This window comes from Propionicimonas sp. (assembly GCF_034927565.1).
Lineage (GTDB): Bacteria > Actinomycetota > Actinomycetes > Propionibacteriales > Propionibacteriaceae > Propionicimonas.
In genome coordinates this window covers 1-57,671 of record NZ_JAYFPT010000002.1, presented here as the reverse complement: position 1 = coordinate 57,671, position 57,671 = coordinate 1, and the positions used below count along the sequence as shown (strand labels likewise).

Annotated in this window: 48 protein-coding genes (1 of these 48 running past the window's edge); 28 read left to right on the top strand and 20 right to left on the bottom strand. The window is 70.1% G+C overall.

Annotated features, from left to right (window positions below):
- The 3 genes in view from VB080_RS00610 to VB080_RS00600 are tightly spaced (each overlapping or abutting the next) and all read right to left on the bottom strand, a layout consistent with a single transcriptional unit that may run on beyond the window.
- Positions 1–114: the beginning of an NUDIX hydrolase gene (locus VB080_RS00610; RefSeq protein ID WP_323416473.1), read on the bottom strand. It extends 450 nt beyond the left edge of the window; 114 of the gene's 564 nt are visible here — the first part of the coding sequence; its start codon is at positions 112–114; its stop codon lies beyond the left edge, outside the window.
- Entirely contained in the window at positions 111–875 is a 765-nt protein-coding gene (locus VB080_RS00605) for a hypothetical protein (RefSeq protein ID WP_323416472.1), read from the bottom strand. The genes VB080_RS00610 and VB080_RS00605 overlap by 4 nt, the downstream gene beginning before the upstream one ends.
- Positions 872–1,702 carry a hypothetical protein gene (locus tag VB080_RS00600; protein WP_323416471.1) on the bottom strand — a complete coding sequence of 277 codons (831 nt, stop codon included), beginning with the start codon at positions 1,700–1,702 and terminating at the stop codon, positions 872–874. Before VB080_RS00600 ends, VB080_RS00605 begins: the two co-directional genes overlap by 4 nt.
- 159 nt (positions 1,703–1,861) lie before the next feature.
- Between VB080_RS00600 and VB080_RS00595 the strand changes: the two genes are divergently transcribed.
- Together VB080_RS00595 and VB080_RS00590 are read left to right on the top strand one after the other, a co-directional pair.
- Positions 1,862–2,248, top strand: a complete 387-nt coding sequence (locus VB080_RS00595; protein WP_323416470.1) for a cold-shock protein — start codon at positions 1,862–1,864, stop codon at positions 2,246–2,248.
- Positions 2,205–3,020, top strand: a complete 816-nt coding sequence (locus tag VB080_RS00590; protein WP_416339569.1) for a DUF3027 domain-containing protein — start codon at positions 2,205–2,207, stop codon at positions 3,018–3,020. Before VB080_RS00595 ends, VB080_RS00590 begins: the two co-directional genes overlap by 44 nt.
- A 115-nt stretch (positions 3,021–3,135) precedes the next feature.
- Here the strand turns inward: VB080_RS00590 and VB080_RS00585 are convergent, their stop codons facing one another.
- Positions 3,136–3,390, bottom strand: a complete 255-nt coding sequence (locus tag VB080_RS00585) for a DUF2530 domain-containing protein (protein ID WP_323416468.1) — start codon at positions 3,388–3,390, stop codon at positions 3,136–3,138.
- A 98-nt stretch (positions 3,391–3,488) separates the two neighbouring features.
- Here VB080_RS00585 and VB080_RS00580 point away from each other — a divergent pair, with 98 nt between their 5' ends.
- Complete coding sequence (locus VB080_RS00580; RefSeq protein WP_416339570.1) at positions 3,489–4,988, top strand: NCS2 family permease; 1,500 nt, start codon at positions 3,489–3,491, stop codon at positions 4,986–4,988.
- A 201-nt stretch (positions 4,989–5,189) separates the two neighbouring features.
- On the opposite strand, the gene VB080_RS00575 is transcribed toward VB080_RS00580, so the two are convergent.
- Positions 5,190–5,837, bottom strand: coding sequence for a hypothetical protein (locus VB080_RS00575; protein ID WP_323416466.1), 648 nt, complete (start codon positions 5,835–5,837; stop codon positions 5,190–5,192).
- 145 nt (positions 5,838–5,982) lie between these two features.
- Here VB080_RS00575 and VB080_RS00570 point away from each other — a divergent pair, with 145 nt between their 5' ends.
- Positions 5,983–6,273: a hypothetical protein gene (locus VB080_RS00570; protein ID WP_323416465.1), complete on the top strand. Its 291-nt coding sequence runs from the start codon at positions 5,983–5,985 to the stop codon at positions 6,271–6,273.
- Positions 6,274–6,509: 236 nt separating this feature from the next.
- Here VB080_RS00570 and VB080_RS00565 read toward each other — a convergent pair whose 3' ends face one another.
- Positions 6,510–7,154 carry an acVLRF1 family peptidyl-tRNA hydrolase gene (locus tag VB080_RS00565; RefSeq protein WP_323416464.1) on the bottom strand — a complete coding sequence of 215 codons (645 nt, stop codon included), beginning with the start codon at positions 7,152–7,154 and terminating at the stop codon, positions 6,510–6,512.
- 34 nt (positions 7,155–7,188) lie between these two features.
- On the opposite strand from VB080_RS00565, the gene VB080_RS00560 reads away from it, so the two are divergent.
- Both VB080_RS00560 and trxA read left to right on the top strand, forming a co-directional pair.
- The gene (locus tag VB080_RS00560) at positions 7,189–7,878 is read left to right on the top strand and encodes a metal-dependent transcriptional regulator (RefSeq protein ID WP_323416463.1); all 690 of its coding nucleotides are present in this window, start codon (positions 7,189–7,191) and stop codon (positions 7,876–7,878) included.
- A 179-nt stretch (positions 7,879–8,057) separates the two neighbouring features.
- Positions 8,058–8,420, top strand: coding sequence for a thioredoxin (gene trxA, locus VB080_RS00555; RefSeq protein WP_323416462.1), 363 nt, complete (start codon positions 8,058–8,060; stop codon positions 8,418–8,420).
- Positions 8,421–8,775: 355 nt separating this feature from the next.
- Here trxA and VB080_RS00550 read toward each other — a convergent pair whose 3' ends face one another.
- Positions 8,776–11,130: an excinuclease ABC subunit UvrA gene (locus VB080_RS00550; protein ID WP_323416461.1), complete on the bottom strand. Its 2,355-nt coding sequence runs from the start codon at positions 11,128–11,130 to the stop codon at positions 8,776–8,778.
- Between the two features lie 319 nt (positions 11,131–11,449).
- Here VB080_RS00550 and VB080_RS00545 point away from each other — a divergent pair, with 319 nt between their 5' ends.
- From VB080_RS00545 to VB080_RS00525, 5 genes are all read left to right on the top strand, one after another.
- Complete coding sequence (locus VB080_RS00545) at positions 11,450–13,567, top strand: glucose PTS transporter subunit IIA (protein ID WP_323416460.1); 2,118 nt, start codon at positions 11,450–11,452, stop codon at positions 13,565–13,567.
- A gap of 48 nt (positions 13,568–13,615) precedes the next feature.
- Complete coding sequence (locus VB080_RS00540) at positions 13,616–14,452, top strand: PRD domain-containing protein (protein ID WP_323416459.1); 837 nt, start codon at positions 13,616–13,618, stop codon at positions 14,450–14,452.
- 356 nt (positions 14,453–14,808) lie between these two features.
- Positions 14,809–15,417: a hypothetical protein gene (locus tag VB080_RS00535; protein WP_323416458.1), complete on the top strand. Its 609-nt coding sequence runs from the start codon at positions 14,809–14,811 to the stop codon at positions 15,415–15,417.
- 118 nt (positions 15,418–15,535) lie between these two features.
- Complete coding sequence (locus VB080_RS00530; RefSeq protein ID WP_323416457.1) at positions 15,536–16,981, top strand: PLP-dependent aminotransferase family protein; 1,446 nt, start codon at positions 15,536–15,538, stop codon at positions 16,979–16,981.
- A 260-nt stretch (positions 16,982–17,241) separates the two neighbouring features.
- Positions 17,242–18,441, top strand: a complete 1,200-nt coding sequence (locus VB080_RS00525; RefSeq protein ID WP_323416456.1) for a sugar-binding protein — start codon at positions 17,242–17,244, stop codon at positions 18,439–18,441.
- Positions 18,442–18,629: 188 nt separating this feature from the next.
- On the opposite strand, the gene VB080_RS00520 is transcribed toward VB080_RS00525, so the two are convergent.
- The gene (locus VB080_RS00520) at positions 18,630–19,541 is read right to left on the bottom strand and encodes an ROK family protein (RefSeq protein ID WP_323416455.1); all 912 of its coding nucleotides are present in this window, start codon (positions 19,539–19,541) and stop codon (positions 18,630–18,632) included.
- A gap of 73 nt (positions 19,542–19,614) precedes the next feature.
- Here VB080_RS00520 and VB080_RS00515 point away from each other — a divergent pair, with 73 nt between their 5' ends.
- The 10 genes from VB080_RS00515 to VB080_RS00470 all read left to right on the top strand — a co-directional run bounded on the left by VB080_RS00515 (position 19,615) and on the right by VB080_RS00470 (position 30,890).
- Positions 19,615–20,601, top strand: a complete 987-nt coding sequence (locus VB080_RS00515) for an NADP-dependent phosphogluconate dehydrogenase (protein WP_323416454.1) — start codon at positions 19,615–19,617, stop codon at positions 20,599–20,601.
- The gene (gene hxlB, locus VB080_RS00510) at positions 20,598–21,140 is read left to right on the top strand and encodes a 6-phospho-3-hexuloisomerase (protein WP_323416453.1); all 543 of its coding nucleotides are present in this window, start codon (positions 20,598–20,600) and stop codon (positions 21,138–21,140) included. Before VB080_RS00515 ends, hxlB begins: the two co-directional genes overlap by 4 nt.
- Before the next feature lie 10 nt (positions 21,141–21,150).
- Positions 21,151–21,924 (top strand): phosphoenolpyruvate hydrolase family protein, encoded by a 774-nt coding sequence (locus tag VB080_RS00505; RefSeq protein WP_323416452.1) that lies wholly within the window; start codon positions 21,151–21,153, stop codon positions 21,922–21,924.
- A complete protein-coding gene (locus tag VB080_RS00500) occupies positions 21,911–22,909 on the top strand; it encodes a hypothetical protein (protein WP_323416451.1) in 999 nt (332 codons plus the stop codon). Before VB080_RS00505 ends, VB080_RS00500 begins: the two co-directional genes overlap by 14 nt.
- A 321-nt stretch (positions 22,910–23,230) precedes the next feature.
- Positions 23,231–24,442 (top strand): ROK family transcriptional regulator, encoded by a 1,212-nt coding sequence (locus VB080_RS00495; RefSeq protein ID WP_323416450.1) that lies wholly within the window; start codon positions 23,231–23,233, stop codon positions 24,440–24,442.
- A complete protein-coding gene (locus VB080_RS00490) occupies positions 24,439–25,359 on the top strand; it encodes a sugar ABC transporter permease (protein ID WP_323416449.1) in 921 nt (306 codons plus the stop codon). The genes VB080_RS00495 and VB080_RS00490 overlap by 4 nt, the downstream gene beginning before the upstream one ends.
- Positions 25,352–26,164, top strand: coding sequence for a carbohydrate ABC transporter permease (locus VB080_RS00485; RefSeq protein ID WP_323416448.1), 813 nt, complete (start codon positions 25,352–25,354; stop codon positions 26,162–26,164). The genes VB080_RS00490 and VB080_RS00485 overlap by 8 nt, the downstream gene beginning before the upstream one ends.
- Positions 26,165–26,188: 24 nt before the next feature.
- Positions 26,189–27,481, top strand: a complete 1,293-nt coding sequence (locus VB080_RS00480; protein WP_323416447.1) for a sugar ABC transporter substrate-binding protein — start codon at positions 26,189–26,191, stop codon at positions 27,479–27,481.
- A gap of 62 nt (positions 27,482–27,543) precedes the next feature.
- Positions 27,544–28,659 carry a glycoside hydrolase family 15 protein gene (locus VB080_RS00475; RefSeq protein ID WP_323416446.1) on the top strand — a complete coding sequence of 372 codons (1,116 nt, stop codon included), beginning with the start codon at positions 27,544–27,546 and terminating at the stop codon, positions 28,657–28,659.
- On the top strand, positions 28,656–30,890 hold the full coding sequence (locus VB080_RS00470) for a TIM-barrel domain-containing protein (RefSeq protein WP_323416445.1): 2,235 nt from the start codon (positions 28,656–28,658) through the stop codon (positions 30,888–30,890). The genes VB080_RS00475 and VB080_RS00470 overlap by 4 nt, the downstream gene beginning before the upstream one ends.
- Here VB080_RS00470 and VB080_RS00465 read toward each other — a convergent pair.
- The 3 genes from VB080_RS00465 to VB080_RS00455 all read right to left on the bottom strand — a co-directional run bounded on the left by VB080_RS00465 (position 30,844) and on the right by VB080_RS00455 (position 33,493).
- Entirely contained in the window at positions 30,844–31,554 is a 711-nt protein-coding gene (locus VB080_RS00465) for a nucleotidyltransferase domain-containing protein (protein WP_323416444.1), read from the bottom strand. The two genes, VB080_RS00470 and VB080_RS00465, sit on opposite strands and share 47 nt — an antisense overlap.
- Before the next feature lie 237 nt (positions 31,555–31,791).
- Complete coding sequence (locus tag VB080_RS00460; RefSeq protein ID WP_323416443.1) at positions 31,792–32,409, bottom strand: hypothetical protein; 618 nt, start codon at positions 32,407–32,409, stop codon at positions 31,792–31,794.
- Positions 32,410–32,491: 82 nt separating this feature from the next.
- Positions 32,492–33,493 (bottom strand): hypothetical protein, encoded by a 1,002-nt coding sequence (locus tag VB080_RS00455; RefSeq protein WP_323416442.1) that lies wholly within the window; start codon positions 33,491–33,493, stop codon positions 32,492–32,494.
- 470 nt (positions 33,494–33,963) lie between these two features.
- On the opposite strand from VB080_RS00455, the gene VB080_RS00450 reads away from it, so the two are divergent.
- From VB080_RS00450 to VB080_RS00420, 7 genes are all read left to right on the top strand, one after another.
- Positions 33,964–34,161: a hypothetical protein gene (locus tag VB080_RS00450; RefSeq protein WP_323416441.1), complete on the top strand. Its 198-nt coding sequence runs from the start codon at positions 33,964–33,966 to the stop codon at positions 34,159–34,161.
- Entirely contained in the window at positions 34,158–34,652 is a 495-nt protein-coding gene (locus VB080_RS00445; protein WP_323416440.1) for a hypothetical protein, read from the top strand. Before VB080_RS00450 ends, VB080_RS00445 begins: the two co-directional genes overlap by 4 nt.
- A gap of 38 nt (positions 34,653–34,690) precedes the next feature.
- On the top strand, positions 34,691–35,785 hold the full coding sequence (locus tag VB080_RS00440) for a peptidoglycan-binding domain-containing protein (RefSeq protein ID WP_323416439.1): 1,095 nt from the start codon (positions 34,691–34,693) through the stop codon (positions 35,783–35,785).
- Positions 35,782–36,432, top strand: coding sequence for an ABC transporter ATP-binding protein (locus tag VB080_RS00435; RefSeq protein ID WP_323416438.1), 651 nt, complete (start codon positions 35,782–35,784; stop codon positions 36,430–36,432). The genes VB080_RS00440 and VB080_RS00435 overlap by 4 nt, the downstream gene beginning before the upstream one ends.
- Positions 36,429–37,523: an FtsX-like permease family protein gene (locus tag VB080_RS00430; protein WP_323416437.1), complete on the top strand. Its 1,095-nt coding sequence runs from the start codon at positions 36,429–36,431 to the stop codon at positions 37,521–37,523. Before VB080_RS00435 ends, VB080_RS00430 begins: the two co-directional genes overlap by 4 nt.
- A gap of 658 nt (positions 37,524–38,181) precedes the next feature.
- On the top strand, positions 38,182–38,700 hold the full coding sequence (locus tag VB080_RS00425) for a matrixin family metalloprotease (RefSeq protein WP_323416436.1): 519 nt from the start codon (positions 38,182–38,184) through the stop codon (positions 38,698–38,700).
- Positions 38,672–39,037 carry a hypothetical protein gene (locus tag VB080_RS00420; protein ID WP_323416435.1) on the top strand — a complete coding sequence of 122 codons (366 nt, stop codon included), beginning with the start codon at positions 38,672–38,674 and terminating at the stop codon, positions 39,035–39,037. The genes VB080_RS00425 and VB080_RS00420 overlap by 29 nt, the downstream gene beginning before the upstream one ends.
- A gap of 58 nt (positions 39,038–39,095) precedes the next feature.
- Here the strand turns inward: VB080_RS00420 and VB080_RS00415 are convergent, their stop codons facing one another.
- The 9 genes from VB080_RS00415 to VB080_RS00375 form a co-directional block, all read right to left on the bottom strand.
- Complete coding sequence (locus tag VB080_RS00415) at positions 39,096–39,680, bottom strand: hypothetical protein (RefSeq protein ID WP_323416434.1); 585 nt, start codon at positions 39,678–39,680, stop codon at positions 39,096–39,098.
- Positions 39,677–40,993 carry a DUF58 domain-containing protein gene (locus VB080_RS00410; RefSeq protein WP_323416433.1) on the bottom strand — a complete coding sequence of 439 codons (1,317 nt, stop codon included), beginning with the start codon at positions 40,991–40,993 and terminating at the stop codon, positions 39,677–39,679. The genes VB080_RS00415 and VB080_RS00410 overlap by 4 nt, the downstream gene beginning before the upstream one ends.
- Positions 40,993–41,967, bottom strand: coding sequence for a MoxR family ATPase (locus tag VB080_RS00405; RefSeq protein ID WP_323416432.1), 975 nt, complete (start codon positions 41,965–41,967; stop codon positions 40,993–40,995). The genes VB080_RS00410 and VB080_RS00405 overlap by 1 nt, the downstream gene beginning before the upstream one ends.
- On the bottom strand, positions 41,964–42,443 hold the full coding sequence (locus VB080_RS00400) for a hypothetical protein (RefSeq protein WP_323416431.1): 480 nt from the start codon (positions 42,441–42,443) through the stop codon (positions 41,964–41,966). Before VB080_RS00400 ends, VB080_RS00405 begins: the two co-directional genes overlap by 4 nt.
- Positions 42,440–43,162 (bottom strand): DUF4129 domain-containing protein, encoded by a 723-nt coding sequence (locus tag VB080_RS00395; protein WP_323416430.1) that lies wholly within the window; start codon positions 43,160–43,162, stop codon positions 42,440–42,442. The genes VB080_RS00400 and VB080_RS00395 overlap by 4 nt, the downstream gene beginning before the upstream one ends.
- 103 nt (positions 43,163–43,265) lie before the next feature.
- Positions 43,266–46,577, bottom strand: coding sequence for a hypothetical protein (locus VB080_RS00390; protein WP_323416429.1), 3,312 nt, complete (start codon positions 46,575–46,577; stop codon positions 43,266–43,268).
- A complete protein-coding gene (locus VB080_RS00385; protein ID WP_323416428.1) occupies positions 46,574–49,768 on the bottom strand; it encodes a hypothetical protein in 3,195 nt (1,064 codons plus the stop codon). Before VB080_RS00385 ends, VB080_RS00390 begins: the two co-directional genes overlap by 4 nt.
- 10 nt (positions 49,769–49,778) lie before the next feature.
- Positions 49,779–56,915: a hypothetical protein gene (locus tag VB080_RS00380; protein WP_323416427.1), complete on the bottom strand. Its 7,137-nt coding sequence runs from the start codon at positions 56,913–56,915 to the stop codon at positions 49,779–49,781.
- Positions 56,916–57,084: 169 nt separating this feature from the next.
- Positions 57,085–57,330 carry a hypothetical protein gene (locus tag VB080_RS00375; protein ID WP_323416426.1) on the bottom strand — a complete coding sequence of 82 codons (246 nt, stop codon included), beginning with the start codon at positions 57,328–57,330 and terminating at the stop codon, positions 57,085–57,087.
- Positions 57,331–57,671 lie beyond the last annotated feature (341 nt).

Genomic DNA, 57,671 nt, shown 5'->3' with positions numbered 1-57,671 from the left:
CAGCAGCACGGCCTCGCCGTCGGTGACCAGCACGCGAGCGGCACTGCGGTGCCGGCGGGGTCGCTGGTCGGGCGGCACCGGGGTGAAGCGGCGGTTGCGGAACGGCCCGGTCATGGTCCGGGCACCTCCACCGTGCCGAGGGTCTTGCCGTCGGTGCCGAGGAAGTGGACGCGGACCGGTCCGGGTGGAACCTGGTAGCCCAGCGAGCCGCTGAGCCTGTCACCGTCGTGCAGCAGCGCGCCCGGCAGCGGATCGGACACCACCGGCCCGAAAGCGAGCGGGTAGCGCGTCTGGTCGGCGGTCTCGGCGACTGTGGCCACCGCGCTCACCGGCACTTCGCCAGCCACTCCGACGAGGTCGACGTCGAGCACGAGGTAGGCCATGCCGGCCTCCGGCTTCAACTCGCCCGCACCGCTCCAGACCGCCCGGGTGGCGGTGACCCGGGCCGTCCCGGTGGCCGCCTTGAGCTCGACCTCCCGTCCGATATCGCCGCCGCTGGCCTCGACCGGTGCGGCCGGGACGGCACCGGCCGAGGGTGCGGCCGACGGCGGGGCGGCGGGGCTGAACACCCCGCGCGACCAGAGCAGGACGCTGACCGCGACCAGGCCGAGCACGGCAATACCGGCTACCAGCGGTACCCAGCGTCGCGACCGGCGCCCGGACGGGGACGCGGGGGCGCCGGGTGGCGGGGCTTCCCAGGGCTGGGGTGGCTGAACCGGAACCGCCAAGGTGACGCCGGACGGCAGGTCGAAGGAGGTCGGCAGTGGCGGAGGAGCCCAGCCGGGCGGAGGCGGCAGAACCGGCGTCCCGGTGACGACAGTTCCGGGCGCGGACGGGGACGGCGCCGGGGATGAGAGGCTCTCGCGCTGGCTCATGGCCGCGAATCGGGACGTTCGCCACGAGTGAGGGCGAGGGCCACCACCAGTCCGAGGGCGAAGATCAGGCCCAGGCAGCACAGTTGCGCGGTCGTCGAGGCTGCACCCCAGGCCCAGTCGAGGTAGAAGTCGTTGACCACGAAGGTCCACAGCCAGACTAGGCCGACCAGGCCGCCCGCCACGCCGAAGCAGATCCTGACCTGTTTACGGCGGTAGGCGATCCGGCTGGCCAGCCCGAAGGCGACGGCCAGCAGCACGATGGACAGGCTGTTCAGCACGGCACCCAGGCCCAGGGTGATCACCACGGCCGGCGTCACCGCGCGCCACACGGCGGGCAGGCTGACCTGAGCGGGAGCCTGGAAGCGCTGGTCGGGGTCGGGCGGGGCGAACCACTGCGGGGTGCCCGGAGCCGGGAACGGGGTGGGATTCACCTGGGCGCCCGGGGCCACTGCACGCTGCTGCGGCAGCGTGGCCACGATCGGCGTGGACGCCGAGGTCAGCGGCTGTTGCGGGTTCCACGCCGGTGCCGTCCCACCGGGTGAGGAGTGGGCTGACGCCCAGGCGGTCCCGGTGGAGGAGGTCATCGTGCTGGTGACCACCTCGAAGGCCTGCCGCGGATCCCGCCCCGGGCCCGCCGAGGCGGGGATCAGGGTGGTCAGGTCGGGTGCTGGTGCATCGGGCGCGGTGAAGGACGGCTGCTCGGCCGGCGCCCCCGCGCTCGGATCGGCAGGCGTGGCCGGGGTATCCAGCGGCCCGGCCGGTGGCTCGACGAACGCCTCCGGCCGCTGTTGCGGCGCGTACTCGGGTCCGTCCCGCCAGGTCGCCATGGGCCCATCGTAATTGCCTTGCTGGAACGACGGGCACCCGGCCGAGGGCTGTCGGGGGGAGCCGGCCGCGGGAATGCCCACGGTTGGGCGGTGTCCACTAGGCTTGATCGGAGCCGGCGGGAGCATCCCCGCCCGGAGACGATGCCAGGAGTGAGGATCATGCCGGTAGGCAAGGTGCGCTACTACGACGCCGAGAAGGGTTTCGGCTTCTTGTCCAAGGACGAGGGCGGCGAGGACGTGTACGTCCGTGCGTCCGCGCTGCCGGCTGGCGTCACCACCCTGAAGCGCGGTCAGAAGGTCGAGTTCGGCGTCATCGCGGGCAAGAAGGGTGAGCAGGCGCTCAGCGTCCGGCTGATGGAGGCCCCGGTGTCGCTGTCCAAGGCTCAGCGCAAGAGCCCCGAGCAGATGGCGATCATCGTCGAGGACCTGATCAAGATGCTGGACGGGATCGGCAACGGTTACCGCCGCGGACGCCACCCCGATTCCAAGATCTCCGGCAAGGTTGCGTCCGTGCTGCGCGGGGTCGCCGACGAGTTGGAGCTCTGAGGTGCCGGCGACCGTCGAGCTCGACACCGCCTGCGCGGAGGCTGTCGACCTGGCCAGGGCGGCGGCGGTCCGGCGTGCCGGCGTCTTCGGCGTGGGTGAGCACCGCGGTGTGACCGCTGACGGTGTTCGGGTGGCCACCCACTACTTCGCTGTGGACCATCCGGCCTACCCGGGCTGGAATTGGGCGGTCACCGTGGCGCGGGCCTCCCGCGGCCGGGTGGTCACGGTCAACGAGGTCACCATGGTGCCCTCCGACGGTGCGTTGCTGGCCGCGCCCTGGGTGCCCTGGGCCGACCGGATCTCCGGCGGCGACATCACTCCGGGTGCGCTGCTCCCGACCCCGGCCGACGACGTCCGCCTCGAACCGGGTTACACCGGCGGCGAGGACGCCTCCGACCCTGACCCTGCCGAGTCCTCGCAGATCCGTGCGGTGGTGGCTGAACTCGGACTGGGACGTGAGCGCGTGCTCTCCCCGGTGGGACGTGACCTGGCTGCCGAGCGCTGGATCGCCGGCGACGGCGGCCCGGACAACCCGATGACCCAGCAGGCCCCCGCGCTGTGTGAGACCTGCGGCTACTTCCTGCCGCTGCAGGGCAGGCTGGGCGAGGTGTTCGGGGTGTGCGCGAACGAGTTCTCGCCCAGCGACGGCCGGGTCATCAGCCGGGACCACGGCTGCGGCGGCCACTCCGACGTGGGCGAGCCTCGCCGCGGCGTCGACCTCGGCCAGCCGATGTGGGACACCATCACCACCGACGAGTTCCTCTTCGACTGAGTTCCAGCCGCGTCCCGTGCCGGGTCGGGCTGTGCCGTGCCAAATCCGGTTCGAGATCGAGGGTCGAGGGGGATATTCCCTCGGCTGGCGGCTTCGTACCGGATTTGGCGGGGGCTCAGTCGGTCGGAGCCGGGTCCGCCTCGGCCTCGGAGCGTTTGCGGCGGTGGGATCGCACCCAGACCACTGCCATCCCGACCAGGCCGATCCCGACCCCGGTGACACACACCCACAGCCACCAGCCCTGGCCGGCGGCGTTCAACGCGTCTCGCTGCAGCCAGAGCACAACCGTCGCGATCACGAAGGCAATCGTGCCGATGGTGACGATGCCCGTGCCGTCCGGATCGAGCGCACGGACGGGTGCTTGTACCATAAGCGGCGCGTGGTGCTGATTATCCACGGACTCAACCTTAGGGGAGTGGAGAAACCCCTACCATGTGCGCCATGTCGAATGCCTCGCCAACTACTGAAATTCCCCCGTCTCCTCCTGTGAGTTCCTTCGACGCCTGGTTCGAGTTGACCAAGCGTGGATCCACCCTCGGCCGCGAGGTACGCGGCGGCCTGGTGACCTTCTTCACCATGGCCTACATCATCGTCCTCAACCCGTTGATCATCGGGACCGCCGCGGACGCCAACGGCAACCTGATCAACGGCATGTCCGCCAGCGCGGAGGGGGCCGTGCCCGCGTCCATCGCCGCCGTGGCCGCCGCCACGGCGCTGGTTGCCGGCCTGCTCACCCTGTTCATGGGCGGGTATGCCCGGTTCCCGATCGCGATCGCCTCCGGTCTGGGCCTGAACGCCGTGGTGGCCTACGTGATCGCTCCGAAGATGACCTGGCCACAGGCGATGGGCCTGGTGTTCTGGGAGGGCCTGGTGATCACCATCCTGGTGCTCACCGGCTTCCGCAAGGCCGTGTTCAACGCCGTCCCGCGGTTGCTGCGGGCCGCCATCTCGGTGGGCATCGGCTTGTTCATCGCCTTCGTCGGCCTGGCCGACGCCGGCGTGGTCCGGGCGGGCAACCCGCTGGTGCAGCTCGGCGTCAACGGCAGCCTGGTGGGCTGGCCGATCGCCATCTTCGTGATCGGGCTGGTGCTGATCGTCACGCTCTACGTCCGCAAGGTGCGGGGGGCGATGCTGATCGGCATCCTGGCCGCCACCGTGCTCGGTGTGATCGTCGAGGCGGTCAGCCACGTCGGTGGGGTCAAGGACGCCACCGGGGCGGTCGTGAACCCGACCGGCTGGATGCTCAACGTGCCTGCCTTCGGTGGCTGGTCGCTGCCCGACCTCAGCCTGCTGACGGTGCCGTTCCGCAACCCCGGCGACTTCTTCTTCGGTGCCTTCGGGGCTGCCGGCGGGCTGGGCGGCGTGCTCGGCGTCCTGCTGCTGATCTTCGCGCTGCTGCTGGCCGACTTCTTCGACACCATGGGCACGATCGTCGCCGTGGGTGCCGAAGGCGACCTGCTGGGCGAGGACGGGAACCCGCCGCACACCCAGGAGATCCTGCTGGTCGACTCGATCGGTGCCATGGCCGGCGGCCTGGGATCGGTCTCGTCCACCACCTCCTACATCGAGTCGGCGGCTGGTGTCGGCGAGGGTGCCCGGACGGGCATCGCCTCGCTGGTGACCGGCGCAGCCTTCCTGCTCAGCCTCGTGCTGGCGCCGCTGGTGAACATGGTGCCCTCGGAGGCGGCCGCGCCGGCGTTGGTCTTCGTCGGCTTCCTGATGATGTCGCAGGTGGTGCACATCGACTGGTCGGAGCCGGAGGAGGGCATCCCCGCCTTCTTGACCCTGGCGTTGATGCCGTTCGCGTACTCGATCACCGTCGGGATTGGGGCGGGCTTCCTGTTCTACGCGCTGATCAAGCTGGTCAAGGGCAAGGGTCGCGAGGTGCATCCGCTGCTCTACGGGGTGGCTGTCGCCTTCCTGGTGTACTTCGTCCAGGGCGCGATCTTCGGCGCGTTGGGCGGCTGAGTCGGCTGATCCTGCAGCGGCGTCGTCCCTCCGGGCGGCGCCGCTGGTGTTTTCAGGAGGATCCGCGCGCGGCTGGCCGGTCAGGTCGGCGCCCTCGACAGCACAAGCGGGCCGGTGGGAGGATCCGCGTACGGCTGGCTGGTCAGGCCGGCACGAGAGTGCTCGGGAAGCGCCGATCAACGCTGGTGCTCAGCGTCCACCTCAGGCGACGGCGATGCCCACCAGGTCGGGACGGGGGCGCTGCTCGGCCTCGGCAGCCTGCGTCCAGTTCACGAAGCCGTCCAGCCAGCCCAGCAGCTCGCCGATCCACTCCCGGGTCTCCGGTTCCAGGCCGGGCAGGGCTGCTCGCCAGGCCTCGGCGAGCGGGGGGACATGGTGGCCTGGCGCGTATCCGGCCACCACCGACGGGCCGGTGCGCAGCGGAATGCCCAGTTCTCGTGCCACAAGCGAACGCACGCCGTACCGCACCGGGATCTCGGCCCGTCCGAGGTCGAACTCGATGGCGTTGAGGCTGTGCTCGTCGAGCGTGACGGCGTGCGAGGACCATGCCTTCGCCTCCAGCCACACCTCCAGCAGTCGCCAGCTGGCGGCCAGCCGGTCCGGCGGGACGTGCTGGCCGGCGAGCAGCCGGTCGCAGTCCTCGCGTCCGGGGGTGTCCGGCCCGATCACCGGAGCGTCAATCGGACGGGCGAACAGCGGTCCGAGCTTGCCCAGCAGGCCGTACTTCGGCGTCGGCCGGCCGAAACGCTCCGCGGCGACAGCGCGCAGCCGGGCGGCTTCGGACGCGTCCGTTCCGAAGATGTCGCGCACGTCATCGACAGCGATCGCGTGCAGCCACAGGGTGCCCACGAGAACAACGGTACTTCGCGGGCGCCTATCTTTGGCGGTATGAATCCCCGATCCAGGCGTCTGATCGTGAGCGGAGCGCTGATTGCCATGCTCGTCCTGGTGGTTCTGGGGTCGCTGCTGGGTTGGGGAAGATAAGGTCAACTCCATGCCGTCCTGGATCCGGAAGCTGCTCGCGGTTCTCGCGCTGAGCGCTGCGTTGCTGTTCTCCCCCCTGGCGGTCGCCCACGCGGACACCCCGAGCCCGTCCCCGACGTCGTCGGCCACGTCCTCGGCCACCTCCTCAGCAACCCCGTCGGCGAGCGAGGATTCCGGTGACGACGCCGACATGGTCGACGCCCCGGATGTGCAACTCGACCAGACCCGGACGGTGGTTCTGCTCGCCGGTGCTGGCGCGCTGGCCCTGGCCGCCGCGCTGGTGGTGCTGATCCGGCGCTGAGCTGCCACCGGCCGGTTCGGCCACGATCGAGGCGGCAAACCTGGCCGGCTGCTGATGAGCGGCCGGTGGCCTGAGGCGCCCGGAAATCGGTGGACAGCCCGGTGCCGCGCCATCTTTCGGGGGCTGATCGCTGCTGCCGAAGCCCAGGGCCGCAGAGCAGGCGGGTGCGGATGGGCACTCGGGTGGTGGGGACGCCCCGCAATCTGTCGGGCGTCGGCGCGTCTGCCAACCCCGGATCAGGCCAATTCGTTCAAGGTGATCGGGACGGCGCGGAACAGGTCGGGGAATCCGGCCAGCACGCTCCGATTGGGGTCGGCTACCGGATAGACCGGCTGAGCGGTGCGTTCAGCGAGTTCCTGCAGGGCGGGAAAGTCGGCGAGCACGGCCCGGACGCCCGTCCCGTCACCACCGAGGACGAGCGCCTCGAGCCGGTCCGCCGCCGGCACCAGCACGGCCTCCACGTCCGCGGCCGCCTCGGCGTAGGCCTTCGCGGTCTGGTTGCCCCGCCGGCGCGCGTAGCGCTGCTGTGACCAGCCGCCCGCCTTGGTGGTGCCTTGGACGTAGTGGTGGTCGTGTCTGCCGTCAAGCAGGGTCGACCCGGTGAAGACACCGACAGCATGGGCCTTGCGCCGCACCAGGAGCGCCCCGACCGTCCGCTGCCGGAGTACCGACTCGATCAACTCTGCCAGCGGATCCCCGGTGCCCGGCAGCGCCCCCCAACGCAGGGCGATCGCGGCCACGGCGCCGTCCGGACAGACGCAGGTCACCTGGTGCGGGGCAACCTCGACGGCCGGTGTCCCGTGGCGCGATCCGAATCGTGAGATCCACCCGCCCAGCCGCTCGGGGGCGATCCGGACGATTCGCGTGCTGACAGGCATCATGACGATAGTGTGGCCCCAGGGCACAGGAGGGTGAATGACCGACCTGATCGACACGACAGAGATGTACCTGCGCACGATCTACGAGCTGGGCGAGGAGGGCGTGCCACCGTTGCGTGCCCGGATCGCCGAGCGGCTCAAGCAGAGCGGCCCCACGGTGTCGCAGACAGTGGCCCGGATGGAGCGGGACGGTCTGGTCACCCTGCACGAGGATCGGCACCTGGTGCTGACCCCGCACGGCAGGGCGCTCGCCACCCGGGTGATGCGACGGCACCGGCTCGCCGAGCGGCTGCTGACCGACGTCATCGGGTTGGAGTGGGCCCTGGTCCACGACGAGGCCTGCCGCTGGGAGCATGTGATCTCCACCGACGTGGAGCGGCGCCTGGTCGACATTCTGCATCAGCCGACCCAGTCGCCCTACGGCAATCCGATCCCGGCACTGGAGGAGCTCGGTTCGACGCCGGCCGAGGAAGAGTTCCTGGACGGAGCCGAGCCGCTGGGTGAACTGCTCGCCGACGGTGAACGTCACGAGGTGGTGATCCGCCGGATGAGCGAGGCGGTACAAGCCGATCTGGACGCGCTGCGAGTGATCGCCGAGGCGGGCGTCCGTCCCGGCCGGCCGATTCGGGCAGTGGTCGAGCGCGGTGACCTGATCTTGGACGGCCCGGACGGGGAATGCGTCCTGCCAGCCGTGATGGCCGATCACATTTTCATCGCCTCCCGCTGAGTCGGCGAACGAGCGCAGGTTCGTCGAACCGCCGTCGCCCCGGTGGCCGAGCAGGCGGCAGGCTGGGTGGGAAAGCAGGCTGGCACCGGGCGCGTCTCGTGTTTCCGCGGCGGCGCGCGACGGAATACCGCGGCAGTCGTCGGCGTTGTCCCACCAGACAGCCCGACGAGAGGAACCCCATGGCAACCGTTGCCCTGAACCACGAGAGCTTCGGCAGCACGATCGACGACAATGACATTGTCTTCGTGGACTTCTGGGCTGCCTGGTGCGGACCGTGCCGGATGTTCGGACCGATCTTCGAGGAGGCCTCCACGGCCCACCCCGACATCGTCTTCGGCAAGGTCGACACCGACGACCAGCGAGAGATCGCCAGCGCACTCGAGATCGCCTCGATCCCCACGATCATGGCCTTCCGGGGCGGCTACCTGGTGTTCCGTGAGTCGGGGGTGCTGAACAAGCGCCAGCTTGAAAGCGTGATCGAACAGGTCCGCGCGCTGGACCTCGACCAGCTCAAGGCTGAGGCCGCCGCAGCCGGCCAGTGAGCCCTCGGCTCCCTCGAGGCTGAACTTGGTCTTGAGACTTTTCAGGAATCCACCTCGAACTTCACAGGAATCTTCTCAACGATGTGACATCGCAGGTCAGCCATGTCATACTTCTTGCGGAGTTCCTGCCCCATCCCCCCGGGCAGGAACTCCGTTTTTTCTTCAGCTGTCCAATTAATCGGGGGCGCCTGTCACCCGTAGTGGGGATGCTTGTCACCCGCGGTAGGGACCCGAATCCGCAAGTTCGGGCCTGAAACTTTCGAAACCCGGGGAGCAGGCGTTGGCCTTTCTTCGGGAAAGTGTGATCGGTGCTGTGGATTTCTTGTGCTTTCCCACGCAAAGGCCGCCAGGAAGCTCAGCCGACGTATTGAGCCAGATGCTGCCCGGTCAGAGTGGAGGCGGACGCGACCAGGTCGGCGGGAGTCCCCTCGAAGACGATCCGGCCACCGTCGTGGCCGGCACCCGGCCCGAGGTCGATGATCCAGTCCGCGTGGGCCATCACCGCCTGGTGGTGCTCGATCACGATCACCGACGTGCCGGCGTCCACCAACCGGTCCAGCAGGCCGAGCAACTGTTCGACGTCAGCCAGGTGCAGTCCGGTGGTGGGCTCGTCCAGCACATAGACCCCACCGTTGGCGCCCATCCGGGTGGCCAGCTTGAGTCGCTGCCGCTCGCCGCCCGACAGCGTGGTCAGCGGCTGGCCCAGGCTGAGGTAGCCCAGGCCGACATCGAACATCCGCCGCAGGATGGTGTGGGCAGCGGGCGTCCGGGCCTCCCCGGCACCGAAGAACTCCACCGCCTCGCTGACCGGCATGGCCAGTACCTCGGCGATGTTGCGGCCACCCAGGGTGTACTCCAGTACCTGGGCCTGGAACCGCCTGCCGCCGCACTCCTCGCAGGTGGTGGCGACCCCGGCCAGCATGACCAGGTCGGTGTAGATCACGCCGTTGCCGTTGCAGCTGGGGCAGGCGCCCTCGGAGTTCGCGCTGAACAGCGCGGGCTTCACCCCGTTGGCCTTGGCGAAGGCCTTCCGAATCGGTTCCAGCAGACCGGTGTAGGTCGCTGGGTTGCTCCGCCGTGAGCCGCGGATCGCGCCCTGGTCGATCACCACCACACCGTCGCGGCCTTCCACCGAGCCGCTGACCAGCGAACTCTTGCCCGAACCGGCCACCCCGGTCAGCACCACCAGCACGCCCAGGGGAAGGTCGACATCCACGTCCTGCAGGTTGTGGCTGTTCGCGCCCCGCACCTCCAGCTTTCCCGACGGTTTGCGGACCGACGGCTTCAACCGCGCCCGATCGTCCAGGTGACGTCCGGTCAGGGTATCGGCGCGACGAAGGTCGTCAGCCGTCCCCTCAAAGATCACCTCGCCGCCGGCCGAACCCGCGCCCGGACCGAGATCGATCACGTGGTCGGCGATCATGATCACCTCGGGCTTGTGTTCGACCACCAGGACGGTGTTGCCCTTGTCGCGCAGTTGCTGCAGCAGATTGTTCATCCGTTGGATGTCGTGGGGGTGCAGGCCGATGCTGGGCTCGTCGAACACGTAGGTGACGTCGGTCAGCGAGGAGCCGAGGTGACTGACCAGCTTGGTGCGCTGCGCCTCACCGCCGGAGAGGGTGCCTGAGGGGCGGTCAAGTGAGAGGTAGCCCAACCCGACCTCCACGAAGGAGTCCATCAGTTGGCGCAGCTTGGCCAGCAGGGGAGCAACCGACGGTTCGTCCAGCGTGCGGATCCATTCGGCCAGATCGCTGATCTGCATCGCGCAGGCGTCGGCGATGCTGATGCCTGCGATCGTGGACGAGCGGGCGCCCTCGTTCAGCCGGGTGCCGCCGCAGTCCGGGCAGGTGGCGAAGGTGACCGCCCGCTCGACGAAGGCCCGGATGTGCGGCTGCATGGCGTCCACGTCCTTGGTGAGGAAGGACTTCTGGATCCGGGGGATCAGTCCCTCGTAGTTGACGTTCACTCCGTCCACCTTGATCCGGGTCGGCTCCTTGTAGAGCAGCGCGTCCAGTTCCTTCTTGGTGAACTGGGCGATCGGCTTGTCGGGGTCGAAGAAGCCGCAGCCGCGGAAGATCCGGCCGTACCAGCCTTCGGTGGAGTAGTTGGGGACGAGCAGGGCGCCCTGGTTGATCGACTTGGTCTGGTCGTACAGCGCGGTACGGTCGAAGTCGGTCACCGAGCCGGTGCCCTCGCAGCGGGGGCACATCCCGCCGGTGATACTGAAGCTGCGTACCTCGGCGACCTGGCCGTGAGCCTTCTGGGTCTTCAACGCACCCTGCCCGGTCGCCGAGGCGACATTGAACGAGAACGCCTGCGAGGTGCCGATATGCGGCTGTCCGAGCCGGCTGAACAGGATCCGCAGCAGCGCGTTGGCGTCGGTCGCCGTGCCCAGGGTGGAGCGGATGTTGGCCCCCATCCGCTCCTGGTCGACGATGATCGCGGTGGTGAGCCCGTCCAGCACGTCCACGTCGGGCCGGGCCAGGCTGGGCATGAACCCCTGCACGAAAGCCGAGTAGGTCTCGTTGATCAAGCGCTGCGACTCGGCTGCGATGGTGTCGAACACCAGCGAACTCTTCCCCGAGCCCGAGACGCCGGTGAAGACGGTCAGACGGCGCTTCGGGATCTCGACGCTGACATTCTTGAGGTTGTTCTCCCGGGCACCCCCGACCCGGATCAGGTCGTGGCTGTCGGCAGTGTGATCGGACACCTGTCGTCCCTTCTGGTCGGGAAAATGCGCAGGGTCCAGTGTGGCCCCGTCCGGCAAACATCGGGAACACCGCACAACCGCCACCCGGACACCGGGCGGGCCGCAGCGGCGCGCGGCCCCGGCGCACCCCGGCACGGAAAGCCCGGTGGAAGACGAGGCAAACGGGGGTGTCTCTGCGTCGGTGCCGGTGCTACGCTCATGCCGAGCAACCGCTCATGAGGGTTGTTACCCACCCCGGGGCAAGACCTGAGATACATCTTCGTGTCTCGGGTCTTTTTCGTATCCGGGCTGGGTGAACGCGAGGAAGCGAGGATGGACGATGGCAGCCACGAACACCAGTACCGCCGAACAGATCGTCGAACACGTCGGCGGTGCGGCGAACATCGCAAGTTTGACCCACTGCGCGACCCGGCTCCGCTTCGAGTTGGTGGACGCCGGCAAGGCCGACCAGAAGGCGCTCGACAAGACCCCCGGTGTGCTGGGCGTGGTGCCGCAGGGCGGCGACCGCCTGCAAGTGGTGATCGGTGGCGCCGTCCAGGGGGTGTTCACCGAGATCATGAACCTGCCAGCCATGGCCGGTGCCAAGCCTGCGGCCGCTGGCGGCGGGCAGAGCGACGCCGACGTCAAGGCGGCCGCCCGGGCCAAGGCCCGCGGCAAGAACGCCTGGCTTGACGCCTTCTTCGAGTACCTCTCCAACAGCTTCCGCCCGCTGCTGGGCGTGCTGCTGGGTGCCTCCCTGGTGATTGCCTTCGCGGCCATCCTGGACGCCTTCGGCGTGGTCGACTTCCGCGCCGCCGACAAGCCGGCCGGCTGGATCTTCGTCGACACCATCTGGCGGGCGGTGTTCTACTTCCTGCCGCTGGCGGTGGCCTACAACGCGTCCAAGGCACTCAACATCGACCCGTGGGTCGGATTCAGCGTGATGGCCGCGCTGATGACCCCGGACTTCGTGAAGCTGGCGAACCCGGAACTCGTCACCAGCACAGTCTGTACCCCGAACCCGATCCCGAGTGCCGCCGACATCTGTACCGCCGACGTCTTCGGTATCCCGATGACGATCAACGACTACAGCGGCGCGGTCTTCGTCCCGCTGATCATGGTCGCGGTGCTGGCCCTGGTCTACAAGACCGCGCAGCGCCTCATCCCGAGCAACCTGCACCTGGTCTTCGTGCCGTTCCTGTCGATGATCATCATGGTTCCGGTCTCCGCCTTCCTGATCGGCCCGCTCGGCCTGTGGATCGGCACCATCCTTGGTCAGGGCCTGTCGTGGCTGAACACGTTCGCGCCGTTCATCTTCGCGATCCTGATCCCGATGGTCTACCCGTTCCTGGTGCCGCTGGGCCTGCACTGGCCGCTGAACGCGTTGATGCTGGCCAATCTCGATTCGCTGGGCTACGACTTCATCCAGGGTCCGATGGGCGCCTGGAACTTCGCCTGCTTCGGTGCCACCGCCGCAGTGCTGGTGATCTCGGCGCGGGAACGCGATCTGGAGATGCGGCAGACTTCGACCGGCGCCCTGGTTGCTGGGTTGCTGGGCGGTATCTCGGAGCCGTCCCTGTACGGCATTCACCTGCGGTTCAAGCGGATCTACCCGCGGATGCTGGTGGGCTGTTTCACCGGCGGTGCGATCATCGCGGTCGGCTCGCTGCTGCTGCGGACCGACGGTGTGCGGGCGAACACCTTCGCCTTCACCTCGCTGCTGACCATTCCGATCTTCTCCCCGACCTTCCTGTACGTCATCGCCATCGCGGGCGCGTTCTTCGTGGCGTTTTTCCTCATCCTGTTCGGTGACTACCGGACCGCAGAGGAGCGCGACGCCTTCCACGCCGAGCGCGACCAGGCCGAGGCAGACCGGGCTCTTGAAGCCACCCGGGTGGCCGAGCCTGCGCTGGAGGGCGCCGGTGTGGGTGCTGGTGCGGCCGCCGCTCCAGCGGCCGCAGCAGTACCGTCCGCGGTTGCTGCGCCGGTGGCGTCGGCGTCGCCGACCACCGAGGTGGTGGCTCCGGTCGCCGGGCACGTGGTCGGGCTGGACGACGTCCCCGACAAGGTCTTCGCCTCGCGGGCGCTGGGCGAAGGCGTCGGCATCCAGCCGATCGACGGACGGGTGGTCGCGCCGGTGTCCGGCACCATGATGACGGTGGCCGAAACCGGGCATGCCTTCGGCCTGAAGACCGACGACGGTGTGGAGGTGCTGGTGCACGTCGGCATCGACACCGTCCGGCTGGACGGCAGGGGCTTCACGGTCGCGGTGGCGAAGGACCAGCGGGTCACTGCCGGCGACCTGCTGGCCGAGATCGACCTGGGCGTCATCAAGGACGCCGGCTACGACCCGACCACGATCGTGGTGGTGCTGAACACCCTCACGCTGGCCAAGGTCGCGCCGAGGACGAACATCGACGTCGCCGCCGGGGATGCCATTATTGACACCTCGGTGTGAGAGGAGCAGCCGTGGCCGCCGGGCCGTCCGGGGTGGCGCGGACCTGAGATGGAGATTGTCCGCATCTTCAACAACAACCTGGTGCTGGCGCTGGACAACACTGGACGCGAGGTGATCCTGACCGGCCGTGGCCTGGGCTTCCAGGCCCGGCCGGGCCAGGTGGCCGACCCCGCCAGGATCGTGCGGGTGTTCGTCCCCTCCGACGGACGCGACCCCGACCATCTCGCCGAACTGCTCGCCGACATCCCGCCGGAGCAGCTCCAGTTGGTGGCCGCCGCGCTCACCGAGGCAGGCCTGGACAAGCTAGTAGGCAACCCCGCGCTGCTGATTGCGCTCGCCGACCACATCGGCTTCGCGCTGCGGCGGCAGGCGATGGGGATGGAGGTGGAGTACCCGCTGCTGGCCGAAGTGCAGCACCTGTACGCCGAGGAGTACAGCCGGGCGCAGCAGCTGCTGGCCGCGCTCAACCGGATGAGTGAGGCGGAACTGCCGCCGTCCGAGGCGGTCGGGCTGGCGTTGCACCTGGTGAACACCGGGTTCTCGACCGGAGATCTGTCCTACACCTACACGATGACCGGGATCATCCAGCAGATGGTGGCGGTCATCGAACAGTCCTTCGGGCTCACCCTCGACACGGGCAGCGTCAGCGTCGGCCGGTTCGTCACGCACCTGCGCTACCTGTTCGTCCGGATCCACAACCACCGGCAGCTCGACCAGCAGCACTCCGGCGTCGGAGTGGCGATCCGGCAGGCCTATCCCGAGGCCGCCGAGTGCGCGGTGCGGGTGGCGCGCGTCCTCGAACTGCGGCTGGACGCGACCCTCACCGAGGACGAGCTCTCCTACCTGGCACTGCACATCGCCCGGGTCGCCGCCGACGACGACTGAGGTGACCCGACCTCGTGATTCGGATTGAGGACTGACTCGAACAGGAGACGGTCCTTACCTGGTAAGCCGTGAGTCGAATCGGAACCGCTTCTACGAGTTACCCGATGAGGCTGCTCATCAGTCATGCGCTTGGCGGGGGCCTTCTGCGCCTGGCGTTCCGTCAGTTGCCTATCTCTCCAGCCAGAGTGTGCCCACAGGCCCGTCCGCGGGTCTTTCGTCACAGCTTGAGGCCGGGAGTCAGCCCTTGCTGGGCCAGGCCGGCCACGGTGTGGTTCGACCGGAACGGTCCCGTCGAACCGGACGGGCTGGGCGCCTGAAGAGCGCAACCAAAGCCAGCGGCCGGACGTGGGAGAGGCATGAGGACCATCCCTGGCCGTCTTGCGATCCTGACGCTCTCGACCCTGGCGCTGGCAGGTTGCGCGGGACCGCTCTCGGCGTCGCCGCAGAACCCTTCGCCGGAGGAGGCCACGATGATGATCGACTATCCGTACTACTCCAGCGTTCAGGAGTTGGCAGCGGCCTCCAACCTGATCGTCGAGGTGACGGTGGGCGATGCGCACCCGGACCTGCTGCGCCCGGCTGTCGAGACCGCGGTCACCGACCCGGCACGGAATCCGCAGGCGGGGCTGGTTCCGTCCGAGAGCCAGGCGGGGGAGGCCGACACCCCGATCACCGTCCACGCCACGCGGGTCGATGCCGTTCACCGCGGAACGACGACTGTCGGCGCGACCATCGAGGTGAAACAGATGGGCGGCGTGCTCAACGGCGTCCGCTACAGCACTGACGAGGCGCAGTTGGAGACCGGAAAGAGCTACCTGCTCTTTCTGGAGACCTACCCGAACAGCCCGGCCAGCATCCTGGGTGGGGACGTTGGGATGTTCGTCCGTGACAGGACGGGCCGTTCCACCTCCCTGGGTCAACCCGAGTTGACGGTGGACGCCGCCATCCTGGCCTCCCTGGGCTGAGCGGGGCTGCCCCTCATGCGGCCTCTCCGGCCGCACCATCCGATCCGCCATTCACCGGTCAAGGTGGTCGTCCGCCGCTAATCTGGGGCCAATTGGACGGCACGGGGAGCGGAAACTGATGAACACCTACGACGCCATCGGCGACTGGATGCTGCAACGCGGCCCGCTCTACCAGCGGCTGGCCGCCGCGATCCGGGACGCGGTCGCCCGCGGCGACCTGGCACCCGGCACCGTGCTGCCGGCCGAGCGGCAACTCTCGCGGGCCCTGTCCGTCGGGCGCAGCACGGTGGTCGGAGCCTACGACCTGCTGCGTGGCGAGGGGGTGCTGGTGAGCAAGCAGGGAAGCGGCACGTGGGTGGCCGGTGCCGCCCGGAGTGGGGCGACCCGCGGGTTGCAGCAGGAGTCGCTGGGACGGGCCGCACTGTCGGCTGGCGAGCAGTTGATCGACCTCGCCACCGCCTCGCTGCCTGCCGTGCCGGCGCTGCGGGACGCATTGCAGGCGATCTCGGGCGGGTTCTCTGACTCGCTGCTGGGGCAGACCGGCTACTCGGCCTTCGGCCTGCCCGAGGCCCGGCGCGCCGTCGCCACCATGTTCACGCGCGACGGCCTGCCGACCTCACCCGAACAGATCCTGATCACCACCGGCGACCAGCAGGCGCTGTCACTGATCGTGGGGCACTTCCTCGACACCGGTGATTCGGTGCTCCTGGAGGATCCGACCTCGGCCGGCATGCTCGACCTGGTGCGGCGGATGCCCGTGGTGGCGCGCGGCACCCGGTCGCTGTCCCGGGCGGGAGCCGCGTCGCTGACCGCGGCGATACGGAAGGTGGAGCCGACCCTGGTCTACGTGATGACCGCGCTCGGTCCGGAAGGCCTGGTGCCCTCGGCGGAGGAGGTTCGCACCTTCGCGCGCGGGCTGCAGGGCTTCGGAGGTGTGCTGGTGGAGGACACCAGTTCGCGGATGCTGATCAGGTCGGAGCCGCCGCGGTATCTTGCCGGCCTGGTGCCGGAAGCGACGTCCGTCCTGACCGTCGGGTCGATGAGCAAGCTGTTCTGGGGTGGCCTGCGGGTCGGCTGGGTGCGTGGCGACGAGAACGTCATCCTGCGGCTCTCCCGGGCCAAGGCACTGGCCGACCTGGGGACACCGATGCTCAGCCAGTTGGTGGCGGCCTGGTTGCTGCACCGGTTGCCGGAGATCCAGCAGGAGCGGCAGGCCGAGGTGGCTGCCAGGTCCGCGCAGGCGCGGGAGTTGGTACGCAGCGTTCTGCCCGAGTTCACGATGGACGCCGACGCTGGCGCGCTGTCGTTGTGGCTGCGGCTACCGCGGGGTGCCTCGCAGCCGTTCAGCGAAGTCGCCCGGCGGCATGGTGTGGCGATCGTGGCGGGTGCGTCGCTGTCGGTCACCGGCGACAGCGACAACTATCTCCGGGTGGCGCTCGGAGTCAGCCCGGATGCCTTCTCGGAGGGGATCCACCGAATCGCCCAGGCTTGGCAGGAGTACAACGGCCGGGCCGAACGGGGCTCGCTGACGTCGGCTGTGCGAGTAGCAGAACTCGTCAGCTAGCCAATTTTCACCGCTCGGGCCAGTTTGCAAACCAATCGCCCGAACATGGCTCTGTCTGGGGTCCAATAACCGGATGAGTATGGGTGCGTCCAGACGGCTTGGTCTGTAGTGAGGAGCCTCCTGGGCGATCCAGTTCAGGCGGGACTCTCACCAGAGGGGGACTGTGGCGCACTGGCGCCGCCGCAACAGCCCGACGAGGTGCTCGAGCGGCTGTAACACCTGCTCAGCTGGACCAGCCAACCGACCAAAGAAGGTAGATCATGAAGAAGATCGGATCCGCGATTCTCGCCCTGGGAGCCTCCGCAGCGCTCCTGCTGTCCGGCTGCGCCGGCGGCACCCGCGGTGCGAGCCCGGCGAACTCGCCGTCCACCAGTGCGACTGGCTCGACGGAGGCCACGAACCCGGCGCCGTCGAGCAGCGAGTCCTCCAGCGCCGCCGAGGGGACGATCACGCTCGGTTCCGGCTTCGACGCCGGTGCCAAGATCGGCGTCTCGCTGCCCCAGAAGACCTCCGAGAACTGGGTGCTGGGCGAGGCGCTGTTCACCGACCAGCTGAAGACCGCCGGATACGACCCGATCGTGCAGTTCGCCAACGGCGGTGTGTCGGAGCAGCAGAACCAGATCTCGGCCATGATCGAGCAGGGCGTCAAGGTGCTGGTGATCGGCGCCATCGACGGCTCGCAGCTCAATGGCCAGTTGGAGGCCGCCAAGGCAGCCGGCATCCCGGTGATCGCCTACGACCGCCTGCTGATGAACACCAACGACGTGGACATCTACATCTCCTTCGACAACTACAAGGTCGGCGTCCTGCAGGGCACCGCACTGCTGGAAGGGCTGGAGAAGTCCGGCAAGGCCTCCCCGTGGAACATCGAGCTGATCTCGGGCTCGCCCGATGATTCCAACTCCAAGCCGTTCTTCGAGGGTGGCATGAGCGTGCTGCAGCCGAAGATCGACGACGGCACCCTCAAGGTTCCCTCCGGTCAGGTCACCCAGCAGCAGACCGCGACCGCGGGCTGGAAGGGCGAGAACGCCCAGAAGCGGATGGACGCCATCCTGTCGGCCAACTACCAGGGCGATGTGCCGTTGGATGGCATTCTGTCTCCGAACGACACCCTGGCCCGGGCTGCGCTGACCGCTGTGAAGTCGGCTGGTAAAGCCAACCCGGTGATCACCGGCCAGGACTCCGAGGTCGAGTCGATCAAGCTGATCGTCGAAGGCACCCAGTACTCCACGATCAACAAGGACACCAAGACCATCGTGACCAAGGTCGTGGAGTACATCGGCCAGATCCAGAAGGGTCAGCCGGTCGAGGTCAACGACACCATGTCCTACAACAACGGTGTGAAAGTCGTCCCGTCCTACCTGCTGACCCCGGTGATCGTTACCAAGGACAACGTCTGCACCGCCTACGCCCCTGACACCGCTGCCGGCAAGGAAGCGGCCAAGGACTGCGCGAAGTAAGTCGTCCCGAGAACGGGGGCGGCGGGTGTGCCGGTGAACGCACCCGCCGCCCTCTCTTTTGTGTTCTGACCGGGCGAGGCAGCTTCTGACCCAGTTCGCGCAGCGGCCGGCAGGTGCGGGCTGGTCAGGCCCGTCGTGTCCGACTCCAGCCGGAACCGTCCCATCGCGGGTCACGCCGGTGGCCTGCCTCAGGCCAGGGCGGCGCGGGCGGCGAGGGCGGCGCCGAGGTGTCCGGCGGCATCGCCCAGGCGGGAGTCCCGGATCAGGGTGCGTCCGCCCCAGATCGTTGACCGGGCAGCGGTGCGATAGGCATCGGAGACCAGACCGGCGCGGGCCATGATCCCGCCACCGAGGATGATCACCTCCGGGGCCAGGACGGCGCACAGGTTGTCGATCCCGAGGCCGAACAGTTCTGCCGCGTGATCGATCGTCGCCCGGGCGGGGCCGTCCCCGGCCTCGGCGCGGGCCACCAGGCAGGCAACCGGATCGGCCTCGCCGGGGCAGAGCTCAGCGGCCGCCCGGGCGAGCGCCCGTCCGCCAGCCAGTTGCTCCCAGCAGCCGCGGCGTCCGCAATTGCAGGGCGGGCCGGAAGGATCGATCACCATGTGGCCGATCTCGCCGGCCTGGCCGGTGCCCTCCACCAGCCGGCCGTCCAGGATCAGCGCGCCACCGATCCCGGTCCCGACGGTGATCGAGAGGACGGAGGTGGCCTCACGCCCGGCACCGAGGACAGCTTCGGCGAGTCCGGCGGCCCGGGCATCGTTGAGCACCACCACCGGGCCGCTGAAGCCCTCACCGAGCCGGGCACGAAAATCGACATCGTGCAGCCCGAGGTTCGCCGACCAGACCAGGACGCCGTCCTCGACGGTGCCGGCCACGGCCAGCCCGATCGCCGCGGCGGTGTCCCGGTAGCGCGCCGCGACCCGGCTCGGTGCGTGGGCCCGCAGGCCGAGATCCTCGGGCAGCGGTTCGGAACTGGACCGGACGGTGCCGCCGGCGGCGTCAACGAGGGCGTGGCGGAGATTCGTGCCACCCATGTCGATCCCCAGCACCGGTGGCGACAGGGGTGCTGGCAGGGGTTGCTCGACAGTGATGTCCACCCGTCCTCGCCCCTTCCTGCGTGGAGACCAATTGCGACGATAGTGGCTCTTCAGTGGCCATGGGTTCTGCAGCATGATTCCGAATGGTGGATTGGCCAGACAAGTCATCCAGCACAGTCAGGACCAATCCGGCCCACGTGGCCCCATGGTCTCCGCAATGAAGGAGTTGACCCGCAGCATGCAGATCGGACTCGTGGGCCTCGGCAAGATGGGTGCGGGCATGGCCCTGCGCCTGGCCCGGGCCGGCCACGACGTCGTCGGGACGGACGTGAGCGAACTGTCCCGTACCCGCGCAGCGGAGAACGGCGCCCGAACCGTCGACTCGCTCGCCGGCCTGGTGGAAACCCTTGAACCGCCACGCGTGGTCTGGCTGATGTTGCCCGCGGGTCAGGTCACCCGCGACACCGTCGGTGAACTCGCCGGGCTGCTCTCGTCCGGCGACCTGGTGATCGACGGCGGCAACAGCGATTTCCGCGACGCCGGGGCCAATCAGGCGAAGCTCGCGGACGGTGGGGTCGGTTTTGCCGATGTCGGAGTCAGCGGCGGCCAGTGGGGCTGGCAGAACGGCTATGGCCTGATGGCCGGTGCCACCGCCGAGGACTTCGCCCGGATCGAGCCGGTGCTCGACGCGCTCTCGGCCGACGGCGGCTACCAGCGGGTCGGCGACGTCGGTTCCGGGCACCTGGTCAAGGCGATCCACAACGGCGTCCAGTACGCAATCCTCGAGGCGTACGCCGAGGGCTACGCCCTGCTCGCCGCCCACCCCGAGGTGGACACCCTCGCGGGGGTGTCGGCCTGGCAGCAGGGCAGCTCGATCCGCTCCTGGCTGCTGGAGCAGATCCTCGCCGCCCTGCAGGACAATCCCACCCTGGACGGTGTCGGCACCGCGGTCTCCGACTCCGGCATGGGCCGTTGGACGGCGGAGGAGGCGGTCCGGCTGGGCGTGCCGACACCGGTGCTGACCACCGCGCTGTACAACCGCTTCGCCAGCCGCGACGACGGGATCGGCAACAAGCTGCTGGTGGCGGCACGCGGGCGCATCGGGGGTCAGAAGGCATGACCGGCAGGATCGTGGACTATGCCCGCGGCAACGTCGCCGAACTCGCCGCGGTCGTGGACACCGTGGACGAGCAGGTGCTGCAGAACCTCGTCGCGGCGATCGTCGGCGCGCAGAAGGTCTATCTCAGCGGGATCGGACGCTCCGGGCTGTCCGCCCGGGCGGTGGCGATGCGGCTGATGCACATCGGCATCCAGGCCTACGCAGTGGGCGAGATCGCCACCCCCGGCATCGAGGCGGGCGACCTGTTCATCGCGGTCTCCGCGACCGGACGAGGGAGCCTGCTCGAACAGGCCAGGGTGGCCGACAAGGTGGGTGCCCCGGTGGCCGCGATCACCACGAAGCCGGACGGCGAGCTACAGCAGCTGGCCGGGGTGGTGCTGGTGCTGCCCGTCCGTTCGCAGGTGCCGACCGAACAGCACGCCGGATCGCTGTTCGAGCAGTCGGCGCTGGTGGTCGGGGACGCGGTGTGCCGCGCCGTGCAGGAGCGGCTGGGGGTGCCCGAGAGCGAACTCGACCGCCGGCACGCCAACCTCAGCTGAGCCGACGCCGATGAGCACTGTGCTGGCTGCGGCCGGAACCCGCGAGCGGGCGAGTGTCCTCGGCAACGCCGGGGTCGACCGGATCATCGCCTACCACTCCAGTGCCTACCGGGAACGGGGGCTGCCGTCGGTTGCCGGGCTGCTGCCGTGGGCGAGTGCGAACGAGCAGACCCTGGCGATGCTCCCCGGGGTGCTGGACGGCGCCGGAGCCACCCCCGTGCTGGCCACGGTGTGCGCCAACGACGGGCTGATCCCGCGGGCCGAGATGATCGACCGGCTGCGGGATGCCGGCGCAGTGGGCGTGCTCAACGCTCCGACGGTGGGACTGCTGGACGGCACCGTGCGGCTGGTGCTGGAGGCCGAGGGGCTGGGACGGGACGCCGAGATCGCCCTGTTGGCCGAGGCGGTGGACGCCGGCCTGGAGGCCTGGGCATACGTCTTCGACCCGGCCTGGACCAGGCTTGCGATCGAGGAGGGAGCAACCGGAGTCATCATCCACCTCGGCATCACCGGCTACCCCTCGTCGACCAGCGTGGAAGCCTGCCTTCAGGTGGCCGCGGATCTGGGCGCGCGTCACGTCGTGCTGCACGGTGGGACGTTGACCACGCCTGCCGAACTCCGGTGGGTGCTGGACTCGATCCCGGAACCTGTGCGGGTGGTCAACGGCTACATGGGCGCCAGCGTGTTCGAGCGTACTGACGACACCGCGGCCGCAGTGCGCGCCTGGCGGGACGTGCTGCCGGGCGGCGGAGCCGGCCAGGGGGTGGACGATGACCGCCGATGACAGGTCCGTCCTGCTGACGGTGGCGGAGATAGCGGCTTACGCCGGTCCTGACCTGTACCTGTTCCTGGGGATCAGCACCGCCGGTTCCAGTGTGCATGAGGCCTTCCCGGTGTGGGCGCCGCGGCTGGCCCCCGGCGGTGTGATGCGCGGCGTCGACCTGCCGGCCGAGGCCGCCCCGGAGCAGTACCGCAGCCTGCTGGTGGCGATGCGGGACAACCCGCACGTCCGGGGGGCTGTGGTCACCAGCCACAAGCTGAGCCTCTACCGGGCCGCGGCCGACCTGTTCGACCACACCGATCCGCTGGTGGACATCACCCACGAGGTCAACTCGATCCAGGCCCGCGACGGCCGGCTCGGCGGTTTCGCCCGCGACGCCCAGTCGCTGGACCTGATCCTCGACACCACCGCCACCGCCCAGCCGGCGCCGGAGCGTCCGATCATCTGCATCGGGGCCGGCGGGTCGGCGATCGCGCTGATGCTGGCGGTCGGCCTGGACGTCCACGCGACCATCCGCGCCGGCCGTCCGCTCCGGCGAGCGCCTGGTGCGATCCGTGGCTCGCTGACCGTCCTGGGACGCCGTCAGGCAGCGCTCGACGAGATCGCCGCAGTGCGCGAACGTGCCGGCCTCGCCGGTGCCGACATCCGGCTGGTGCTGGCCCGCGGACCGGAGGAGATCGGTGCGGTGACCCGCACCGCCACGCCCGGCACGGTGATCGCTAATGCCACCGGGCTGGGGAAACTGTCGCCCGGCTCGCCGGTGGACGGGGCCGACGCCTTCCCCGCCGGCGTGGTCGCCTGGGACTTCAACTACCGTGGCCCGCTCACCTTCCTTTCCCAGGCCAGGGCTGCCGGCGTGACGGTCGAGGACGGCTGGGACTACTTCCTGGCCGGCTGGACGGCAGGGCTCGCTGCGATCGGCGACCAGTCGCTGACCGACGACCTGTTCGGTTGGGTGCGCGAGGTGTCGGCGGTGCTGCGACCCTGAGGCCGTCCGGCGCCCCGGGCTTGTGCGTCGTCGATACCGGCACAGCGTCAACGCTGACCTGCTCCGCCCTGGAAGGGGCTGAGCGCACGCAGGCGGTGGCGGGTCTCGGTTTCTCCCACGACGACGAAACCGTGCCGCTCGTACAACCTTGCGAGCCGATGTGTTGCCGTACCTGCCAGCACTCTGTCGCTACGAGACGATGGTATTTATTCATACCTGTACTAAGAAAGAGTGAACTCTCACGATCTGTCGGCACAAGTGTCTTGACGATCATGGAGGCACCTCCTACAGTTCATTCAGGCCTGAACAAAGGGGTGCTTGATGGGCGACGCGACGACGGCGGACTTCACCAGGTCTGCGATCCTGGCCTGCATCGGGTCGCTGGGCCCGACCTCGCGGGCCGGGCTGGCACGCTATCTGGGGGTCTCGCCCGCGCTGATCACCCAGAAGACCCGGCAACTGCTGGCCGACGGACTGCTGGTCGAACTCGAGCACGCCCCGTCCGTGGGTGGCAGGCCCGCCCAGCTGCTCGGCCTGGCCGCCGACGCCGGCGGGGCTATCGGGGTGAAGCTGGTCGCCGACCACGTCACGCTGGTCGAGGTCGGCATCGGCGGGGCCATCCTGCGGTCGCAGACCCAGCCGTTCGACGCTGCCGCACCGACGGCGATCCCGGCCCTGATCGAGGTGGTCCGCCGGTTCGTCGATTCCGCCACCAGCCAGCGCCTGCTCGGCGTCGGGGTTGGGGTGCCCGGCGACATCGACGAGCAAGGGGTCGGCACCGTCGACTCCACCCAGCTCGGCTGGCACCGGGTCCAGCTTGGCCAGGCGCTGCGTACCGCCCTCGAGATTCCCGTCCTGGTGGACAACAACGTCAACGCAATGGCGATCGCCGAACATCTCTACGGCCAGGCCCGTGGCCAGGATCACGCCCTCGTGGTCACCATCGGTACCGGCGTCGGCGGCGGCATCATCGTCGACGGCGGGGTGTACCGCGGCAGCTCCGGCGGCGCCGGCGAGATCGGCCACATCCCGGCCATGGAGGACGGTCCGCTCTGCCAGTGCGGTGCGCGGGGCTGCCTGGAGGCGCTGGTCGGCCAGGAGGCCCTGGTGGCCGAGGGTCAGCGGCGCGGTGTGATCGGGAAGGACGCCGGTATTGAGGGTTTGCGCGCCCAGGCCGACCGGGGCGATCAGCGCGCGCAGGAGGTCTTCAGCACCGCCGGCCACCTACTCGGGCGGGCGCTCGCCGGGCTGGTGAACGCCCTCGACCCTGAGGTGATCATCATCAGCGGCGAGGGCGTGGACGCCTGGCGGCACTGGTCGTTCGGGTTCGAACCCGCGCTACGCTCCGGCGTGGTACCCCGCAAACGCGGCGTCCCGGTGGCTGTCGAGGCCTGGCATGACGACCGCTGGGCCCAGGGTGCGGCGAGTCTGATCCTGGCTACCCCGTTCGACTCCCAGGGTGTCTCCGGCGACCAGGGAGAGCGGGTACGAGCCCGGCTCTCCGCCGTCCGGGGCGACCGGGAGTCGCAGTGACCGTCGCCGATTCCGTCCGGCCGACGCGGTCGGGACGGAGGTCCCTGCGCCGGTTGCGGTATGCGCTGACCGTCCTGTTGTTCCTGGCACCCAGCGCCGTCCCGCTGGTGCTGTTCACCTTCGTCCCGATGATCCGGGCCTTCTGGACCTCGCTCCACCAGTGGAACCTGCTCTCGGCGATGAAGTGGGTCGGGCTGGGCAACTACACGCACCTGCTGCAGGACGCCGACACCCACCGCACGTTCCTCAACACCCTGTACTACATCGTCGGCTACCTACCGCTGGTCTACGTCGGCGGCCTGGCCCTGGCGCTCGCCCTGAACGCGGCGATCCCGGCGCGCAACTTCCTGCGCGGTCTCTACTTCCTGCCGGTGGTGACCAGCTGGATCGTGGTGGCGCTGATCTGGCGCTGGCTGCTCAACCCCGAGGTCGGCGTGGTCAACTACCTGCTCAGCCTGGTCGGGATCGCCGGCCCAGGCTGGTGGACCGACCCATCCTGGGCGATGCCGTCGATCATCCTCGCCTCGGCATGGAAGGATCTCGGCTTCGTCATGATCATCCTGCTGGCCGGGCTGCAGGGGATCCCGCAGGACCTGTACGAGGCGGCCCGCACTGACGGCGCCGGCTGGTGGGCTCGGCTGCGGTACATCACCTTGCCAATGCTGTCGCCGACCACCTTCTTCGTGGTGGTGATCTCGCTGATCAACGGCTTCCAGGTCTTCGACCAGGTGTACGCCATGACCGGCGGCGGTCCGGCGGGCGCGTCGACGGTCGTCGTTCAGCAGGTCTACGACCTCACCTTCAGGTACAACCAGGCGGGCATGGCCTCGGCACTGTCCTGGCTGCTGTTCCTGCTGGTGCTCGCAGTGACCGTCGTCCAGATGGTCGGCCAGCGCAGGTGGGTGAACTATGCGTAGGCCTGCGCGCATCGTCCTGCTCCTGGTCGTCGTCCTCGGCGCCCTGGTGATGTTCTTCCCGTTCCTGTGGACCTTCACCACCTCGATCTCCAGCGGCGCCGGGCTGACCGCCACCCCGCAGCTGATCCCGGACAACCCCTCCTGGTCGGCCTATGTCGAGCTGTTCGGTCGCACCCCGTTCGCCCGGGTGATCGGCAACTCGCTGCTGCTGGCGGTGGCCACCACCCTGCTGCAGCTGCTCACCAGTGCCATGGCCGCCTACGTCTTCTCCCGGATGCCCTTCCCCGGCCGTGGCGTGGTCTTCGCCGGCTACCTGGCGACCATGATGATCCCGATGCAGGTGCTGATGGTGCCGCTGTTCGTCCAGATGCGTGACCTCGGCCTGGTCGACAACTATCTCGGCGTCCTGCTGCCCGGCATGGCCAGCGCCTTCGGCGTCTTCCTGCTGCGTCAAGCGATGAACTCGGTGCCGCGTGAGCTGGACGAGGCCGCACGGATCGACGGCGCCGGACACGTCCGGATCTTCGCCCAGATCGTGCTGCCGCTCATCGGTCCGGCACTGGCCACCCTGACCGTGTTCGCGTTCATGAACAGCTGGAACGCCTTCCTGTGGCCGCTGGTCATCCTGCGGTCCGCCGAGATGAAGACCCTGCCGCTGGCGCTGGCCGGCCTGCAGGGCCAGTACACCACCGACTGGGACGTGGTGATGGCCGGCTCGGTCATCTCGATCCTCCCGATGCTGGCCATCTACCTCTTCGCCCAGAAGTACGTCATCCAAGGCGTAGCCAACACGGGCATCAAATAGCCCGACCACGAAAGGAAAACCACGATGTCTCGTGCAACAAGCCTGGCCAGTGCCGGCCTGGCGCTCACCCTGGGGCTGGCCCTGGCTGCCTGCTCCGGCAGCACCCCGCCGTCCTCCTCGGCGTCCGGCTCGCAGCAGCCGGCCGACTCGTCCGCCCCGGCAGCGGAGCCGGTGACCATCACCTACACCAACTTCATCTCCAACGGCGGCAACGAGGAGAACCTCGACACGATCGTCAAGGCCTTCGAGGCCGACAACCCCGGGATCACCGTCAAGGTGACCACTCTTCCGTATGCCGACTATTTCACCGCGCTGCAGACGGACCTCGCTGGCGGCACGACGTCCGATGTCTTCGACCTTGAGTACGCCAACTACGCCGCCTACCAGGCCAACGGCGTGCTCGCCCCGCTGCCGGGTGTCGATGCCAGTGTCTACCCGGCCAACCTCGCCGGGGCCTATGCCACCGACGGCACCCAGTACGCGCTGCCGAGTTCGTTCTCGACGGTTGTGCTGTTCTACAACAAGGACCTGTTCGACGCGGCGGGCGTCTCCTACCCGACGAACACCTGGACCTGGGCGGATGCCGAGGCTGCCGCGAAGAAGATCACCGGGGTGAAGAAGGGCGTCTTCGGCGCCTACCAGCCGATCAGCTTCTACGAGTACTACAAGGCGCTGGCCCAGGCCGGTGGGAAGTTCCTCAGCGACGACGGCACGTCGGTCGCCTTCAACTCGCCCGAGGGCATCAAGGCGGCCACCTGGCTGGTCGGCAAGTCCGGTACCACCATGCCGACCCCCGAGCAGGGCGCGGGTACCCCCGACTTCGACACCAAGCTGTTCAGCGAGGGCAAGCTGGGGATGTGGACCAGCGGCATCTGGATGTTCGGCGGGCTGGCCGACGCCAGTTTCGCCTGGGACATCGCGGTTGAACCGGGTGACGTCCAGCAGGCCTCGGCCATGTTCTCCAACGCGGTGGCCGTCTCCGCCGGCAGCAAGAACCCCGAGGCCGCGCAGAAGTGGGCGCAGTACCTGACCAGTTCCCAGACCATGGTGGACGTCCGGCTGGACGCCGGCTGGGAGTTGCCGCCGGTGGCCGACCAGAGCCTGCTCGCGCCCTACCTGACCAAGGGCAAGCCGGACAACCGGCAGGCGGTCTTCGACTCCCTCAAGGGCGTCGCGTTGCCACCGGTGATCGGTGAGAACCAGACCCAGATGCAGGACATCGTCACCGAGGAGCTGACCGAGGCGGCCGCCGGCCGCAAGAGCGTCGAGGACGCGCTGGCATCCGCCGAGAAGCGCGTCAACCCGCTGCTCGGCTGACCGTCATCCCAAACCGGTGGGGACGGGCGGTGTGTCCGTCCCCACCCGACCCCGGAGCATTCATGATCACCAGTCGAGGCGTCGACCTGCCCTGGCTTGAACGCAGGTCCCGCGAGATCATCACCTCCCTGCAGGAGGCCAACGGTGCCTACCCGGCCAGCCCGACCTTCTCCGCCTACCGCGGGTACTGCTGGTTCCGGGACGGCTCCTTCATCGCGGACGGGGTGTCCGCCGTGGGTGAGGTTGCCTCCGCGACCGCCTTCCACGACTGGTGCGCGCGGGTGGTGGGACACCATGCCGGCACGATCCGGGCCGCCGTTGCTGCGGCGGAGGCGGGCCACCCGCTGCCGGACGCGGAGATGCTGCCGGCCCGGTTCACCACCGACGGCGAACTCGGCACCGATGACTGGTGGGACTTCCAGCTCGACGGCTACGGCACCTGGCTGTGGGCGGCAGCCGAGCACGCCCGCCGGCACCGGCTGGATCCCGGCCGCTGGCAGGCCGCCGCCGATCTCACCGTCGACTACCTGCTCAGCTCCTGGGCCCGGCCATGCTTCGACTGGTGGGAGGAGCACAGCGAACAGGTCCACGTCTCCACCCTCGGCTGCGTCGCCGCCGGGCTGCGGCGAGCGGCTATCGACGGCCTGGTGGACGGCGAGCGCGCCCTCCGGGCAGAGCAGGCCGCCGGCGAGATCACCGCGCTGATCGAACGCGAGGGCACCGCAGACGGTCACCTGACCAAGTGGCTGGGCAGTGACGCGGTCGACGGCAGCCTGACCGCGCTGATCGCCCCGCTGGGCCTGATCCCGGCCGACTCCGACCTGGCACGAGGCACCATCGCCGCCGTGGAGGACCAGCTCTGCGTCGAGGGCGGGGTCTATCGGTTCCGGGCCGACACCTTCTTCGGCGGCGGACGGTGGCCGCTGCTGAGCTGCTTCCTCGGCCTGGCCAAGGCCGCCCGGAGTGACCGGGGGGGTGCCCGCGACCTGCTGCGCTGGGCTGCGGGGACGGCTACCGACGACGGCCTGTTGCCCGAGCAGGTCGACGGCCACCTGCTCGCCCCTGGCTACCGGCAGTACTGGATCGACCGGTGGGGGACCCCCGCCACGCCGCTGCTGTGGAGCCATGCCATGCTGCTGCGGCTGGCCGCCGAACTCGGAGAGGATGCCCAGGCATGATCCGCCACCGTCCGGCCGGTTCCGGTCACCCCTACGTCGCCGACACCGAGCAGCGCTGGCCGGTGCAGCCGGTGGTGGGCGAGCCACTGCGGTTCGGCGTCCGTACCTCCGGTGAGGTGGACCGGGTGACCCTGGAGTTGTCGCTCGACGGCCGGGAGACCGAGTCCCATCCGCTCGGGCCGGTGCTGCGTTCCTCCCGCGGCCAGGCGATGGACGGCGGCCACCTGGCTTCCGCCCAGGCGCGCCAGGCCCGGCAGGCCGGCGGCTGGCAGGTCGACCTCCCGTCCGCACCGGAGGGCGGGCTGCGCTACCGGTTCACCGCGACCCGTCCGGGCGGTACCTCTGAACACACCCGCTGGTTCACCGTCCGGACCGCAGCTTGGCGACCGGCCGCCGAGGAACTGTTGGTGATCGACGGTGACGCGGTCGCCGTCGATCCGGGCAGCGTCACCGTGCTGGACGACGGCGAGCGGGTGCACGGCGTCCGCTTCGCCCTGCCGCTGGCCGCCGGCGAGCACCTGGCCGGTTTCGGCGAACGCTACGACGCCCTCGACCATCGTGGCAGCACCCTCGACTCGGTGGTCTTCGAGCAGTACAAGAGCCAGGGCGCCCACCGCCGCACCTATCTGCCGATGCCGTTCGCGCACGTGGTCGGCGGTGCCGGCTGGGGTTTCCACGTCCGCACCTCCCGCCGGGTCTGGTTCGACCTGGGTGCCACCGACCCCGGTCGGCTGGTGGTCGAGGCCGAGGTGGACGCACCCAGCGGACAGCCGGGCATCCTCGCGCTGGCGCTGTACGCCGGCGACCCGACCGCCGTCCTCGACGCCTTCCTGGCCGAGGTCGGACGCCCGAAGGAACTGCCCCCGTGGGTGTTCCGGCTCTGGGCCAGCGGCAACGAGTGGAACACCCAGGCCGAGATCGAACGGCAGGTCGCGCTCCACCGGCAGCACGACATCCCGATCGGCAATGTGGTGATCGAGGCGTGGAGCGACGAGAGCACCTTCACCGTCTTCCGGGACGCGCAGTACCGGGTGCGCCAGGATGGCGGGCCGCTGCGGCTGGCCGACTTCACCTTCCCGGCCGACGGCGCCTGGCCCGACCCCAAGGGGATGGCCGATCGGCTTCACGAGCAGGACATCCGGCTGCATCTGTGGCAGATCCCGCTGATCAAGATGCGGCCGCACCCCGCCGGGCAGGTGGCGGCGGACGCCCGGGCAGCGGTCCGCGAGGGCGTGCTGATCCGCGAGCCGGCGCCGGACGGCAGCCTTCGTCCCTACCGCAACCGCGGCTGGTGGTTCCCGCTCGGGCTGATGCCCGACCTGACCGACCAGCGCGCCGCCGACTGGTGGCTGGAGAAGCGCCGCTACCTGGTCGAGGAGGTCGGCGTCGACGGCTTCAAGACCGACGGCGGCGAGCATGCCTGGGGAGCTGACCTGGTCTACCTGGACGGAACTCGCGGTGACGAGGGCAACAACCGTTTTCCGGTTGCCTATGCGGCCGCCTACGGCCGGCTGCTGGAGTCGGCCGGTAAGGCACCGGTTACCTTCAGCCGGGCCGGGTTCACCGGCTCGCAGGCCCACGGTGCGTACTGGGCCGGTGACGAGAACTCCACCTGGGAGGCCTTCCGCTGGTCGATGTTCGCAGGACTGTCGGCCGCCGCCAGCGGCATCGTCTACTGGGGTTGGGATATCGCCGGCTTCTCCGGCCCCACCCCCGACGCCGAGCTGTACCTGCGGGCGATGGCGGCCAGCGTGTTCGTCCCGATCATGCAGTACCACTCCGAGTTCAACCACCACCGGCTGCCCCGCCGCGACCGGACGCCGTGGAACATCGCCGAACTGACCGGCGAACCGGCCGTGATCGACGAGGTGCGTGAGTTGGTCAAGCTGCGCGAGCGCCTGCTGCCCTACCTGGCCGAGCAGTGCCGGGCGACCCTGTCGACCAGCCGTCCACTGATGCGTCCGCTCTACTTCGACCACTCCGACGACCCGGCTGTCTGGCGGCACCCGCTGCAGTGGACCCTGGGCGACGCCCTCCTGGTCGCGCCGGTGGTCGAGCCGGGCGTCGAGAGCTGGCCGGTGTACCTGCCGGAAGGGCAGTGGGTGGACGCCTGGACGGGTACGCCTCACGCCGGCAGGCAGGTGGTCGAGACCCGGACCGCCCGCAACCGGGTGCCGGCCTTCGTCACGCGGGACCGATGGGCTGACCTGCGAGGGGTGTTCGGCGGCTGATCGGTCCCGTCACTGGTGAAGACGGACGACCCGGACGGCGAGTTCGACCATGGCCCGGGCGCGCCGGACCATCAGGCCGATCCCGGGCGGCTGGGGGGAGGGTGCCGAGGAGCGCGATCCCGTCGGCAAGGATCTCGCCGACCACGGGCTCTTCGCCGTTGCCGACCAGTCGGCTGAACTCCTCCGAGGTGAAGGCCAGGACGTCGCAGGTATTTCCTAGCCGGGTGTGCACGGCGTCCTCGAGGTCGGTTCTGCCCGTCCAGGGTCGGGTGGTCAGGACGGCCAGGTCGATATCGCTGTCCGCCCTTACCTCGCCACGGGCGACTGAGCCGAACAGGATGACGGTAGCGACATCTGGGCCGACAGTGACCCGAACTGTCTCCTTGAGCGCGGCCAGGGGATCGAGGAGCACGCGAAGCGGCTGGATCGCGTGGTGCTCCTCATTGATCGCGTGGATCATCGCGCGCCCGACGGGCTGGGCGTCGACCAGGCCCAGCTTGCGCAGGGCGGCAAGAGCCTGTTGGACCGACCACAAGCTGAAATCGTCGCGGACAAGCGCATGTACTTGTCGTCCGGTCAGCGGTGTGCCGGTTCGCAGGAGTGCGGCAAGCACGCCCCCCTGTACTCCCGGCAGCAGTCCACCAAAGGCGAGATCGAATCGCATATGACCAAGTTGCGGATGTCGAAGGTGTCGAGCAGCTCCCCGTTGGAGCGGGTCGTCACGTAGCGGCCGCACATGAAATGAGCCTAGTCGGCCAGCTGTGCCCGATGCTGCCCCTCGAAGGTCCAGTTGTTGCGCCGCTGGAGTGGGTCAATCGGGGGCGTGGCAGCGAGGTCTGGCCCGGGGCTGCTGGCTGCCGTGGTGCCAGTCTGTTGGACGGTCCGGTGAGGCCGGGTCTGTCTAGAACCGTTTGGAGTAGCGTCCGAACGTGGCGATCCGGACTGCGGCGTGGCCGTAGGCGTCGAGGTCGACCGGGTTGTAGCGCAGTCCGATGAAGTAGAGGATCAGGACGATGCCGAGCGTTGCGTAGTACACGGTCATCACCGTGCCGACGCCGGCTTGGAGCGCCTCGGGTGGTGTGCCCCACGGGAGGCGGCGCAGGTAGTCCGGATCGATGGCGCGCGCGGTGAGCACCCGGCGCAGGGCGAGCTCAGCCCAGAGCACGCCGGCGAGCGGGAAGCCGGCCATGACGGCGGCATCGGAGTAGCCGGTTCGGCGGACCCGTACCCGCAGCCGGTAATGGTAGTACTGCCCGTCATGGGCTCCGAAGCTGATGAGCACCCCCGACCACATGAAGACGAACACACCGTTCCAGTAGTCGAAGGTCGCGATCCATCCCCGGGCGATCTGTTGGGCGTAGTAAAGGCCCGCTGAGGAGGACACCCAGAGGATTGCCCCCGCCCCGATCAGGGCTGCGAGCACGCCGACCACGCCCAGTGCCGCATGGATCTCGGTGACCCGTCTTCGCTGCATCCAGGCGGCGCGGGCCAGCGGCTCGTTCGGGGGTAGTTCGCTCATGCAGCCTTCCCTGCGCGCATCGCACCCGGCCCTTTCGGTTGGTGTGGCGCCGGGAAGTTTGTCCCCGGCGCCCGCTTGTGAACTACAACATTCCCATCGATCGCATGAGGCGGCTCGCTGCACGCGAGCTGGTCGTGTAGCGGAGGGCGTTGTACGCGGCCACCTGCATCAGGGTGTTGATGCCGGTGAGCTGCATCGACACTGCGACAGTGCCGAGCGCGAACACCGTCGCGCCGACGGTCGGCAGCATCAGTGCGGCCGTCGTGCCAACGATTGCGTTGAGCGTGTTGGAGTCAGTCCAGGTGGATGACAGGTTCGCCCGTAGTTGATCCACGATCTCTTGGGGGGTCTTGTCCGCGTCCAGCAGGGCCACCACTGTGGGGAACTCCTGCCTGAGCGTGTCCCCAGCGAGGAGCCGGTTGAACAGGTTGAGCCCGCCGGCCAGCTTCTCAGGGCCGCCTCCGTTGATGAAGTTCTTGACCGCGGGAACCGGGTTGTCCGCCAGGGTGATCGCGCTGGTGATCATGGACCCGACCGACGTGGTCAGTTGGGATTTGTTGCTGACGGACAGGTAGTTGTTGTAGGCCGTGCGGTCGGAGTTGGTGATCCAGTCCGGGTAGTAGGCGGCGGGGTTGCCGCACATGCTGGGCAGGTCGAAGAAGTGCGACATGTACATGTACACGGTCTCGGCGTCGAGTCCGCCGGCCTTCGGGTCTCGGGCGTTGTTCATCGCGGCAACCTCCCGCGCGTAGGCGACCAGCGCGCCGGTGTCGGTACAGTCGGTCGGCCGGGAGGCGGGCAGGGCGGTGGGCAGGAGTCGTGAGCTCGGCGTCGTCTCGGTCACGATGTCGATGACGTCCTGGAGTACGAGGGCGTCATCGGCCGAGACGACGGGGAAGTCGGCCGCGGTGATTCCCAACTCGGTGTAGAAGTCGACGATCCGTCCCGATTGTGTGATGATCTGCGCGGCGTCGGCATCGATCGTCGTGGCCGCCGACGCCGGCGTCGCCGTGGACACCGAGGTGAGGCTTCCGCCCACCAGTGCGCAGACCACCAGCGCGGTCCGCTTCCAGCCCCTGTTCATTGCGAGCTTCCTAATCGGTCCTGCCAACACCGCGTGACGCACCGCCCGCACCCGACGATCCGAACTACTGTGCTGCCGTACGTGTCGAGGTTGACCAGATTATCTCTCAACCTGATGAAATAGGGAAGGGGTGTCGCCGATCAAAGCGCCCGTTCCACACCGCTGACCTGCCACCGCCCGGCTGTCAGGTCGAGCCGTAGCGGCCGTGAAGGAGCGTCTGTCTAGGGCTTGACAGTTGCGCCTCGGGACGCTATTGACGGTCCCCAGTGTCGGCACTAGAGTCCGCTTGAAGGTGACTCATATCGCTCTGGGTGGGGGAGCTCACAAAGGGAAAGGGCTGGTATGAACAAGAGGGTCAAGCAGCAATCGTTGCTTTCGTGTGCGTAACCGGGCTTGCTGCCTCAGCTCCGGTCGCGTTTGCTGCGGTCTCGGAATCGGGCACAAAGAACTGCACCCGCAACCAGACTGGCGTGAGCCACGGCTACTCGACGGGGACCACCGAGCATTCCCCGCCCGGGGCGAGCTATGGGAAATTCTACAACGGGTCGCAGTGGAAGAAGACAGAGCGCAGCGCAACGGTCGGCGGCGGAGGCTTCTGGTTCGTCGAGACCACCGGGTCGCTGAGCGATTCCGGAACCTACGCGACGTGCATCACCGGAACTCCGTGAAATCTGCTGGGGTCGTCGCACTGCTCGTGATGGTTGGGGTTCTGGCTGGGTGCTCCAGCGGCGAGAAACCTCCGGAGCCGACGGCAACGTCGATCCAGGCGTGGACAGAGCGGGTTGCCTCGTGTCTGGTGGACAAGGGGTGGACCGATGTGGTGGTCGGTGCCGATGGTCAAAGTATCCAGTCGGATAGCCTGAGGTTTTCGCAACGCGAATCGTTCGATCGCGATGTTGCCGCGTGTGAGGATGCGGCCGGTTTTCAGCCGGGGTCGGAAGCCCCGACCGATGATGATCTTCGTGCGCAGTATGCGGCGTTGGTTGATTCGGCCGCGTGTTTGCGGGATCTGGGATATGAGACGTCCGATCCGCCGAGTGTTCAGGTGTGGGTGGACAGCTATCGTGCGGGCGAAGCCCCGTGGAGTCCGTTCATGGATCTCCCGGACGTCTCCCCCGAGGAGTGGGATCGGATTCAGAAAGCCTGTCCGCAGCCGTGACGCTTCGCCTGCAGAACTGACGGTCGAGGATGACCGCTGTGCGTACAGATCCCGTGGAGCCGCGTCGGCGGCGGTGGCCGTGGTTGGTGGCAGGTGCGGTCGTGGTGTTCGGTCTGGGTGCGGGGACGGTGTGGGCGGCGCTTTCGGTGCTGACGCCAGCCCAGGATCCGTTGGAGGCGGTGTCGTACACGTTCGTCGAGGTTGCCCCGGGTGAGGTGAAGGCGTCGATGAACGTGACCACGGTCGCGGAGTGGTCGTCTGTGCCGGTCGGCTCGAATCGGGCCGCCGGTGTGGTCACCGGCGTGGCAGTCTCGCCCGGGGACGAGGTGAAGCAGGGCCAGAAACTCTATGAGGTCGGGCTGCGCCCGGTGGTGGTCGCCCAAGGGAAGGTTCCTGCCTTCCGGGACATCGGCGAGAACACCAAGGGCGCGGATGTGGCACAGCTGCAGCGGATGCTGATCGACCTCGGCTACCTCGGCCGGGGTGCCGCCGACGGCACGGCCCGGCCGTCCACGGTCGCGGCGATCAAGGCGTGGCAGAAGCATCTTGGGGTGGAACGCTCCGGCGTGGTGAGCGCCGGGGACGTGGTGTTCGTGCCCACCTTGCCGACCCGGGTCTCTCTGGTGGCGGAGGTCGTGCACCGGGGTGCGACCCTGGCCGGGGGTGAGGACGCGGTGAACGGGCTGTCCGCTTCGCCGGTGTTCCGGATTCCGGTGACCGAACAGCAAGCGGGCCTGCTCACTGCGGGCGTCCGGGTGCAGATCAGCTCCCCCGAGGGCAACACCTGGGAAGGGCATGCCGGTGACCAGTCAACCGATCAGAACGGCGCGATCACCGTGACCGTCACTGGGTCGGATGGTGCGACGATCTGCGGCGACGGCTGCGGGCAGATCCCGGTGACCGGTCAGGTGTCGCTGGCCGCCACGATCATCACCGTCGAACCCGAGCGGGGCCTGGTCGTGCCGTCCGCGGCCCTGGTGACCGGCGCGGATGGTCAGGTCGCCGTGATCGGCGAGGACGGAACTCGGCTGCCGGTGACGGTGGGTACCTCGGCGAAGGGTATGTCGATCGTCAGCGGCGTGGACGCCGGCACCCGGGTGCGCGTACCCGCCACTGGTTCAGGCAAGAGATGACCGGCGAGCCGCCCTGCCTGGAAGCGCGAGAGGTGTCGTTCCGGTACGACCGGTCACGCCCCATCCTCGACGGCTGGTCCGCGACCTTCCCCGCGGGGTCGACGACCGCGCTGACAGGGCCCTCCGGACGCGGGAAATCGACCCTGCTGTACCTGCTCGGACTCATGCTGCACCCCGATGGTGGGGACATCCTGATCGAAGGCGCCTCCACCTGCCGAATGCGGGACGCGGGCCGAGCTAGGCTGCGCGCGGGCCGGTTCGGGTTCGTGTTCCAGGACGCAGCCCTCGACGCCACCCGCACCGTGCTCGACAACGTCACCGAAACTGCCCTGTACCGGGACGAACCCCGCCGTCACGCCCAGCGCCGAGCCCTTCAGTTGCTTGACCGGTTCGAGGTCGACGTGCCACCTCACCGCACCCCCGGACAGGTGTCCGGCGGTCAGGCGCAACGCATCTCGCTGTGCCGGGCACTGCTGAACGACCCCGCCATCCTGCTCGCCGACGAACCCACCGGCAATCTCGACCCCACGACCGCCGACCTGGTCGTGGCTGCGCTGAAAGACCACGCCGCCACCGGGGCAGCGGTGATCATCGTCACCCACGCTCCCGATGTCGCGGCCGCCTGCGACCGGGAGATCCGGCTGTGATCCGCGCCATCGTCCGCGAAGCCGCCGCCTCCGCCCGCGCGCAGCCGGTCGCGTCGATCGTGACGATCCTGATGGTCGCGGGCATGACCTTCGCCGTCATGCTCACCACCGGACGCACCGTCGGCGCCCTGCAACAGGTGCTCTCCACCATCGACGACGCTGGCACCCGCTCCATTACCATTCGCGCCGAGAACGGTGCCGGCATCACCTCCAGTGTTCTCGACCGGACGGCCAGCATCACCGGCATCGAATGGGCCGGCGCGTTCTCCACCGCGATCGACGCCACCAACAGCGCCGTCCCCACCGGCACCCGCGTGCCCGTCCGCTACGCCTACGGCACCCACCTCGAACGCCTCGGCATCCCCACCACCAGCCCCCTGCCCGGACAACTCGCCTGGGCCTCCGACACCGCGCTGGCCCAGTTGGGCCTGCCCGACAGTGCCGGCGGCATCACCCTCACCACCGGCGCCTCCTACGGCATCGCGGGCCGCCTCGATCTGCCCGACTACCTGACCGGGTTCGAACCCGCCGTGTTCATCCCCCAGCCCGATGCCACCGGGAATGAGACCGTCAACATCATCATCGTCATCGCCGACACCCCCGAACACGTCACCCCCGTGAGCGACGCGGTGCTGTCGGTGCTCGCCGCCGACGACTCCGCCAAAGTCACGCTGCAGACCAGCGAAGCCCTCGCCGCCCTCCGCGGCCTCATCCAGGGTCAACTCGGCTTCTTCAGTCAAAGCCTCGTCCTCGCGCTGCTCGCGGTCACCGGTCTCCTCACCGGCATCCTGCTCTACGGGCTGGTCATGATGCGCCGCAAAGACTTCGGCCGCCGCCGCGCACTCGGCGCCACCCGCACCCTCATCATCGCCCTGCTCCTCACCCAGACCACCCTCCTCGCCCTGGCCGGCATCACCCTCGGGCTCCTGTTCTCCACCACCGTCCTCGTCGCCACCGGTGACCCGCTACCCGGCGCCAGATTCACCACCGCGCTCGCGATCCTCACCCTCACCACAACCGTCATCTCCGCCACCATCCCCGCCACCATCGCCAGCCACCGCGAACCCATCCGCGAACTTCGCGTGCCCTGAGGGCCTGCTTGGGGGCTGCACGGCTGTTCCGTCACCTAAGGCACTCACCACTGCTCGGAGTAGCGCAGCAGTTGGCTCAGGGGTTCAGCGTCACCACGACGCTGAACGCTGATCTGGCTGCGTGATTCCGCGCATCAGGTCTTGATCGCCAGTTTCGGACCAGCGGAGACGTCAGCGCTAGGACCTCGGCGACCAGAAGAAGTCCAAGGAGACCCTGGGCGCAGCCACTCATCGACCTCTGGTCCAGCGTCTAGCTAACACGTCTTCACCACGAATCGCCAGGCTCACCACGAATCGCCAAGCCGTCTGGAACGGCGGATTTCGATGACTCACTGAAGTGGCCGGAGTCACGCAATGGGTTTTCGCCTCAGAGAACGCGTCGCAGGCCTCGGGAGTCGCGACCGATGGTCGGCTACTACAGGGTGTCCCGAGGGACGATTCTGCTGGATTCGCCACCGGCCCACCTCGACCTTTGCGGATGCTCTTGAGGGTTTCGCAGCGGCGACTGCAGACGGAATCTAGAGTTTGGATCAGCCGCAACGATGCGGTGAGGATCACCCCCAACAGGGCGACGATCCGGATCACGAAGGAGTGATGAACATGTCGCCACCCAAGATCCGCCTGCTCATATGCCGATCCCACGCTGCCCCTGTCGGTTGTGCTCTATCACGGCAAGTCCGGCGGCGTAGCCGTGAGCGTCGATGGGTCCGCTCCAGTGGGCGAAGCCCAGGCCGCCAAGGAGCTGGCGAGCCAGCTCGCTGGCTTCCAGTCGGCGCTGAAGACGGCGGCTGAGCCAATGCCCGCGAACGACCTCACAGTCGGTCAGTCGGGCACGACCACCGCTGCAGTCCAGAAGAAGGACAACATCAACACGATCGGCTGGCAGAGCTTGGCAACGGGCACGTTCGCCATGACGTACTGGTGGAGCACGAGCGGCAAGACCACCGAGGCTGACATCGGGTTCAGCAAGAGCACGAACTGGTACGCCGGATCTGGCACCCCGACCTCACCAAAGGTCGATCTGGCGTCGCTCATGACGCACGAGCTCGGTCATGCTGTCGGACTGGCTCACGAAACGACCACGCCCAAGCAAGTCATGTACCCGTACTTCAGCGCGGGGGAGAACAGGCGCGAGAAGAGGATGGGTGATGGCGTTGGTATCGCAACTCTTTACTAGGTTCGGTCTCCTGCTGGTGCCTGTAGTCGCCGTGGCGTTCAGTGGCTGTGCAGCGACTGGGCCGGTCGCCGAACTCACCTTCGGCAGCGACTACAGAGGCACCGAATCCACGTCCGTGACGCTCTCTGGCTCCTATCGACTTGAAGTCGAGTGCGCGAACGGCGGTGACCTCCAGGTGGCGGTCCTCATCGATCAGAAGACCATTCAGAAGTTCACCATGGCCTGCGAGTCCAAAGCGGTCCAGAAGTTCGATGTGGCACCTCCCGTGACGGGGACTGTCCAGTTCACCGTCGACGGCCAAGGCGAAGGAACCGCCCGGCTGTTCGAGGATCGCTGACCCACACGGCGCTACGCCTGCTCCCGACAAACAGGTGCTGGCCTCTTGCTGCGGTGGCCTACTCCGACCTCACGAACAGCAGCCAGGCGAGTACCACCAGGGCCAGCCCGCCGGCGATCACGGCCACCGGACTGGGGTGGCCGGTCGCGATCAGGATGAGCGCGCCGAAGCCGGCCGTCCCGCCGACCAGCGCCAGCCCTCGCGGGAGACCGCGGATGAGCGCGGCCAGCTCCACCCGGGTGGTGAAGCCCACCCGCTGTGTCCACCAGGCCAGCCGGACGGCGGCGTAGGCGAGCGGGATCAGCGCGAACAGCGCCGGGTCGAACGGGCCGTGCCCACCCACTGCCACGAACAGCCCGCTGGCCACCACGGCGAGGTGCGCCACCGTCCCCGTTGGCACGATCACGGTCGCCACCGCGGCGATCCCGACCAGCGTCCACGCCAGACCGCTGACCATGCCCGCGCGCTGCGTCGCCAACCCGACCAGCACCGAGGTCGTCAGCACCAAGGCGAGGCGCAGCAGCCAGCCCGGCACCGCCGGCCTGAGGTCGGCCTCCACCCGTGGCAGCGGCCGGCCGCCGAGGTCGGGGAGGTCGCGCAGCAGCGGAAGTTCCGCGACCAACATCCGTAGCCAGCTGGTCATCGCCAGTCCCGCTGTCGCGCTGCCGCCCGGGCGAGCGCGTCGAGCTTCGCCGCTGCGTCCGACCGGGCCGGACCTGCCCAGCGGACGATCGGGACGCCTTCCCGGGTCAGTTCGTCCAGCCGCACCTGCCGTTCCATCCGGACCACCCGCCAGGCCAGCGCCAGGTGTGGCTCGGTGACCGGCCGGACATCGGGCAGGGTGTCGATCAAGATCACCGGATGACCGAGGCTGCGCCAGGTGCGGGTCAACTGCACGGCCGCCTGGTCGAGCACCGTGCTGAACAGGTACACCAGCGCATCCGCCGGCAGTTGGGGAGGCCGGACGGTGGGATGTGGCTGGCCCACCGGACGGGCCAGCGCCAGGCCGTGCAGCACCCGGCGCAGGTGCCGGCGCCCGGAGGCGGGCGGCAGCGGCCGGGCATCCAGACCGAGATCCACCAGACCGACCCGGTCGCCGGTCTCGACCAGGGCGCGGGCCACGCTCGCGGCGGCGTGCCGGGCGAGGTCGAGCGAGGTGGGTTCGTCCACCCGCTGCTCGCTGAAACCGCGCCAACTGCGCACCTCCGGGCCGACGTCGTCGCGGGAGTCGACCACCAGCATGACCACCGCCTCGGCGTCGGCGAAACTGCGGCGCACGTAGAGGGTGTCGAGGTTCGGCGAGCGGCGGGCGGTGGTGCGCCAGTCGATCCGCTTGAGCCGGTCGCCCGGGGCGAACGGGTGGACGTCGCGCAGTTCGCTGCCGTCCCCGAACCTCCGCGACGGTCGCAGGCCGGTCAGGCCGCGCAGCCGGCGCGGTACCGGGACGCGCCCCAGCCGCAGCGAGGACGGCAGCACCAGCCGGCCACTGCCCCCGACCGAGCGCAGGTCGTTCTCCCAGATCCCGTCGTGGCCGCGGACATCGGCGATCGCGGTCTCCTGCAGGCCGGTGCGCACCGAGGCCAGGCGTAGCCGCAGCCGCCGCTCACCGCCAGCCGGCACGGCTGCCACGAACGAGACCTGCCGGTGCCCGGCCGCCGCCGCACGGACCAGGGCGATCTCGCCGCCGGTGACCCGGATCGTCGATTCGATGCTCCCGGCAGCCTCGGGCACGGACGGCTCCTCGGCAACCGACAGTGGCTCGGACGGTGGCCTCGTCCGGCTGAACACGGCCGCGAGCAGTGCGGGCACCCCGAGCAGGGCTACGTCCGGACGGCCGGAGGCCAGCGCGATCCCGAACAGAACCACGCCGGCGATCGCCGCGGCATCCAGGCCCACCGGCCGCCAGGTCTGCGGCACCGGCAGCCGGCCCCGCATCCCGGATGGGCGCGGCGTCATCAGCCCTGCCGCACCGTCGCCGGCCCAGCCACCGAGGCGAGCAACTCGGTGACCACGGCCTCGGGGCGCTGTCCGGAGGCCCAGGCGGTGGCGGTGAGGGTGAGCCGGTGGGCGAGCACCGGGATCGCGACCCGCTTGATGTCCTCGGGCAGGACGTAGTCGCGGCCGTCCAGCACTGCGACCGCCCGTCCGAGCAGCACCAGGTTCTGCGAACCGCGGGGCGAGGCGCCGACCTCGAGGGCGGGGTGGCGGCGGGTCGCCGTGGCGAGGTCGACGCAGTAGGCGACCACGTCCGGGTCGACCGGCAGGGCCTCGACGCCGGCCTGCATGGCCAGCACGGTGGCGGCGTCGATCACCTGCCGCACCGGGGCGGCCTCCTGCTGCCGGGCGATCCGGCGGGTGAGCACCTCACGCTCGCCGTCCCGGCTCGGATAGCCGACGGCGAGGCGCACCATGAACCGGTCGAGCTGGGCCTCCGGCAGTGGGTAGGTGCCCTCGTACTCCACCGGATTGGAGGTGGCCACGACATGAAACGGCAGGGTGAGCGGACGGCTGGCACCCTCGATGGTCACCTGCCGCTCGGCCATCGCCTCCAGCAGCGCCGACTGGGTCTTCGGTGCGGTGCGGTTGATCTCGTCGGCCAGGAACAGCCCGGTGAACACCGGGCCGGGCCGGAAGACGAAGTCACCGCGCTGCGGATCCCACACGCTGGAGCCGGTGATGTCGCTGGGCAACAGGTCCGGGGTGCACTGCAGTCGGGCGAAGCTCAGGCCGAGGGCGGTGGCAAGGCTGCGGGCGGCAAGCGTCTTGCCGGTGCCGGGCACGTCCTCGAACAGGACGTGGCCGCCCGCCAGGACGGTGGCGAGAGCAAGCTGGAGGGTGCCGCGCATGCCGACGACAGCGGTCTCGACCTCGTCGAGCACCGCGCCGCCAAGTCGTGCGACCTCGGTGACTGCCAGGGTGGCGTCGGTCATGCGGGAGTCCTTTCAGGGTTCAGCCGGTCGATCGCGTCCAGCCAGAGCTGCAGGGTGCGGGCGGTGGGTCGCTGGTCGGAGAACAGGCCGGCAGCGACGCGCGGGCCGAGGAGCCGCTCCACCTCGGGCCACTGCGTGGGGTCGTCGGCGTCCACACCGAGCAGTCGTAGCCGTGCGGTCGCCAGGCTGCGAACCCGCTCGACCACCGGACGGCGCAACCGCCGGTCGGTCTCGAAGGCCTGCCAGGCGAGGTCGCTGACCTGGTTGCGGCCGCCGGCACGGCTGGGGAATCGGCGGGACGGCCACTCCGCCGCGGGCAGTTCGGTGTGCCCGCGCCGCAGACCGAGGGTGGCGAGGATCAGGCAGCCGAGCAACCCGGCGTGGACCGGGTCGAGGACGCCACCGAACCCGAGCACGGCGCAGAGCAGCCCGACCACCACCACCCCGATCACCCGGCTGCGGACCGATGCCGTCACGACAGCCCCTCCGGATGGGGTTGCCCGGCCGGCGCCGCGGCGTCGAGGGCGGCGGCGATCCGGGCCAGCGACTCCCGGGCGAGTACCACGTCCGCGGGGGTGATCGGATGGGTGGTGAACCGGGCCTTCTGGTAGAGCCTGCGCAGCAGGAGGACGGCATCGACCGGCGCCGGGCTGCGCTGGAGCAGGACGGTGGTGAACTCGGTGGCGGTCTGGGCGGGGTCGCGGGAGGTGCCTTGGAGCGCCGCCTCCTCCTCGAGCGCCACCCAGGCGGCGGTGACCGCGTCGGCTGGCTCGGCCAGCCCGGCCAGGTGCGCCTCGGCGCGGGCGACAGCTGTCGCGAGGGAGGCAAGGTCGACGGCGGCCACCTCGTCTCGTAGCGCACCGTCCAGCTGGTCGTCCGCGACCGGTTCGTCCCGGAGACGCCAGGCGCCGCGCAGCCGCAGCACCAGCCGTGCCACGGCGAAGCCGACGATCGCCACGGCCAGGACAGCGAGCAGGACAAGCAGGATCCGCTCCAGGGTCTCGCTGGAGGCGAGGTCGGACCGGTCCGGCTCCTGGGGAGGCAGGGTCATCGGCGGGATCATCGGCTCGGGCGGCTCGTCCGGCCCGAACCTCGGGATCGTGAGGGTGACCACCCAGGGGGTGGCGAAGGCCGCTCCGAGCACGACCAGGATGATCGCGGCCACCACGCCGCCTCGGATCATCCGCGGGCTCACCCAGCCATTGTTGCCCACGCGTCGCGGAAGGTCGCGCTGCGGTGGTTCGATGGGACCGAGTCCCTGTCGACTTGTCGAACCAGGAGTCCGCGGCGCGACCGCGTCAGGGCAGCGTGCCGGGTACTTCGGTCGCGAACTCACCCTGCACGGCCACGGCCAGTCCCTGCAGCCAGCCCATCGCGTCGAAGTCGCCGGTCGGGGAGCCGTCGGTGAGCCAGATCGCGAGGTCGTCGGCGCTGGGCACCGGGTCGGGGGTGGCGATCGGTTCCGGGCTGAGCCGCAGGCCGCCGCCACGGTCGGACAGCTGCCGGATCGCCCGGACGAGTTCGGCCGCGTCCTCGGGGAGCAGCGTGGCCGGCAGGCCGAGCCGTCCGGCCAGCAGTGTCCGGCGGAAGGCGACGATCTCGGACGGGCGGCCACCGACCACCCGCTCGTCGAACACCGACACCGACAGCGACGAGTCGAAGCTCAGCCCCCGGCGCCACAGGTGCGCCCCGCCGGTGACCGCCCAGGCATCGTCCACCAGCACCGTGGTGGCATCCAGCAACAGCGACCGTCCCGGCCCGGTGACCGGGCTGAACACCGCCAGTCGCTCGCCGAAAGCCGCCTTCAGGGCGTCGAGAGCCTGCCTCAGTGCCTGGTCACGAACCCGCTGCAGCTTGGCCGGCGTACCGACCGACAACCGCACCGGCAGGCACAGCAGTACCTGCAGACCGGTGTTGGCGCTCGCGCGCTGGGTGATCGCCGTCAGCAGGCCGAGCGCGTCGTCGCCGTTTCCGATGGTCAGGGTGTCGAGCGCGGGGGTCTCCAGGTAGAGGTAGTCCTCGGCCTGCCCGATCGCGTTGAGCATGGCCTGGGCGGCCTCACGGTAGCCACTGCGAGCGCCCAGCATGCGGCGGCTGACAGCCCGTACCACGCTGGCAGCGGCCTGGCCGGCGCTGGCCGGGATCGGGATGCCCTTGCCGTTCAGCCAGGTCTGCAGGTCGGCGAAGCTGCCGTCGAAGGGGAACCCGCCCGCACCCACCAGGTTGAGCGCCTGGACCAGGCCCGGCTCGGCCTCAACCCCGAAACCGACGGTGCGCAACACCGCCGCCCAGCTTCCGGGGACGGTCGGGGCGGTGGGTTGCGGGAGCGGGGTGGCGGCGGCGATCGCCAGCGAGACGGTGTCGCCGGCCGTCCGTTCCCGCAGGATCTCGGCCACCGCGACGGCCGCCGGCCCGCGCAGCCGGGCTCCGGTGCCGTGGCGCTCGTCGTCGCCGGGAGTCCCCGGGTGACCGCTCTGGTGGGGCAGCAGCTCGTGGTGGACGCCGAGCGCGGTGAGGGCCGCGACCACAGAGTCGGCCACCGTCGAGGTCACCACCGCCGCAGCCACCTCGTCGCGAGCCTGGGTGGGCAGCGGCGAACCAATCCGGGCCAGCCGGGTCAAGCCGGTGCGCCCGATGGCGGTGACGGTCGCCCCGGTGCTGCCCAGGGCGGTGGCGTCCTCGCCGCCGCGCCAGCCCTTCCAGGCCGGTTCGGTCAGCCAGACGGTGTCGCCTGCAGCCAGCGCGGCGGCGATCGTCTGGGCGTTCCAGAGGTTGTTCGCGATGGACGCCGGGTCGATCAGGGCAGGCGGGTCGGTGAGCGCGACCAGCGTGCTGCCGGACGCCAGTGAGCCGGCCGGGATCGAGCCGGTGAAGCCCTGCCCGGTCTCGCAGGCGACCAGCTGCCCGGTCACCGCGGACAGCGCGACCGGGGTGCCGCCGATCGGTGCCGGACGCTCCAGCCGCACCTCGGTGTAGCGCATCGCCTGGGTGGCGGTGACCAGCATGACGTCCAGGCTCATCAGGTTGTCCGGCGCGACCGCGCCGTCGGCCAGCCGCACCACCGCGCGGACCGTGCCGGTGGCGTCCACCGTCCCGGAGCCACCGGCCCCGCGGACGTGCCGCCCGGTGTCGAAGTCGAAGTACTGCGGCCACACCCGCAGCCAGGCGCCGACCAGGGACGGGTCGAGACTGGTCTGCACCAGCACCCGCTGGTTGCTGACGGTCTGGCCCTGCGCGGTTCCGCCGCCGGTGAGGGCGACCATCGTCACCGGGTTCGGCAACTGGGCGGGCGGGTCGACGGCGGGCAGCGCCGGCACCGCCAGCGCTCCCGCGGCCCGGTCGAGGACGGGGGCCACCAGGGTGGCCTTGCCCTGACCGAGGACCGTGACCAGGGCGCCAACCGCCTGGTCGGCGGTCGGCAGCAGCACGGTGTCGGTAGCGGCAGTGGTGGCCTGGCCTACCAGGATCCGGCTGGTGGCGCGCCGCTGGTCGGTGGCGCGTCGAGTGGCCGCATCGCTCGCGCCAGCCTCGGCTACCCGCGGCTGGCCGGTGAGGTGGAGTTCGAGGTCGACCAGCCCGAGCCGGACGAAGTCGCGCTTCAGCCCGCCGACCGCCCCGCTCGGCCACAGGTTCGCGGTCGCGGCATAACTGCCCGCCGGCAGCACCGCCACCCGGGGCAGCGGAGCGTCGTCTGCCCCACCGCCGGTGAAGCTGATCGCGACGGCGGTACCGGTGCTGTCCAGCTTGCGCACGGCGCCGGTGGCCGGGATGAGGTTGGCAGCGGTCAACCGCTTCAGCACCCCGCCGGCGACCGGGCCCTCGTTCGGCCCGGCGAGGGCGACGGTGAGCTGGTCGGCGACAGCAGCGGTGCGTTGGTCGGCGCCACTGATCCCTTGGGCCCACAGGGTGTTGAAGGTGCCCGCCAGGCTTGCCCACCACGCGGCCACCGCGCCCGGGTCGATCGCCCGGCCATGGTCGTCGAAGGCGAACAGCTTCGCGGTGACGTCGGAGCCCGGGAACGTCAGCAGCGTGTCGGAGCTGCCGAGGGTCTGGCCGGGCCGGAACAGCTGGGCGATCGGGGCGGCGAGGTTGGACAGGTTGTCGGCGTTCACTGCCAGCCCGAGGTTCTCCGCCTGCCGGGCCGGGTCGGTGATCGCGGAGTCCATGGCGGGCTGGATGCGCTGCTTGAGGTCGGTAAGGGTGGGCGGGCTCTCCGGTAGTTCGAGCGCGAACCAGCGGACTGCCGCCCGGGTCGGCGTTCCGGCCGGCGGGGTGCTGCCGTCCAGGGTGGGCAGGTTCGCCAGCAGGGACGCCAGCCTGGCCTCGACCTCCGGCAGCAGCCGGAAGACTGCCACCAGCCGGCCGGTGGTGAAGGCCGGGCCGCCGTCCGGGGCGTGCAGCCGTCCCAGCAGCGGCGGTCGCGGGTCGGTGGCCACGGCGAAGGAGAGCAGGCCGGTGGCCGGGGGCAGCCAGTCGGTGCCGGCCGGGAGGGTGATGCTCACCCCGAGGTCGTCGCCGGGGACGGGCAGGGTGAGCGAGGTCGCGCTGAACCACGGGCCGATGGTCGGTGATTCCAGGCCGAGGCTGCCGGGATCGGGTTGCAGGGTCATGGTGCCACCACCAGGGGGCTGGGGGCCGAGGCCCGTCCGATCGGGTCGGTGACCGCCACCCGGTAGCCGGTGCCGGCCGGGACGGACGGGTCGGGGTCGACCACGTCGAACCAGCCGGTCGGATCGGTGCCGCGGCCGACCGGGGGTGGTGCCTGTCCGGGCACGCTGGTGAGCAGCCGCAGCAGCTCGCCGGGACGTTGCCGGTAGACGTCGACCGCGTAGCCCTGGCTGGCACCGCCGGTCAGCGGCTCGGGTTGGCGGAACCGGACGTGCACGCCGGCGGCGTCGCGGTCGGTGGTCAGGTCGGTCACCGCGACCGGTGGGTCGGGTGGCATGGTCACCGCGGACGCCGGGAGCGAGGGTGTCGACCACTCGCCGACCGGGCCGCCGCCGGGGGCGGCGTCACCCTGCACCTCGACCCGCCAGTGGTACCGCACCCAGGGCACCAGCGAGGTGCGGACGGCCTCGGCGGTCGTGCCGGTGTCGGTGAACACCAGCAGCTGGGGGGCCGGGTCGCCGGGCGGCCTGGGCGGCAGCGTCCCGACCGCGACGATCGGCATCAGCAGGGTGTCGGTCGTGGTGGTGGCACGGCGCAGCCGGAACCGGGCTGCCGGGGTTGCCCCGGGCGGCACGGTGATGGTCAGCTCGGCCTGGAGGTTGCCGCTGCCGTCGGTCACCGGCCGGACGGCCAGCCCGGGCTCGGGCGGGGTCAGCAGGTTCGGCACCGCCCGTGGCAGTAGCACAGAGCTGGCGAAGTCGGTCTCAACGCTCGCGGCGCTCTGCGCGACGATCCGGTAGAGCACCAGCACCTGCAACGAGCCGGAGACGTCGTGGTGGAAGCTGACCGGTCCGGCGGATGGGGCCGGAACTGGCGCTCCGGTGAGCTGCAGCCACCAGCGGCGGGGCAGCAACTGCCGGTGGGCGTCCCACACCGCCCCGCGGGTGGGGGCGTCCGGGGCGGCGGTGAGGGCGTCCAGCACCGCCTGGGCCTGGCCGGCGGTGGGCGCCTGGCCGTTGTCGCCCGGTGCGATCCGGCCGGCGGCGATGTCGCTCAGCTTGGCCCGCAGCGTGGTCTCGTCGGCGACGAACACCCGGAAGGCGGCCTGGCCCGCCGAGGGGGTCCAGGTCAGCGTGGCGCGGGCCCGTCCGGTGGAGTCCGGACGGGCGGTGTAGCTGAGCGTGGGCGGCAGCACGACCGGGAGCGGGGCCCGGGGGTCGTGCAGGGTGGCAGTCTTCGGCTCGGACGGGTCGGAGACGACGCCGGCGGCGTCGCTCCACACCGCGGTCACCGTCACGGTGCCGTAGGCGGTCGGGCCGAGCGCCGGACCAGGCACGGTGATGACCAGGGTCTCCGGCGGGTTTGCCGGATCGGCCAGCGGGTGCACCGTGGTGCCCGGGGCGGCCCCGCCGCTGGTGGTGAGCGCGAGCTGTTTGAGCAGTCGTCCGCCGACCGGCAGGGCCTCCACCGGCGGCACCGATACCTCGATCCGGACGGTGCCCGACAGCGGCCCGGTGGGCGCCGGAACTCCGACGGCGGGTGGCTGGGTGCTGAGGGTGAGCGTGGGACGCGGTGGACGCGGGCGACTCCCGGCGCCGAAGCCGAGCCGGGCCCAGCTCGACCAGCGTCCGAACCAGTCCAACTGCGCGAGTTGCCAGCTGCCGCTGGCTTCGCCGACCTGCCGGTCGGACAGCACGCCGGAGGTCGCGCTGGTGGCTGCCGGGTCGGGGTTCGGCACCAGCAGGCGCCGGCGGCCGGTGCCGTCGTCCTGGTTGCGTTCGACCGGGACGGCACTGGCGGGCTGCGCGATGGCGCTGGCCAGACCGGCTCCGGGGACGAGGCGTTCCAGCCCGACCCGCAGCTCCCGCAGCGCCGCGGGCGGCAGCACCGGCAGCCACCCGGGCTGGGCCGGGCCGCTGAGGGCTGGGGCGGCGGGGGTGTCGAGTGGGACGCCGAGCGTGGCGGCCAGCACCACCCGGAGGTGGACGAAGGGCCCCGGCCCGAAGCGCTCCGCCTGGTCGAAGTACTGCTGGTACTGCGGGTTCAGGTCAGCCAGGTGTTTCAGGGCGCTGACGGCATCGAGGAAGATCTCGGCGCCGCTCAGCTGGTTGGTCAGCTCGGCCTTGGTGAGGGTGTCCCAGTCGGGGGCGAAGAGGGCGTCGACGCAGTAGGCGACGACCGTCGGCTGCCGGAACCGGCCGGGCTCCTGGTCGACGTCCAGCAGTCCGAGCCAGCGGGCAACGCCCGGGTCGACCGCCGCCTGCAGCAGTTCGTGCAACAGTGCGCGCTGGGCGACGCCGAGCTGGTGGCCGTTGTCGTCCAGCACGATCTCGTCGGCAGTCAACTGCCAGGCCGGCAGGCTCTGGTCGTTGACCAGCCGGTCCAGGACGGGGACCAGGGCGTCGGTGATCCTGGCCACCCGGTCGGTCTCCTCCCCGACGGTGGCCGGCGGGCAGCTCGCCGGGTCGGCAGCGGACGGCGCCTCGTGCATGCCGCGCCGCCGCGGGGCTCCGGTCGCCACCCGGTCTTTGCCGACGTCGGGCCCGTTCGCCGGCCCGGCGTAGCGGGCGCCCGGGGGAGTCGGCAGTGGTTCCAGGGTGAACGGGCTCACCTGGCGGACCGCACTGGCCGGCAGCCAGGCGACGCTGCGCACTGTCCCCGCGCCGGTGACCACCAGGCGCTCGATGTGCGAGGCGTAGACGTGGTAAGGGGCCTGGCTGCGGATCGCCACCGGGGCGTCGCCCAGCGGGGTGGCCACCATGCCGGTGAGGGCGAATGCCCGGGTCAGCACGGTGAGCCGGCCCAGGTCGGCGGGCAGGGCGTTCCGGATCACCGGCCCGGGGAACGGACGGGGCGGGGTCGGCAGTGGCAGGACGAACCGCGCGGCCTCCCCGTCGATCATCGCCCAGCAGCAGGTGGCGTCTGGCGGCAGGTAGCCGGTGACCGGATTGTCGGCGGTCACGGTGAACGGGGTGGACAGCACGGTGCCGTGGCTGTCGACCCAGGTCACGTCGGTGCGGGTGTAGCCCTTGGCGAGGGCGCCCAGCCCGGCCTTGCCGACCGATAGCGGAACCAGCGGCAGCCCCAGCCAGGGGTTGATCAGCACCCGGAAGTGGACGCCCGGCGCCAGGTGCGGATCCTGCGACCCGTCGATGGCCTGGCCGGACATCGCCCAGGATGGGCTCAGCACCATGACTGCCTCCTCATGCTCCGGCCTCGGCGTACACCGCCCGCGGGACGCCGATGGCGGCCCGGCGTCCGAGGGTGGCGGTGGCCGTGGTGGCACCTGCCGCGTCGGTGACGGTCTTGGTCAGGGTCACCTGGAGCTGGGTCGCCGCTGGCACCGCCACCGGGCCGGCCGGTGCCAGCAGGACACGGGTCCCGGCCAGGTTGCGCACCCGCTGGGTGAGCGCCACGCCGCCGTAGTCGGCGGCGACGACGTCCAGCGCCGTCCGTCCGGTGCGGACGATCGGCTCGGCGGCCTCCAGCAGCAGCCCGGCGAGCTTCCAGCTGCCGCCGTCGTTCCACCACAGCACGCTGCTGCGGGCCTGCTCGGGCAGCGGCCACGGGTCGAGCCCGCAGCCCTGCAGGGCAGCATCGAGCGCGGCGTCGCCGACCACCAGACCGCCACCGGGCAGGCCGGCGGTGACCAGCGCGTCCCCGGCGAGGATCGGCCACTCGTCCCCACTGGAGGTGAAGCCGAGCGAGCCGAGCAGGTCGGCCACGCCGTGGTAGCGGGAGGCCTGGAAGTGGGTGCGGGCCACCACCGCGTCCTCGTCCTCGGGATGGCCGGTGCGGGGGGCGACCAGGATCAGGTCGTACCAGGCTCCGGGCACCAGGTCGGCGGTGACCTCACCGGTGGTGCCGCCCAGGCTCGGTTCACTCAGGCAGGGCGCCTCCCGGACGGCCCCCAGGAACCGCCGCTGACCGAGCGGACGGTAGACGTCGAACAGCGGACCCCAGGTCACCGTGAGCTGCTCGTCGGGGGCGTGCGCCGCTGTGGCCAGGCTGCCGGGCGGCGGGTCGGTGCGGCGCAGCCGCAGCATCAGGTCGCGGCCGTACAGCCCGGCGAGCTGGTCGGCGTGGTCGACGGCCAGATGCACCAGCAGGGTGTCGTCGAGCAGGTGCGGGGCCGCGCCGGTGTCGGGCTGGAAGGCGATCAGGTAGCGCAGCAGCGAGCGTGGGTCGAAGGCGCGCTCGTCGGTGAGTTCGGTGGGTGGCACCCCGGTGACGGTGGCGTGGTCGGCGGTCCGGAACCGCAGGCTGGCCGGTGCGCTGGCGTCCTTCCACTTCGTCGGGTCGGGCACGGTGGGGGGCGTCGGCTGGCCGTCCGACTTCAGCCAGCCCTGCCAGCGGTAGTTGACCAGCAGCGTGTAGCCGGTCGCCGGCTGCAGCAGGTCTTTGTGGGCGGCGGAGCCGTCGAGGCCGTGGAGGTTGATCACCTCGGCCAGGTGGCTGGCGAAGTCCTGGTTGGCCTGCGCCTGCCCGGCGGCCGGGCCGGTCACGCCGCACAGCCGCACGATGCCGACGCCGCCGGCGTCCTGCTTGCCGCTGCCGGCCCACTCCCGGATCCGCACCCCCGCCCAGACCCGGTCGGAGGTGGACGGGGTGTAGCTGACCAGCCGGCACAGCGAGCTGTCGGTGCGGGTCTGCGCCAGCACCTTCGGCGACCAGGCCTGTTCGCTGCCGTCGGCCAGCCGGCCGCGGACCTCGGGCAGGTCGGCCACCACGGCCTGGGAGGTCGCTGCACCCCAGCAGATCGAGACCAGGCCGATCCGGCGGCCACCGCCGTAGACCTCGACCTTCACGATGCCGTCGCCGGCCAGGGTGAGGGTCACCAGCCCCTGGCCGACGCTGGTGGCTGCGTCGGCGACCGGCGTTCCGGTGTTGTCGTAGCCGATCGCCTTCGCCTCGGTGCCGGGCAGGTGCAGGGTGATCTCGACCAGGCCGGTGGTTGTCGGCAGGGCCGCGATCACGCCCTGGGTGAAGCCGATCGACTGGTCGTTGCCGACCCCGATCGTGACCAGGTCCCCGTCCATGCTCTCCACGGTGACCGGGCCGAGGGTCGCGCTGCCGCCGAGCACGATGCCGCCGTCAGGGTAGTCCGGGTGAGCGCAGGTCAACCCGGCGCGAATCCCTCCCGGGCGCCTGCGGTGATCCTGGCAGACCACCAGTACCAGCTCGGGCCGGGTCAGGTCGGGGGCCAGGGTGCCGCGGAACTCGGTGGTGCGTTCGGTGAAGCCGTAGCGGGTGGTGCGGGCCAGCCACCAGACGTCGTCCCCGAAGCCGCCGGCCGTCACCTGCCCGGGCACCAACGTCGCCCCGGAGGCCGCCAGGATCGGGGCGATCGCCTCCAGCGGGCGCCCGAACGCCCGTTCGGCGCCCAGCAGGTCGAACCGGGACGGGAACGGCGGACTGCCCGCGTCCGCCGTCGGGATACGGACCGAATCCACCCCGGTCCGCACTCCCAGCTTGCCGAGCGCGCAATTGGGCCGGGCCGGGCGTGGCGGGTCGCAGAGCCGGCCGACGGTACCGGCTGGGTCGGCGTCGGTGCCCGCGCCACCGTCGGTGAGCCAGTACGTCCACGGCGCCGGATCCCAGGCCATCAAGCCCAGGAAGACGCCCTCGGCCTCGGAGACCGCGACATCGCCGGCGTCCAGCACCCCCGGGCGGTGGGTGGGCAGCCACCAGCCGGAGTCCAGCGGCCCGGGCAGGGGAGTGCCGCCGTCCGGGATCAGCTGGATGTCGGTGAGCTGGTAGGCGTACTTCAACTCGCTGCTGCCGCTCCAGACCGGGCCGGCTGGCGCGGGCCCGGGGTCGAAGGCGCCCCCCGGCGCGAGGGAGACATCGACGTGGTGGGTGAACTCGATCACCGGGACGGTGTCGGGCCAGACCGTCTGCTCCGAACCTGGCGTGCCGGTGGTGGCGACCGCCGTGGTGAACCCCCGACGGTCAGTGAGCGAGACCTTCCCGACCGGTGCGGCCGGCTCGGGCGCCTCGGGGCTGAGCGAGTCGCCGATCTCGACCCCGACGCAGCCCGAGATGCTGAAGAAGAACAGCGACACCTTGCCGCAGAATTTTCCGGAGAGATTGGTCTTCAGCGTGCCGTGGTCGTCCCAGATCGTACAGATCAGCTCCCCGCTGGCCGACACCGACAAGATCACCAGGTCGAGTTCGCCGGCGACGAAGATGCCACCCTTGAGCAGGAACGGGTTGACCCCGAAGCCGACCAGCAGCTTCGCGCTGGCGACCAGCTTGATCGGGCCGGCCGACCAGCGGATCTCGAACCCGGCACCGAAGCCGATGCTGAAGCCGTCGAAGCTGAACCGGCTGTCGCCGCCCAGGTTGTGGAGCTTCTTCGCCTCGATCATCAGATAGGCCCAGGCGGTCACGTTGAGGGTGTCGGGCAGCAGGGTGATCGTCACCGGGTCGCCGGGACGGTTCTCGGCCACCACCCCGTCCGAACCGATCCGGACGTAGGCGTCGCCGTTGGTGGTGGGGTAGGGGAAGTAGCCGTCGATCGGCAGCTTGAGCTTGAGCACCTTGGGGATCGTGTACTCGCCGCGGACCCCGATCATGACGGCCTGGTCGTCGACCGCGATCAGGCCCAGGATCTGCAGCCCGGCGGTGGGCTGGTTGCCCTGGCTGGAGGGCTGTGCGGCCGGCTTCTTGACCAGCTTGGCGTCGATCCCGAACACCACCGCCGGGTCGGGGAAGGCCACCACGAACATGCCGGTGGCGTTGAAGGTGAACGCCTGGTCGGGCATCGTCCCGACGATCATCCCCAGGCCGACCGCCCACTGGCCGCGCTGCGGCTGGTACTTGTCCACCGCTGGCGCGCGGTACCAGGCGATCTCGCGTCCCACCGGGTCGTTGTCGTGCCCGGACGGCAGCGCCCGCTGGCCGTTGGAGACGAAGTTGCCGAGGAAGCCGAAGATGCCCAGCCCGGTACTGGCCAGCGGGATGCCCACCGGCAGCACCAGCCCCAGGGCGATCGAGAGGAAGTCGGTGGCCGGGTCGAAGGACAGGCTCCCCGAAGCCTTGGCGCCGGCGGCGACGATCTCGAGTTCGAGGGCTGCTTTGAAGGCGCCGCCGTCCCCGAGCACCACCCGTCCGGCACCCTTCAGCACCCCGGGGATCTCCACCGACAGGCCCAGCCCGCGAAGCTCGGCCGAGAACCCGGCATCGCCCCAGGTGGCGCGGACGGTCGCCCCCGTGATCGAGACCACGCCCAGGTCGAGGGCGAAGGCGAGGTCGCACTCGAACCAGGTCGAGCCGACGCCGGCGCGGGAGCCGACCACCTGCAACAGCTGGCCCAGCGGACCGTCCAGCTTCCAGCGGCCGGAGTCGGCGACCTCGAAGGAGACATCGTCGTAGACCAGGCCGAACTTCTCGTCCCACCGATCCTTGGAGTCGTCGAACTCCAGGCCGACCTTGTGGTAGCGCACCTTGAGCGGATAGCCGGCATCGGTCGCGATACTGCCGATGCCCGAGGCATCGATGTCGAAACCGACAGCCGCGGTGTAGTCGAGCAGCACCCGCGTCCGGGAGCCGGTCTGGTCGGTCAGGCTGCGCTGCCGGTGCTCGATCTCGGCGGAGTTGATCACCACCTCGCCCTCCTTGGCGACGGTGGCCACCACCCCGGTCGCGATGGCCAGTGCCGCCATCCGGACGGCCGCACCGTCCACCCCGGCGGCACCGATCCCGGCGAGCAGCGTCGGCGCCAGGGCGAGGGCGACCGCCAGGAAGGTCGAGTCGATGGCGGCCAGTCCCTTGGGGTCGCCGCTGGAGGCGATCCCCAGCGAGAACTGGGTCTCGCCCGACCGGGAGTCGTAGGCCCACTTCCCGGTCAGTGTGTAGACCTCGGTGCTGGTCGAACCCGGTGGCTGGCTGGGCGGCCGGACATTCAGCTGGTCCTCGCCGCCGCCAGGTTTGGGCAGGGTGGTGACGTTGGTGCTGGCCCACTCCACGGTGAACTCGGCCTTGGTCGGGATGGCGTCGGCCCAGCTGGTGACGGTGGGGGAGTCCCAGCTGACCACGAGCCTGACCAGGAAGGGCAGCTTCGGATCGGCCGACGGCGCCTTGGCCGGGGTGGCGTCCTTGCCGGGGACGAGGGCGCGGCGGACGTCGGGGGCGGTCTCCTGGTCCTTGGTCGGGTTCTTCTGGCCGTTCGCGTCCGCGCCGGGGGGCGGGGTGTAGCTGCCGCCGACGGCGTAGATGTCGGCTCGCCGGTACTCCTCCCGGGTGGGGTAGGTGGTGCTCTGTCCCCAGGCCGCCCGCTGGGTGGCGGTGTACCTGGTGTCGATCAGCCGGCCGACGAACCTGCCGTCGTCGTCCACCGGGTCGGAGTTCTGGGTGCTGGCCAGTTGCCCGGTGGCCGGGGTCTGCTCACCCCTGGTCAGCGTCGTGCCGTCGATCCACGGCCGGACCGCTTCAGCCCGCTGGGTGGCCAGGCCGGCGTTGTGAGGGTCGGTGCCGAGGTCGCAGCAGTGCCCGACCACGACGAAGCTGGCGCCGGGGAAGTACTGCGACCACTGCCGGACCGTGGACTGGATGGTTCCCTCCCGGGTGCGCGGGACGAGCGCCCCCCAGGCGGTGATGTGGTCGTCGTCGAAACCGAACCGCACCTGCAGGTGCCGGGCGTCGCTCTCGGCCACCGCCGGCGGGTTGTCGTTCGGGTCGGCGCCGTGGCCGAGTTCGAGGGTCACCTCGGCCAGCGCGCCGTCCGGGACGGTGACGGTGGTACCCGAGGCGGTGGCCTCGCCGGGCCCGGGCGCGAACCTGCCGTCGGTGTGGAAGGCGGTCAGGTCGTAGGTCTTCTCGATGCCGCGGACCGCCACCGGGGTAGCGGACGCGTCGTAGACGCCGTCCCCGGTGCCGACCAGCAGCGGGCCCTGGGCCAGCACGTCGATCCGGATCCGGCGGGTGCGCTGTTTGGTGTCGGTGACGACCAGGTAACTGGTGCCGACCTGGAAGTCGGTGATCGTGAAGTCGTGGCCCTTGCCGGTCTGGGCTCCGGTGCCCGAGCCGTACTGCCACTGGATCCCCGCGGCGTCGGGGACCGGCAGCGCCGACTGGAAGTCGACTGCGGCGAGCGCGGTCTTCGAGCCCGACATCGAGACCACGTTGGTGACGGCGGTGCCGCCGATCAGGGCATCGACCTTCGCGGGCTGCTCGACCGGGGCCTCCTGGCTGAAGGTGAACCGGGTCGGGAGGTCGTCGACGCGCTGGCCGTCCACTTCCTCGGAGAAGGTGCCGGTGAGGATGTCGCCGACCCGGGCGTCGAAATAGCCGGTGTCGCTGGTGTCGACCGTCCGGCGGTCGGGCAGGGTCCAGACCACCTGGGGCTGGGTGGTGGTGCCGCTCGCCGGCGCGGTCGGCCTGGCCCGCACCTGGGCGACCGGCAGCCTCGGGTCGGGCAGCAGCGGGACGGTGAACTCCCGGTTGCTGCCGTTGACCTGGAGGTGCGGTTCGGAATCCTGCAGCTTCTGCAGGAGCTCGATCGCACCGCCGGCGATCGGCGTGCGGCCCAGCTCGATCCGGACCTCGCCCTGCAGGCCGGCCGGTGAACCCAGCAGGACGTCCTTCACGCCGATGTTCAGCTGGTCGACGACCGGCGTCTCGGGCGGCAGATGCAGGGTGGCCTCGGCGATCGAGATTCCCTGCCAGCCCGGGGTCTGGCCGCGCGCGATGATCTCCGCAGGGGTGGTCTGGGCCGAGGCGTCGTAGATCAGCCGGCCGATGGTGAGGCCGAACTTCGAGCCGCCGATGAAGAAGCTGGCCGGCTCGACGTTGATCGTGACAACGGCGCCGGACGGTGCGTTCGGGTCGAAGGGGTCGGGCCAGTCGACGAACCGGACGAGGTCGCCGCTGCCGGACAGGTCGATCCGGACCACGCCCGAGCCCACGATCTTGACCGTCTTGTTCTTCGGGTCGGGCAGCAGGTGGGTGGCGACCGCCGGGCCGGACACGGCCAGCGCGGGGGTCAGGCCCGGGACGGTGATCGCGATTCGGTCGACGACCAGGTCGAGGAAGGCGCTGGTCGCCCCCGGTTCGAGGTTCTGGCCGGCGGTCGCTGCGGTGCGCGGCCGGACCAGTCGGAACGGCAGCCCGGTGTTGAGGCCCGGCACCTCGACCGGCCAGTTGCGCAGCGCGGGGAAGCCGAGGTCGCTGATCGGCTGGATGACGCCCTGATGGAGGAAGGTGCCCGGGCTGGTCGTCGCATGGTGTTCCACCACCGCGAAGTTCTCCAGCTTGGCCGCGAGGTCGGCCGGCAGCAGAGTCGGCGCCCCGGGGTAGGGGCTTGCCAGATCGAGCAGGGTGATCCCACGCTTGGCCATGTCGGTTCCGTCCCGTCAGGGGGTGGCGGCTCGCGTCGTCAAGCGAGACGCTAGACCCGTTGTCAGACTGCAGACAGGTGTCACATCTGCTCATGGCGGCGGGCAGGGCCTGGGGCCACGTGCTGCCTCGAAGGTCCTCAGTGGGCGGGGCGGCGCCGGGTGGGGCCGGTCACGGGCGTGCGCGACGCGCCATCTCCTCGACGATCCACCGCGCCGTCTCCCGGCTGCAGGTACCCGGGTTGCTGAAGCTGACCGCGAAGACGCCGGTGATCTCGGTCAACTGCGGGATGCCGTGCAGGCCCAGGATCGCGTCGGCCTCGGCCGCGTACTCGTCCGGCGGGGCCCCGGCCGCGATCAGCCCGGCAGGGTCGGCCTCGGCCAGGATGCTGATCAGCTCGTCCCGCGTGATGCCCATGAGCTCAGCCTAGAGCGTGTCTCCCTATCCCCGCGGTGGCCTGCTGCGCGGTGCCATCCCCACGGTGGCCTGCTGCGCGGTGCCCCGTGGGCGTCTCGCGGCGTTGTCGTCGGACGGCGATGCACCACATCGCCTACCTCCTCCGCCTTGCGAGCCACTCCGCGGGACCCCGCTCGCGACGGCCAGGGATAGGCAGACATGCTCTAGTGACGTGATCCTGCATCTCGATGCTGCTGGGCCGCGGCCCGACAGGCCGCTGAGACATCGAGGTGCAGAATCGCGTCACCTGCGACGACCTGTCACCGTGCCAGCGGCAGGTTCTGTCACCTCGATGCTTCTCG

Excerpts from the sequence above, each read along its gene's own strand:
- VB080_RS00500 (WP_323416451.1), top strand. The coding sequence starts at position 21,911 with ATGACCGCCGATGACAGGTCCGTCCTGCTGACGGTGGCGGAGATAGCG.
- VB080_RS00565 (WP_323416464.1), bottom strand. The coding sequence starts at position 7,154 with ATGATGCCTGTCAGCACGCGAATCGTCCGGATCGCCCCCGAGCGGCTG.
- trxA (WP_323416462.1), top strand. The coding sequence starts at position 8,058 with ATGGCAACCGTTGCCCTGAACCACGAGAGCTTCGGCAGCACGATCGAC.
- VB080_RS00480 (WP_323416447.1), top strand. The coding sequence starts at position 26,189 with ATGTCTCGTGCAACAAGCCTGGCCAGTGCCGGCCTGGCGCTCACCCTG.
- VB080_RS00470 (WP_323416445.1), top strand. The coding sequence starts at position 28,656 with ATGATCCGCCACCGTCCGGCCGGTTCCGGTCACCCCTACGTCGCCGAC.
- VB080_RS00375 (WP_323416426.1), bottom strand. The coding sequence starts at position 57,330 with ATGGGCATCACGCGGGACGAGCTGATCAGCATCCTGGCCGAGGCCGAC.
- VB080_RS00585 (WP_323416468.1), bottom strand. The coding sequence starts at position 3,390 with ATGGTACAAGCACCCGTCCGTGCGCTCGATCCGGACGGCACGGGCATC.
- VB080_RS00385 (WP_323416428.1), bottom strand. The coding sequence starts at position 49,768 with ATGGTGCTGAGCCCATCCTGGGCGATGTCCGGCCAGGCCATCGACGGG.
- VB080_RS00605 (WP_323416472.1), bottom strand. The coding sequence starts at position 875 with ATGAGCCAGCGCGAGAGCCTCTCATCCCCGGCGCCGTCCCCGTCCGCG.
- VB080_RS00530 (WP_323416457.1), top strand. The coding sequence starts at position 15,536 with ATGAACACCTACGACGCCATCGGCGACTGGATGCTGCAACGCGGCCCG.
- VB080_RS00435 (WP_323416438.1), top strand. The coding sequence starts at position 35,782 with ATGACCGGCGAGCCGCCCTGCCTGGAAGCGCGAGAGGTGTCGTTCCGG.
- VB080_RS00495 (WP_323416450.1), top strand. The coding sequence starts at position 23,231 with ATGGGCGACGCGACGACGGCGGACTTCACCAGGTCTGCGATCCTGGCC.
- VB080_RS00390 (WP_323416429.1), bottom strand. The coding sequence starts at position 46,577 with ATGACCCTGCAACCCGATCCCGGCAGCCTCGGCCTGGAATCACCGACC.
- VB080_RS00460 (WP_323416443.1), bottom strand. The coding sequence starts at position 32,409 with ATGAGCGAACTACCCCCGAACGAGCCGCTGGCCCGCGCCGCCTGGATG.
- VB080_RS00410 (WP_323416433.1), bottom strand. The coding sequence starts at position 40,993 with ATGACGCCGCGCCCATCCGGGATGCGGGGCCGGCTGCCGGTGCCGCAG.
- VB080_RS00560 (WP_323416463.1), top strand. The coding sequence starts at position 7,189 with ATGACCGACCTGATCGACACGACAGAGATGTACCTGCGCACGATCTAC.
- VB080_RS00535 (WP_323416458.1), top strand. The coding sequence starts at position 14,809 with ATGAGGACCATCCCTGGCCGTCTTGCGATCCTGACGCTCTCGACCCTG.
- VB080_RS00465 (WP_323416444.1), bottom strand. The coding sequence starts at position 31,554 with ATGCGATTCGATCTCGCCTTTGGTGGACTGCTGCCGGGAGTACAGGGG.
- VB080_RS00475 (WP_323416446.1), top strand. The coding sequence starts at position 27,544 with ATGATCACCAGTCGAGGCGTCGACCTGCCCTGGCTTGAACGCAGGTCC.
- VB080_RS00595 (WP_323416470.1), top strand. The coding sequence starts at position 1,862 with ATGCCGGTAGGCAAGGTGCGCTACTACGACGCCGAGAAGGGTTTCGGC.
- VB080_RS00515 (WP_323416454.1), top strand. The coding sequence starts at position 19,615 with ATGATTCCGAATGGTGGATTGGCCAGACAAGTCATCCAGCACAGTCAG.
- VB080_RS00380 (WP_323416427.1), bottom strand. The coding sequence starts at position 56,915 with ATGGCCAAGCGTGGGATCACCCTGCTCGATCTGGCAAGCCCCTACCCC.
- VB080_RS00420 (WP_323416435.1), top strand. The coding sequence starts at position 38,672 with ATGGCGTTGGTATCGCAACTCTTTACTAGGTTCGGTCTCCTGCTGGTG.
- VB080_RS00570 (WP_323416465.1), top strand. The coding sequence starts at position 5,983 with ATGCCGTCCTGGATCCGGAAGCTGCTCGCGGTTCTCGCGCTGAGCGCT.
- VB080_RS00600 (WP_323416471.1), bottom strand. The coding sequence starts at position 1,702 with ATGGCGACCTGGCGGGACGGACCCGAGTACGCGCCGCAACAGCGGCCG.
- VB080_RS00540 (WP_323416459.1), top strand. The coding sequence starts at position 13,616 with ATGGAGATTGTCCGCATCTTCAACAACAACCTGGTGCTGGCGCTGGAC.
- VB080_RS00405 (WP_323416432.1), bottom strand. The coding sequence starts at position 41,967 with ATGACCGACGCCACCCTGGCAGTCACCGAGGTCGCACGACTTGGCGGC.
- hxlB (WP_323416453.1), top strand. The coding sequence starts at position 20,598 with ATGACCGGCAGGATCGTGGACTATGCCCGCGGCAACGTCGCCGAACTC.
- VB080_RS00485 (WP_323416448.1), top strand. The coding sequence starts at position 25,352 with ATGCGTAGGCCTGCGCGCATCGTCCTGCTCCTGGTCGTCGTCCTCGGC.
- VB080_RS00525 (WP_323416456.1), top strand. The coding sequence starts at position 17,242 with ATGAAGAAGATCGGATCCGCGATTCTCGCCCTGGGAGCCTCCGCAGCG.
- VB080_RS00415 (WP_323416434.1), bottom strand. The coding sequence starts at position 39,680 with ATGACCAGCTGGCTACGGATGTTGGTCGCGGAACTTCCGCTGCTGCGC.
- VB080_RS00505 (WP_323416452.1), top strand. The coding sequence starts at position 21,151 with ATGAGCACTGTGCTGGCTGCGGCCGGAACCCGCGAGCGGGCGAGTGTC.
- VB080_RS00545 (WP_323416460.1), top strand. The coding sequence starts at position 11,450 with ATGGCAGCCACGAACACCAGTACCGCCGAACAGATCGTCGAACACGTC.
- VB080_RS00455 (WP_323416442.1), bottom strand. The coding sequence starts at position 33,493 with ATGAACAGGGGCTGGAAGCGGACCGCGCTGGTGGTCTGCGCACTGGTG.